Origin of the sequence: Gilliamella sp. Imp1-1, assembly GCF_001690415.1 — a bacterium.
Lineage (GTDB): Bacteria > Pseudomonadota > Gammaproteobacteria > Enterobacterales > Orbaceae > Gilliamella > Gilliamella bombi.
The window spans coordinates 1-57671 of record NZ_LZHK01000003.1 but is presented as its reverse complement, the minus strand read 5'-3'; the positions used below and the strand labels follow the sequence as shown (position 1 = coordinate 57671).

At 34.7% G+C, this 57671-nt stretch carries 58 protein-coding genes and 1 pseudogene (1 of these 59 running past the window's edge); 19 read left to right on the top strand and 40 right to left on the bottom strand.

Going from position 1 to position 57671, the window contains the following annotated elements:
- From A9G38_RS00445 to A9G38_RS00435, 4 genes are all read right to left on the bottom strand, one after another.
- Positions 1–470, bottom strand: partial view of a heavy metal translocating P-type ATPase gene (locus A9G38_RS00445; RefSeq protein WP_034909526.1) — the 5' end (the start) only. Its footprint begins 1720 nt before the window's first position; only the first 470 of its 2190 coding nucleotides appear in the window; the start codon lies at positions 468–470; the stop codon falls past the left edge of the window.
- A gap of 132 nt (positions 471–602) precedes the next feature.
- On the bottom strand, positions 603–1406 hold the full coding sequence (gene suhB / locus A9G38_RS00440; protein ID WP_034909524.1) for an inositol-1-monophosphatase: 804 nt from the start codon (positions 1404–1406) through the stop codon (positions 603–605).
- Between the two features lie 137 nt (positions 1407–1543).
- The gene (locus tag A9G38_RS12115; RefSeq protein WP_155266108.1) at positions 1544–1690 is read right to left on the bottom strand and encodes a hypothetical protein; all 147 of its coding nucleotides are present in this window, start codon (positions 1688–1690) and stop codon (positions 1544–1546) included.
- A 106-nt stretch (positions 1691–1796) separates the two neighbouring features.
- Positions 1797–2804 (bottom strand): hypothetical protein, encoded by a 1008-nt coding sequence (locus A9G38_RS00435; RefSeq protein ID WP_176713208.1) that lies wholly within the window; start codon positions 2802–2804, stop codon positions 1797–1799.
- A gap of 727 nt (positions 2805–3531) precedes the next feature.
- Here A9G38_RS00435 and A9G38_RS00430 point away from each other — a divergent pair.
- Positions 3532–3867 carry a zinc ribbon domain-containing protein YjdM gene (locus tag A9G38_RS00430; RefSeq protein WP_034909519.1) on the top strand — a complete coding sequence of 112 codons (336 nt, stop codon included), beginning with the start codon at positions 3532–3534 and terminating at the stop codon, positions 3865–3867.
- A gap of 237 nt (positions 3868–4104) precedes the next feature.
- Here the strand turns inward: A9G38_RS00430 and fliR are convergent, their stop codons facing one another.
- The 13 genes and pseudogenes from fliR to fliF all read right to left on the bottom strand — a co-directional run bounded on the left by fliR (position 4105) and on the right by fliF (position 14869).
- Positions 4105–4899 carry a flagellar biosynthetic protein FliR gene (fliR, locus tag A9G38_RS00425; protein ID WP_051634103.1) on the bottom strand — a complete coding sequence of 265 codons (795 nt, stop codon included), beginning with the start codon at positions 4897–4899 and terminating at the stop codon, positions 4105–4107.
- 5 nt (positions 4900–4904) lie between these two features.
- Positions 4905–5174: a flagellar biosynthesis protein FliQ gene (fliQ, locus tag A9G38_RS00420; protein ID WP_034909516.1), complete on the bottom strand. Its 270-nt coding sequence runs from the start codon at positions 5172–5174 to the stop codon at positions 4905–4907.
- A gap of 8 nt (positions 5175–5182) precedes the next feature.
- Entirely contained in the window at positions 5183–5920 is a 738-nt protein-coding gene (fliP, locus tag A9G38_RS00415) for a flagellar type III secretion system pore protein FliP (protein ID WP_034909513.1), read from the bottom strand.
- Positions 5921–5926: 6 nt separating this feature from the next.
- Positions 5927–6364, bottom strand: a complete 438-nt coding sequence (fliO, locus tag A9G38_RS00410) for a flagellar biosynthetic protein FliO (RefSeq protein ID WP_034909510.1) — start codon at positions 6362–6364, stop codon at positions 5927–5929.
- Positions 6364–6666: pseudogene (gene fliN / locus A9G38_RS00405) on the bottom strand (flagellar motor switch protein FliN); the annotation flags it as partial. The gene fliO and the pseudogene fliN, both read right to left, overlap by 1 nt.
- 70 nt (positions 6667–6736) lie before the next feature.
- On the bottom strand, positions 6737–7786 hold the full coding sequence (gene fliM, locus A9G38_RS00400; RefSeq protein WP_065561663.1) for a flagellar motor switch protein FliM: 1050 nt from the start codon (positions 7784–7786) through the stop codon (positions 6737–6739).
- A gap of 5 nt (positions 7787–7791) precedes the next feature.
- Positions 7792–8259, bottom strand: coding sequence for a flagellar basal body-associated FliL family protein (locus A9G38_RS00395; protein ID WP_034909500.1), 468 nt, complete (start codon positions 8257–8259; stop codon positions 7792–7794).
- Positions 8260–8438: 179 nt separating this feature from the next.
- Positions 8439–9545, bottom strand: a complete 1107-nt coding sequence (locus tag A9G38_RS00390; RefSeq protein WP_034909496.1) for a flagellar hook-length control protein FliK — start codon at positions 9543–9545, stop codon at positions 8439–8441.
- Positions 9535–9996 carry a flagellar export protein FliJ gene (gene fliJ, locus A9G38_RS00385; protein WP_051634102.1) on the bottom strand — a complete coding sequence of 154 codons (462 nt, stop codon included), beginning with the start codon at positions 9994–9996 and terminating at the stop codon, positions 9535–9537. Before fliJ ends, A9G38_RS00390 begins: the two co-directional genes overlap by 11 nt.
- A 12-nt stretch (positions 9997–10008) precedes the next feature.
- The gene (fliI, locus tag A9G38_RS00380; RefSeq protein WP_034909495.1) at positions 10009–11388 is read right to left on the bottom strand and encodes a flagellar protein export ATPase FliI; all 1380 of its coding nucleotides are present in this window, start codon (positions 11386–11388) and stop codon (positions 10009–10011) included.
- Positions 11384–12154 (bottom strand): flagellar assembly protein FliH, encoded by a 771-nt coding sequence (locus A9G38_RS00375; RefSeq protein ID WP_162162636.1) that lies wholly within the window; start codon positions 12152–12154, stop codon positions 11384–11386. Before A9G38_RS00375 ends, fliI begins: the two co-directional genes overlap by 5 nt.
- Complete coding sequence (fliG, locus tag A9G38_RS00370; protein WP_034909489.1) at positions 12147–13145, bottom strand: flagellar motor switch protein FliG; 999 nt, start codon at positions 13143–13145, stop codon at positions 12147–12149. The genes A9G38_RS00375 and fliG overlap by 8 nt, the downstream gene beginning before the upstream one ends.
- The gene (fliF, locus tag A9G38_RS00365; RefSeq protein ID WP_051634101.1) at positions 13142–14869 is read right to left on the bottom strand and encodes a flagellar basal-body MS-ring/collar protein FliF; all 1728 of its coding nucleotides are present in this window, start codon (positions 14867–14869) and stop codon (positions 13142–13144) included. The genes fliG and fliF overlap by 4 nt, the downstream gene beginning before the upstream one ends.
- A gap of 175 nt (positions 14870–15044) precedes the next feature.
- On the opposite strand from fliF, the gene fliE reads away from it, so the two are divergent.
- Positions 15045–15353, top strand: coding sequence for a flagellar hook-basal body complex protein FliE (gene fliE / locus A9G38_RS00360; protein ID WP_034909488.1), 309 nt, complete (start codon positions 15045–15047; stop codon positions 15351–15353).
- A 164-nt stretch (positions 15354–15517) separates the two neighbouring features.
- Here the strand turns inward: fliE and A9G38_RS00355 are convergent, their stop codons facing one another.
- The 3 genes from A9G38_RS00355 to fliD are packed head-to-tail and all read right to left on the bottom strand — an operon-like array spanning position 15518 to position 17701.
- A complete protein-coding gene (locus A9G38_RS00355) occupies positions 15518–15865 on the bottom strand; it encodes a hypothetical protein (protein WP_034909487.1) in 348 nt (115 codons plus the stop codon).
- 12 nt (positions 15866–15877) lie between these two features.
- Positions 15878–16258 (bottom strand): flagellar export chaperone FliS, encoded by a 381-nt coding sequence (fliS, locus tag A9G38_RS00350; RefSeq protein WP_034909484.1) that lies wholly within the window; start codon positions 16256–16258, stop codon positions 15878–15880.
- 9 nt (positions 16259–16267) lie between these two features.
- The gene (gene fliD, locus A9G38_RS00345) at positions 16268–17701 is read right to left on the bottom strand and encodes a flagellar filament capping protein FliD (protein ID WP_051634100.1); all 1434 of its coding nucleotides are present in this window, start codon (positions 17699–17701) and stop codon (positions 16268–16270) included.
- 331 nt (positions 17702–18032) lie between these two features.
- Between fliD and A9G38_RS00340 the strand changes: the two genes are divergently transcribed.
- The 8 genes from A9G38_RS00340 (at position 18033) to flgL (ending at position 25462) form a co-directional block, all read left to right on the top strand.
- The gene (locus tag A9G38_RS00340) at positions 18033–18845 is read left to right on the top strand and encodes a flagellin N-terminal helical domain-containing protein (protein ID WP_034909477.1); all 813 of its coding nucleotides are present in this window, start codon (positions 18033–18035) and stop codon (positions 18843–18845) included.
- A gap of 141 nt (positions 18846–18986) precedes the next feature.
- Positions 18987–19736: an RNA polymerase sigma factor FliA gene (locus tag A9G38_RS00335; protein ID WP_238552610.1), complete on the top strand. Its 750-nt coding sequence runs from the start codon at positions 18987–18989 to the stop codon at positions 19734–19736.
- A gap of 181 nt (positions 19737–19917) precedes the next feature.
- Entirely contained in the window at positions 19918–20247 is a 330-nt protein-coding gene (gene flhD / locus A9G38_RS00330; protein ID WP_034909475.1) for a flagellar transcriptional regulator FlhD, read from the top strand.
- A 13-nt stretch (positions 20248–20260) separates the two neighbouring features.
- Positions 20261–20869 carry a flagellar transcriptional regulator FlhC gene (flhC, locus tag A9G38_RS00325; protein WP_051634099.1) on the top strand — a complete coding sequence of 203 codons (609 nt, stop codon included), beginning with the start codon at positions 20261–20263 and terminating at the stop codon, positions 20867–20869.
- Positions 20870–20924: 55 nt separating this feature from the next.
- Positions 20925–21812 carry a flagellar motor stator protein MotA gene (gene motA / locus A9G38_RS00320; RefSeq protein WP_034909474.1) on the top strand — a complete coding sequence of 296 codons (888 nt, stop codon included), beginning with the start codon at positions 20925–20927 and terminating at the stop codon, positions 21810–21812.
- The gene (gene motB / locus A9G38_RS00315) at positions 21812–22705 is read left to right on the top strand and encodes a flagellar motor protein MotB (protein ID WP_051634098.1); all 894 of its coding nucleotides are present in this window, start codon (positions 21812–21814) and stop codon (positions 22703–22705) included. The genes motA and motB overlap by 1 nt, the downstream gene beginning before the upstream one ends.
- Positions 22706–22847: 142 nt before the next feature.
- On the top strand, positions 22848–24491 hold the full coding sequence (flgK, locus tag A9G38_RS00310) for a flagellar hook-associated protein FlgK (protein ID WP_034909473.1): 1644 nt from the start codon (positions 22848–22850) through the stop codon (positions 24489–24491).
- Between the two features lie 14 nt (positions 24492–24505).
- Positions 24506–25462, top strand: a complete 957-nt coding sequence (gene flgL, locus A9G38_RS00305) for a flagellar hook-associated protein FlgL (protein WP_034909471.1) — start codon at positions 24506–24508, stop codon at positions 25460–25462.
- A gap of 331 nt (positions 25463–25793) precedes the next feature.
- Here the strand turns inward: flgL and flgJ are convergent, their stop codons facing one another.
- From flgJ to flgB, 9 genes are read right to left on the bottom strand one after another with little or no spacing between them, the layout of a single operon-like run.
- Positions 25794–26822: a flagellar assembly peptidoglycan hydrolase FlgJ gene (gene flgJ, locus A9G38_RS00300; protein ID WP_051634096.1), complete on the bottom strand. Its 1029-nt coding sequence runs from the start codon at positions 26820–26822 to the stop codon at positions 25794–25796.
- Positions 26823–26833: 11 nt separating this feature from the next.
- Positions 26834–27904, bottom strand: a complete 1071-nt coding sequence (locus tag A9G38_RS00295) for a flagellar basal body P-ring protein FlgI (RefSeq protein ID WP_442902846.1) — start codon at positions 27902–27904, stop codon at positions 26834–26836.
- 50 nt (positions 27905–27954) lie between these two features.
- The gene (locus A9G38_RS00290) at positions 27955–28632 is read right to left on the bottom strand and encodes a flagellar basal body L-ring protein FlgH (protein WP_034909462.1); all 678 of its coding nucleotides are present in this window, start codon (positions 28630–28632) and stop codon (positions 27955–27957) included.
- Between the two features lie 22 nt (positions 28633–28654).
- Positions 28655–29437 (bottom strand): flagellar basal-body rod protein FlgG, encoded by a 783-nt coding sequence (gene flgG / locus A9G38_RS00285; protein WP_034909461.1) that lies wholly within the window; start codon positions 29435–29437, stop codon positions 28655–28657.
- Positions 29438–29466: 29 nt separating this feature from the next.
- Positions 29467–30222 carry a flagellar basal body rod protein FlgF gene (locus A9G38_RS00280; RefSeq protein ID WP_034909457.1) on the bottom strand — a complete coding sequence of 252 codons (756 nt, stop codon included), beginning with the start codon at positions 30220–30222 and terminating at the stop codon, positions 29467–29469.
- 14 nt (positions 30223–30236) lie between these two features.
- On the bottom strand, positions 30237–31448 hold the full coding sequence (gene flgE, locus A9G38_RS00275; protein WP_034909453.1) for a flagellar hook protein FlgE: 1212 nt from the start codon (positions 31446–31448) through the stop codon (positions 30237–30239).
- Positions 31449–31464: 16 nt separating this feature from the next.
- The gene (locus A9G38_RS00270) at positions 31465–32184 is read right to left on the bottom strand and encodes a flagellar hook assembly protein FlgD (protein WP_034909450.1); all 720 of its coding nucleotides are present in this window, start codon (positions 32182–32184) and stop codon (positions 31465–31467) included.
- A 13-nt stretch (positions 32185–32197) separates the two neighbouring features.
- Positions 32198–32605 (bottom strand): flagellar basal body rod protein FlgC, encoded by a 408-nt coding sequence (flgC, locus tag A9G38_RS00265; protein WP_034909448.1) that lies wholly within the window; start codon positions 32603–32605, stop codon positions 32198–32200.
- Between the two features lie 2 nt (positions 32606–32607).
- Entirely contained in the window at positions 32608–33018 is a 411-nt protein-coding gene (gene flgB, locus A9G38_RS00260; RefSeq protein WP_034909444.1) for a flagellar basal body rod protein FlgB, read from the bottom strand.
- Positions 33019–33170: 152 nt separating this feature from the next.
- Between flgB and flgA the strand changes: the two genes are divergently transcribed.
- The 5 genes from flgA (at position 33171) to flhA (ending at position 38042) form a co-directional block, all read left to right on the top strand.
- Positions 33171–33830 carry a flagellar basal body P-ring formation chaperone FlgA gene (flgA, locus tag A9G38_RS00255; RefSeq protein WP_034909440.1) on the top strand — a complete coding sequence of 220 codons (660 nt, stop codon included), beginning with the start codon at positions 33171–33173 and terminating at the stop codon, positions 33828–33830.
- Positions 33831–33908: 78 nt separating this feature from the next.
- On the top strand, positions 33909–34202 hold the full coding sequence (flgM, locus tag A9G38_RS00250; RefSeq protein ID WP_034909437.1) for a flagellar biosynthesis anti-sigma factor FlgM: 294 nt from the start codon (positions 33909–33911) through the stop codon (positions 34200–34202).
- Between the two features lie 28 nt (positions 34203–34230).
- The gene (locus A9G38_RS00245; RefSeq protein WP_034909433.1) at positions 34231–34665 is read left to right on the top strand and encodes a flagella synthesis protein FlgN; all 435 of its coding nucleotides are present in this window, start codon (positions 34231–34233) and stop codon (positions 34663–34665) included.
- A gap of 141 nt (positions 34666–34806) precedes the next feature.
- On the top strand, positions 34807–35937 hold the full coding sequence (gene flhB, locus A9G38_RS00240; RefSeq protein ID WP_034909430.1) for a flagellar biosynthesis protein FlhB: 1131 nt from the start codon (positions 34807–34809) through the stop codon (positions 35935–35937).
- 17 nt (positions 35938–35954) lie between these two features.
- Positions 35955–38042, top strand: coding sequence for a flagellar biosynthesis protein FlhA (gene flhA / locus A9G38_RS00235; RefSeq protein WP_051634094.1), 2088 nt, complete (start codon positions 35955–35957; stop codon positions 38040–38042).
- A 254-nt stretch (positions 38043–38296) separates the two neighbouring features.
- Here the strand turns inward: flhA and cas3f are convergent, their stop codons facing one another.
- The 4 genes from cas3f to carA all read right to left on the bottom strand — a co-directional run bounded on the left by cas3f (position 38297) and on the right by carA (position 47102).
- Positions 38297–41608: a type I-F CRISPR-associated helicase Cas3f gene (cas3f, locus tag A9G38_RS00230; protein ID WP_034909426.1), complete on the bottom strand. Its 3312-nt coding sequence runs from the start codon at positions 41606–41608 to the stop codon at positions 38297–38299.
- The gene (gene cas1f, locus A9G38_RS00225; RefSeq protein WP_034909422.1) at positions 41605–42558 is read right to left on the bottom strand and encodes a type I-F CRISPR-associated endonuclease Cas1f; all 954 of its coding nucleotides are present in this window, start codon (positions 42556–42558) and stop codon (positions 41605–41607) included. The genes cas3f and cas1f overlap by 4 nt, the downstream gene beginning before the upstream one ends.
- Positions 42559–42723: 165 nt before the next feature.
- A complete protein-coding gene (gene carB / locus A9G38_RS00220) occupies positions 42724–45939 on the bottom strand; it encodes a carbamoyl-phosphate synthase large subunit (protein WP_034909417.1) in 3216 nt (1071 codons plus the stop codon).
- 2 nt (positions 45940–45941) lie between these two features.
- Positions 45942–47102, bottom strand: a complete 1161-nt coding sequence (gene carA / locus A9G38_RS00215; protein ID WP_034909414.1) for a glutamine-hydrolyzing carbamoyl-phosphate synthase small subunit — start codon at positions 47100–47102, stop codon at positions 45942–45944.
- A 270-nt stretch (positions 47103–47372) separates the two neighbouring features.
- Here carA and argF point away from each other — a divergent pair, with 270 nt between their 5' ends.
- Positions 47373–48383, top strand: coding sequence for an ornithine carbamoyltransferase (argF, locus tag A9G38_RS00210; RefSeq protein ID WP_034909411.1), 1011 nt, complete (start codon positions 47373–47375; stop codon positions 48381–48383).
- Positions 48384–48482: 99 nt separating this feature from the next.
- Positions 48483–48980 (top strand): phosphatidylglycerophosphatase A family protein, encoded by a 498-nt coding sequence (locus tag A9G38_RS00205; RefSeq protein WP_034909408.1) that lies wholly within the window; start codon positions 48483–48485, stop codon positions 48978–48980.
- 55 nt (positions 48981–49035) lie between these two features.
- On the opposite strand, the gene nadK is transcribed toward A9G38_RS00205, so the two are convergent.
- Entirely contained in the window at positions 49036–49914 is an 879-nt protein-coding gene (nadK, locus tag A9G38_RS00200; RefSeq protein WP_034909405.1) for an NAD(+) kinase, read from the bottom strand.
- A 158-nt stretch (positions 49915–50072) separates the two neighbouring features.
- Here nadK and grpE point away from each other — a divergent pair, with 158 nt between their 5' ends.
- Positions 50073–50657: a nucleotide exchange factor GrpE gene (grpE, locus tag A9G38_RS00195; protein WP_034909401.1), complete on the top strand. Its 585-nt coding sequence runs from the start codon at positions 50073–50075 to the stop codon at positions 50655–50657.
- Positions 50658–50701: 44 nt separating this feature from the next.
- Here the strand turns inward: grpE and def are convergent, their stop codons facing one another.
- A complete protein-coding gene (gene def / locus A9G38_RS00190; protein ID WP_034909396.1) occupies positions 50702–51214 on the bottom strand; it encodes a peptide deformylase in 513 nt (170 codons plus the stop codon).
- A gap of 159 nt (positions 51215–51373) precedes the next feature.
- Here def and dprA point away from each other — a divergent pair, with 159 nt between their 5' ends.
- Positions 51374–52477, top strand: a complete 1104-nt coding sequence (dprA, locus tag A9G38_RS00185) for a DNA-processing protein DprA (protein WP_051634093.1) — start codon at positions 51374–51376, stop codon at positions 52475–52477.
- 89 nt (positions 52478–52566) lie between these two features.
- On the opposite strand, the gene rraA is transcribed toward dprA, so the two are convergent.
- The 5 genes from rraA to A9G38_RS00160 all read right to left on the bottom strand — a co-directional run bounded on the left by rraA (position 52567) and on the right by A9G38_RS00160 (position 57462).
- Positions 52567–53058: a ribonuclease E activity regulator RraA gene (gene rraA, locus A9G38_RS00180; protein WP_034909391.1), complete on the bottom strand. Its 492-nt coding sequence runs from the start codon at positions 53056–53058 to the stop codon at positions 52567–52569.
- Positions 53059–53147: 89 nt separating this feature from the next.
- Positions 53148–54050, bottom strand: coding sequence for a 1,4-dihydroxy-2-naphthoate polyprenyltransferase (locus A9G38_RS00175; RefSeq protein ID WP_034909388.1), 903 nt, complete (start codon positions 54048–54050; stop codon positions 53148–53150).
- A gap of 141 nt (positions 54051–54191) precedes the next feature.
- A complete protein-coding gene (locus A9G38_RS00170; RefSeq protein ID WP_034909608.1) occupies positions 54192–55352 on the bottom strand; it encodes an ABC transporter permease in 1161 nt (386 codons plus the stop codon).
- 17 nt (positions 55353–55369) lie between these two features.
- Complete coding sequence (locus A9G38_RS00165) at positions 55370–56491, bottom strand: ABC transporter permease (RefSeq protein ID WP_202961505.1); 1122 nt, start codon at positions 56489–56491, stop codon at positions 55370–55372.
- Positions 56491–57462, bottom strand: coding sequence for an HlyD family secretion protein (locus A9G38_RS00160; RefSeq protein WP_034909382.1), 972 nt, complete (start codon positions 57460–57462; stop codon positions 56491–56493). Before A9G38_RS00160 ends, A9G38_RS00165 begins: the two co-directional genes overlap by 1 nt.
- Positions 57463–57671: the final 209 nt, after the last annotated feature.

The window sequence follows — 57671 nt, the reverse complement described above, 5'->3', positions numbered from 1 at the left end:
CCAATGGCCACTAATAAATCCATATTACCCGACAACGCTTTAGCCGCATTAAAACCGCTTCGATAAAATTTAGCACCAAGTCCAAATTGCACAATAGATGCAATAACCAGTTGTAACCAAGCTGGCATCATCAAATGAAACCCAAAAGGTTCTAATAACATAGGTAACACAAAAGGAATGGCTAAAATAACAGAAATCACAATCGGCCAAATAGGTGCTTGTTTTTTAACTTTCTTTGTACCTGATTGTTGATCTGAAATTTTAATAGCACGATAGCCCGCTTTATCAACCGCAGACATTAATGCTTCAAGTTTAACATGAGTATCTGCATTAATAGTTGCTTTCTCAGTAGCCAGATTAACACTGACATCAGTCACACCATCAACTTTTTTAATTGCTTTTTCTACACGACTAACACAAGAGGCACAACTCATTCCTTCAATATTAAGATGATATTGTATTGTCTTCATAAAATGCAGCCTTAATTTTTATACGATTATTGATTAGTATATACTCAAAATTGATAACAATGCAGAAAAATACTAGACAGATCGCAAGAATTTAACTTGCGATCAAAATAAGAGGAAATAAAAAAGATAACGTTAGTTACGTAATTTTTCGGGCCACTCGTTTTGAGTAGAAACTAATAAATCCTTAACAATTCTAGGATTACCCGCAACAACATTGCCCGAAACCATATAATTATTGCCACCTGCAAAATCGGTAATAACACCACCTGCTTCACGCAAAATCAACTCACCGCCAGCAATATCCCATGGTTTTAAGCCAATTTCAAAAAAGCCATCTAAACGACCTGCAGCAACATAGGCAAGGTCTAAAGCGGCAGAACCAGTACGACGAAAATCGCCACATCTAACAAATAATTTTTGTAATACGCCAAAATAACTATCGCTATATTGTTTAGCTTTAAACGGAAAAGCCATTGCTAGCACGCTACCGTCTAAATCTTTCGCATTACTCACTCGAATACGATAACCATTAAGTTGGGCGCCTTTACCACGAGCAGCCGTAAACAGCTCATTACTCATTGGATTATAAACAACAGCAATTTCGGTTTTACCTTTAACACGAGCTGCAATAGACACTGCAAAATGAGGGATATTTTTAATAAAATTGGTCGTACCATCAATTGGGTCAATTATCCACTGAGTATCGGCATCATTACCTTTAGCTAAGCCGCTTTCTTCGGCAATGATAGTATGGTCAGGATAAGCTTTTTTGATTGTTTCAATAATCAAAGCTTCAGCCGCACGATCGGCATTAGTGGCAAAATCATTAGCGCCTTTGGTTTCGATTTCGATTGAACTAGGGTTTTCATAAGCCTTGATGGCTACATTACCTGCTTTACGAGCAGCACGAATAGCAATATTCAGCATCGGATGCATAAATTTATTCCAATTGATGATGTTAAAGAACGAATTATATTAGTATGCCATTTGTCATACTAAAAACTGCTATATAGTATAAAGGTTTTGTGGCTTTATTGCCAGTGTGTGTGGAGTGTTTTTCGGTAAAAAAACAGTTAAGAAAACTTTAATAAAATCATCATCTTTTCTGACTGATTTTTAGTGAAAAATAATTTCTTTTTGTTTTGGTGAATAAAATAGATTGGTGCGGTGGTTTCAGCGTCGGTGGCGGTAGGGGCGGCGTAGTTTTGTGGCTTTGCCACAACTGCGCAACCCTAAGGGGTTTGCCCCAAACTTATACTGGGGCTTTATTCTTTTTTATATTGTTCTTTCAGACACCATAACCACCTTCCGCGCCATAAGGATTAATTAACCACCACTTAAGCAAAGACCATAGTTACCGCCGAAGTTATCAATGCGCCCATAGACGTAGCCTTTGCTCGAGCTAACAGCGAGCATCATATTATCACCTGATCGGCTGCCACCTAACCAGTAGCTGTCGCCGATGAAACCCGCATCAGCGTAGCTGCTCATGCTGCCCCACTCCGTGAAAAATCCAGCGCCTATTTGACGTTGGTATTCCCCATGTCCTGACGATGGCTTGGCGCCATCGTTCATTATGATATAATCTCTACCCACTTTTATTTTTATACATGGGAAAAAATGATCTCCTCTTACACCACAATTCGTATTGGTTAAATCACTTACCCCCGGCATGCGATAACCCAAACCTCTACACCATGCGGACTGATCATTATAATATTTAGTTACAACCCGATTGACGAACCACTTCCTCAACACAAATCCATATTTTACTAACTCATAACCATCTTTATCTCTACCCACTAACTCAAACGTCTGCGGTAACCTTGGTACAGTAATTCGGCTAGGTTTAAACCTTTGATTTCTTGCCTCTGGACCTGTTAGCTTAACACGTACTACAACTTGTCCCCTATCTTCATAAGGAATCCAGTAATCATTGGGTACAACATTTATCACGCTTGCAGTAATTCCCTCATGACTGACAGGTGCCCATGTCAATTCTCTTACATCTATTCCTGTAATGAGTAAATCAAAATATAAATTATCCGCACCTGTAGTTGGAAAATTGAGGTTATATGATCCAGGATTGGTTGATTGAACTAAGAAGCCCTTCTTAGGATTCCATATGTTAGCAGGGCCTGCGTGTTTGCCGTCACCCATTTGTAGATTCGGTCTTGCATACTTGATAACTGGCATAACTGGCATAACTGGCTCCGCTGGTAATGGTTCGGATAGTAATATTATTGCATCACTACAATTACCCGCTCGATACTTTTTGCCATTCGCCTGTACATTCCATGACGATGACAATAATAACAGTGCTGATACTAGCAAAGCTGTTTTAGGTGATTTGAGCGATAATTTCGATAATTCGTTGAGAAATAATTTGGAAGATATAAACAAGTTTCGTGTAAAAACTCGTCGAATAAGATTATTTGATAAACTTAAGACATAGGTTTGCCAGTGCTTGTGCCTTGTGCCTTGTGCCTAAAATGATAATGCATTATGGTTCACCTGTCAAGTAATTATTTGTTTTATTTATATTTTTATAATTATTTGCTTATTTAATAAGCTTGTTTCCCTATAGCGTTGAAAGTATAACCATTAAAAAAATGGTTGGCTAGCTTTTTGTTAATTTATTGTAAATAATTGTTCGTGGTGAGGTAAAATAAGATTAGTTGGTCGGTTTTGACTGGTGAAATAAGCGCCTTTTGAAGGTATAAAATCGTTCAGGTAGAGTACTGATTTTATTTGATTTTTTATTAAAGAAGGATTTTTAGGAGATTCTGAAAAAAATCCCCCTAAATCGAGCTTGGTCACTGTCGATATTTTATTTCACCAAAAATATAAAATAACGAGTCTACTACTTAAAATGACATATTTGCTTATTAATATTAAAACTTAATCATTAACCTTTACAAAAACATAATTAATACTTTCTATATTTTTGTATATCACTATTTTAGATCCTAACAATAGCGAATAGACAACATCCATGACTTAATAGCATTTTTTTGCTATAGTAAACACCATTTTATTTAATCTATAAGAGTTATAAGCTATGGAATCTATACCTAATTGCCCTGTTTGCCAATCTGAACACACTTATCATGATGGCAGCTTTTGTGTTTGCCCTGAATGCGCCCACGAATGGGATCCAAACGAAGCTGTGTCTTCTGATGTTGGATTACAGGTAAAAGATAGCAATGGTAATTTACTTGCTGATGGCGACGATATTATTTTGATTAAGGATCTAAAATTGAAAGGATCTTCAACAGTGCTGAAAAAAGGTGCTAAAGCCAAAGGCATTCGTTTAGTCGAAGGTGATCACGAAATCGATTGTAAAATTGACGGTATGAAAATAATGCTTAAAGCCTGTTTTGTAAAAAAAGCTTAGTTAATTATTTTATTAATGCTGATTTTATCAGCATTAATCTGTTTAGTTTTAATTAATATAATCTATCATACAATAAAAATGCTTAGTTAGATCATTATTTTTATTTAAGCATTCATTATCTTTTTTATAGAAATCTATTTTAAATCAATATCATAGAATAGTAACCTCACTCAATATCTACAAAAAGCAAGTCAAGTTGAATAGGTAAATTAAATACGACTGTGTGATCAATTTATATCATTGAGTTAAATACCATAAGATACTAGAAATTCGCTCAAACATTTGTTCAAAAATAAATTCAGTAAATGCGGGTAGTGTTGTAATTAAATAAGTTAGCATGATTAACCCTAAGAATAGGGTCGCTGGATAACCAACCACAAATATAGATAGCTGTGGCGTCATTCTGTTAAGTAGTCCTAATGATATGTTGATGATTAATAGCAATGTCATTAAAGGAAGTGCTAACATGATTGCGTTGATAAATAATAGTTTGCTGACTTCAATTAATGCTAAGTATCCATTCGCTTGTAATGGCATTACTGCAATCGGAATAATATCAAAACTATTTGATATGCCGTATAACAACCATAAATGGCCATCAAGACTGAGAAATATTAATAAAGCAATGATGTTAATTAAGCGCGATAATACTGATGTTGATGGACCGCCAATAGGGTCAAAAAAGGTCGCCATTCCTAGCCCCATTTGCATCCCAATTAATTCTCCTGAAAATCGCACTGTCATAAATGCCAACTGCATGGTAAAACCAATAAGTATTCCAATCATTATTTGTTGTGCAATAATCCATATTCCTATAAATGAGTATATTTTTATATTGTCATCAATATGTGGATGTGGCAGTACAATCGTAGTGAGTAGCGCTAGGCCAATTTTAACTCGATTAGGCGTTTCCTTTTCGCCAAAAATGGGCGCTACCATGATCAACGCTAAGATACGAACAAAAGGGAAAAAATAGTCCCTAATCCAAGAAAAGAAATCGATATTAAATAAATTGTTGATATCAAATTCCATTACATTTAACGGGTTAAGTTAGGAATATCTGTAATAACGGTTTGGATATAGTCGATCATGGTTGATAGCATTGATGGACCCAATATTATTAAAACCACAATGACCACTATGATCTTGGGAATAAATGATAATGTCATTTCGTTAATTTGCGTCGCAGCTTGTAATAAGCTAATGATTAACCCTGTTACTAATGCGGCTAATAATAACGGTCCAGCTAATGATGCCGCAACTTTTATCGCTTGTATGGCTAACGTGCTGATATATTCAGATGACATAGTGCGACTCAACTAAAAAAGCTTTGTGCTAATGATCCAAGTAATAAATGCCAACCATCAGCCAAGACAAATAACATTAATTTGAATGGTAATGATACTGTCGCTGGTGGCACCATCATCATTCCTAATGCCATAAGCGTGCTTGCTACCACTAGATCAATTACTAAGAATGGAATAAAAATTGTAAAACCAATTTGAAACGCTGTTTTTAATTCACTCACCACAAAAGCAGGAACTAATACTTTTAGGGGAACGTCTTCACGTGTTTGAATGTCGTTTTGATGAGACATGTTAACAAATAACGCTAGGTCATTTTCTCGCGTGTGGGTAAGCATAAATTCTTGTAATGGTTTAGTTGCTTTTGTTAATCCTTCTTGCATGGTGATTTGATTTTGTGAATATGGCACATACGCTTCTTGATAAATTTTATCAATGACTGGCGACATAATAAAAAATGTCATAAAAAGCGAAATTCCCAAAATAACTTGATTCGGCGGTGCTGATTGCGTACCTAGGGCATTACGTAACAGACCTAACACAATGATAATTCTTGTAAAACTGGTCATCAATAATAATATTGCTGGTATAAAAGTGAGCAATGTTAAAAAGACTAATGTTTCAACTGGTAACGACCAATTTTGCCCACCTGTTAGGGACTGATTTATGTTAGTTAAAGCTGAAGTTTCAGCATGGCTAGATAAGCTAAATAGCAATAAACTTAGCAAAATAGTTAAATTTAATCGCACTTGTTGTTACTCCTTTTTCACTTTTAAAGCGGATTGTAATATCTGTTGAAATGAGTTAATTTTCGTAAGATTTTTATCTGCTCCATTTTGCGAAAGTAACACTTTGGTTCTTTCTTCATTGATGGTATGTAACAATGTCATTTGTTGAGGAGTAACACCTACCACTAATAATTGGTTATCAACGTGAATAACCATAATACGTTCTTTAGGATTAATGTTATATGTGGCTTTGACGGCAATCCATTGTTCGGTCGTTTTTTTCCAACCCATTCGTTTTGCGAGCCATCCTAGCAATAAAATAAAACCGATGATCACAATAAGCGTTAATCCCATTGACGATCCAATTTCGGTATAAATATTTAAATCAGAAGACGATGGCGATAAGGTATTAGTATTGGTTGCACCAACCGTAGGTTGAATCAAATTAGGTTGCTTTATTGTCATTAACGGCTTAATCTTCTTACACGCTCTGATGGAGTAATAATATCGGTGATACGTACACCATAGTTATCGCCAACTACCACAATTTCGCCTTGAGCTATTAAATAACCGTTAATTAATATATCTAATGGTTCTCCTGCAAGCCCATCCAATGCAATTACCGAACCTTGGGTTAGATTTAATAGATCTTTAATAGCTATTTTTGTTCGACCAAGTTCAACGCTTAAATAAACAGGTATATCTAATATAAGATTAATATCTTGCTTTTTATCTTCTGTTTGTTGCGGAGATAATGTTTCAAAAATAGCCTCTTTAGTGATAAGTTCATCATTCATTACTTTTTCTTCTTGGTCTTCGTCGTTATTTGGTATAATGTCAGTCATTGAACACTCCCTCATTCAGTTGTTCTATCACAGGATTAATGACCTGTTCTACTTGAATTGCATACTGTTTATTTACTTTACCGTAATGGCCTTTTAATACTGGTACACCGCCAACTGTTACATCTATATTTGTTGGTTTTTCAATTGTTAAAATATCATCAACTTTTAACGCCAACAGTTTTTCAACAGTTGTATGAATATGGGTAAAATTGGCAACTAATTCGACAGATGATTGTTTAATTCCAGTGGTTAATGAACTCATCCAGATATTATCATCTTGATAAGTCTGTTCTTCGATAGGCGGCTTTATTAGCAACTCTTTGATTGGTTCAACCATAGAATAAGGGATACAAATGCAAAATGTTGCTTTGCTATGACCCACTTCGACTTTGAAGTTTGTTGTTAGCACGACATCATCAGGTGAACTGGTAATGTTGGTAAATTTGCTTTGCATTTCAGAGCGAATATATTCGGTTTCAATTGGGTATACATCAGCCCATGCATTTTGATAAATAACTAATGCTAATTCTAATACTCGTTTTATGATTTGCTGTTCGGTGTGGGTAAATTCTCGTCCTTGTGTTTTTATTTTAGTTGTATGCCCGTCTCCTCCAAATAATGAATCAACGATAATAAAGACTAATTCAGGTGAAAATGAAAATAAGCTTGAACCTCTTAATGGGTTAAGATGAACTAAATTTAAATGGTTTTCCAATGAAATATCAGAAAATTCCTCAAATGTTTGTGGTTCAATAGGCGATGCAACTACATCAGCATTGCGACGCAATCTATTAAATAGCCCAATTCTAAACTGACGAGCAAAACGTTCATTAATGATTTCTAATGCGGTTAATCGTTCAGGAATAAAGCGATGTTTTACCGATAAATCATAAGGTTTAACATTAACCTTTTTACCAGAAGGTAACGAAAAAGAAGAAGCATCAATACTGCTATCGTCAACATCGTTAACAAAACTATCAGATAGTTGTACAGCATCACTATTTTCATTTAAATCCGTTATGGGCTCTATCTTATTGGGCATAGCAATCACCGTATAATAAAATCAGTAAATAGAACTTCATCAACTTTTACCCAATGTTTTGCATCATATTGTCTTGATAAGGTATTTTTTATCTGTTCTTGTAAATCAACTTTTCCCGATTCTTGCTTTAGTTTGTTGACATACTGTTTTGAAGTTAAAAGTAGCACGTCACTTCTTACTTCTGGTAAATAATCTAATAACACCGTTCTTTGATCTTCATCAGCGATACGCAAAACTATTCCAATATAAATGATTTTATTAATTTCAATATTATCTTCTGAGACAGGTAATGAAATAGTAAACGGTTTTAATGTTAAAAATACCGGTGACGTAACTTCGGGGTCTTCTTGTGCTTTAGTTGTACTTTGTGAGTGATTTTGAAACCACAAATAGGCCGCAACACTTATCGCTAACAACGTAATAAGAATAAGAATCAGATTTAAAACACTTACTTTTTTTTTCGTGGTAGGCATATTTATTCTTGTCTCTATAAATTTAAAAAGATTTATAACCCATTAATTAGGTATAGTTACAAGAATAATAAATCATATTTTTTAAATTGATTTGAAGAATAGGCAACAAAACATTACCTATTTAAACGTTTCAATTGATTTAAAACATAAAATTGCTCAAAAAATAATAATCTTATTAGTTAAGCAAATATACTAAGTCTAGATTTAATTGATCGACTTTCAACTAGAGATTGCTCAATACTATCGTCTATTACATCAAGTGATACGACTTTCTGGGTTTGATTGCTTTTTGTTTGTTGCGGTGTATCAGATTGTTTTGAATCATTCATCATTGAAAAATCACCGATATTTGTTTGCTCTAGTGTAATACCTTGATCTTCTAATGATGTTCTTAAAAAAGGTAAAGCCGATTCTAACATACCTTTAACAGCACTATGTGCAGCCATCATATGAAGATTCATTTTATCATCATTCATTGCAAGCTTAATGTACATTGAGCCTAACTCTTGTGGATGTAATTTTATTTCGGCAGTTTGAATACCTTGACGATTAAGCATAATAATTTGTTCAGTTAATGAAGTTTGCCACTGCATAATATTTTGTGTAGGTAAATTTATTGTCGCTGATCTTGCGCTAATACTAGTTTGTGATAATAGCTGGTTTTGTCCATTGGTATTGGCTAACAAAAATGGCTCTTGATTAGTAGCCATTTGTCCTTCATCATCGTAATTATTTATTAATTGGACTTGATTTATCACTACTTTCTGCATAAATTCACTAGCTTTATGCGATTCATTTTTTGAGTTAGCAAAATTATTAATATTATCTTTAATATTTGTCGTTCCTTTATCCACAGGTTTAGTTTTTATTTCTGTTTGTGATGTTACTTTATTAATTAAATCTTCACTGTCATAAATAGAAGTAAGTAAATGCGTTGCTTGCTCATCGATTACCACTTCTGATGATGATCCATCGAATAAATTAACATTTAATGTTTCAGTATTTTGATCTATTTTTATATCACTATCTTGTGCTATTGGTGTTTGTATATTAAAGGGATAAATTTCCGTAATTAATATTTCAACATTATGATCATTATCTTCTTGCGCATCATCGATACCTTTTAATTTGGCATTAACTGTTTTTTTATTATGTTCGGTTTGATTTTCACTTTGTTGTAATAATTGTTGAAAGCAATCATTACCATTATTCGTTAAATTGGTTTCAACAAGATCTGATTGATGAGAAACAGTAGGGTTCAATCCATTGATAAGATTAACATTCATTTAATACTCTCCTTGCTAATTGTAACTGCGCAAATTCATCTGTCAGTTTTTGCTGTAACCGATTTTGTCGTTGCAAATATTGGTTATACTGCTTATTTAATAGTGTGGTATATGTGTTTAAGCTTTTTTGTGATTGATTAAGCTGATTTGTAATTTGCTTTTGTTTAATATCTAACGATAACAATAGTTTTTTTTGTTGCTCAATACCTTGTTCAATTGAAGCAATAAACGATTTAAAATTGTTTAACTCGCTACCTTTAATACCTTCAAATAAGGCATTATTTAATTTTTGTTGATATTCAACATAATAATTATTTAAAACATTTAGCTGTGATTGTGCATTTTGATGATTTTCATTTGCTTTTTTTAGTTTTATCAAGTTATCGTCTACCGACTTTTGCGCCAATTTTTTTAATGTTGAAAATGCAAGTTGCGAAGGATTTTTATTCATTATGATATTTCCCTAACGAGCTAATTGTGGCTCAACAATGGCCGCTAATTGTTGATAAGCGTCTTGATAACAGCAATGTTCATTAATACCTTGTTGTAAAAATTTTTGCATAGCAGGATATAGCGTTATTGCTCTGTCTAATAATGGATCTGTGCCAGATACATAAGCACCAACATTAATCAAATCACGGTTTCGTTGAAAACTTGAAAATAATTGTTTAAATAATCTAGATTTTTTTTCATCTTCAGGAGCAGTAAGATCTGTCATTACGCGACTGATTGAAGCCTCAATATCAATAGCTGGATAATGTCCTGATTCAGCAAGAGATCGAGATAAAACAATGTGTCCATCTAAAATTGCTCGAGCCGAATCTGCAATCGGATCTTGTTGATCATCACCTTCGGTTAATACCGTATAAAATGCAGTAATTGAGCCTTTCCCTTCTTCATCATTGCCAGCTCTTTCAACTAATGCGGGTAACTTTGCAAAGACTGATGGAGGATAACCTTTAGTTGCTGGGGGTTCACCAATTGCTAAAGCAATTTCTCGTTGTGCCATAGCATAACGAGTTAAAGAGTCCATAATCAATAAAACGTTAAAGCCTTTATCACGAAAGTTTTCAGCAATTTTTGTTGCATATGCCGCTCCTTGTAAGCGTAATAATGGCGAAACATCCGCTGGTGCTGCTATAACAACCGCTCGAGCCAATCCTTCTTCGCCTAAAATATTTTCGATAAAGTCTTTAACTTCTCGACCTCGTTCACCAATCAAACCGACAACAATAATATCCGCTTGCGTATAACGAGCCATCATGCCTAGTAAGACACTTTTACCAACCCCTGATCCAGCAAATAAGCCCATTCGTTGCCCTTTGCCAACGGTTAGCAAGGCATTTATAGCTCTGACACCAACATCAAGAACCTGATGAACAGGAGTCCGTTGTAGTGGATTAAGGGATTTATTGGCTAATCCAGCATACTCAATATGCTCAGGTAATGGTTTGTCATCTAAGGGGTTTCCCATAGCATCAACCACTCGACCTAATAATCCCATTCCCATAGGTAATACTTTATGGTTAAAATGTGTTAGATCATATTGCTTAGTATAGACTCGAGCCCCTAATAAAATACCGTCAGTTGATTCAAATGGCATTAAATAAAGTGTTTTATCACTAAATCCAACTACCTCACACTCAACAGGCTCAATTCGACCGTCGGTTTGTCGTTCAACCAAGCAGTTAGACCCCAAAGGTAACTTTAGTCCAATAGCTTCTAGCACAAGTCCCGATGCTTTAATCAATCTTCCATATTGGCGGATTAGTGATAGTGATTCAAGTTGTTGTGTAGCTTGGTCAATTTTATTTAGCCATTGTGCAGAATATCTCACGTTAATGATTGTCCTCTTTTAAGCTATCAGACATTATTTGCCAGTGTTGATCGATATTTGCATCAATTTCATTAGTTTCGGTAAATATCTTGCATCCACCCTGTTCTACGTTAGAATCGGCAATAAGTTGCCAATGATGTTGACTGATTTCATCATTCAGCATGGGTTCTAACCACAGTAAATCAGCTGGATTAAGATGCAATGCAATAGGTTCAGACAAGACTGAACACTGTTCAACTAATGTTTTTATGGTATATATAAGCTGTTTTTGCTTAGCTTTTGGTATCGTGCCTACTGTTTTTTGCGCAGCAATCAATGCTAAATCAAGCAGTTTAGGAACAATTAATTCATCGATCTCGTTAATCGAATTTTGAAAATTAGCTATTAAATTAGCTATAGCTTGAACGGCATTTAATTTTTCTTCATTAAGTTGTTGTTCAATGAACTGGCGCCCTTCTTGCTCGCCAATTTGATATCCTTCATCATAACCAGTTTGCTTACCTGCATTGAAACCTTCTTGTTGACCTAAATTAAAACCGTCCTGATAAGCCTGTTTTTTTACCTCTTCTTTTAATTGCTCTAACTGTTGTGCCTGATTTAACTCTGGTTCAATTACAACATTATCTATCTCGGTAGCAGTTAGTTCTGTTTCAGGATCATCAGTTCCAACGTTTATAGCAACTTCATTTTTACTTAATTTCGGTAATTCGGGTAAAGAGAAATCTTGAAAACTTAATGGTTCCCAATTTAATCTATCTGGCCGATTACACATATTCATCATCACCGCTACTTAGGATCACTTCACCACTTTCTGCTAATCGACGAGCAATAGCCAGTATTTTTTTCTGTTCAGTTTCAACTTGAGATAAACGTACAGGAGGTCTATTTTCTAAATCTTCACGTAAGATAGATGCCGCTCGCTGTGACATGTTACTCAATAGTTTTTCTCGTAATTCAACCGATGCACCTTTCAATGCAATTATTAATATTTCATTATCGACTTCTTTAAGTAAGCGTTGAATACTTCTATCATCCACTTCAACAAGATTTTCAAATAAGAACATTTCATCAATAATTTTTTGGGTTAACTCGCCATCATAATCACGCAATGCATTAATAACTTGCTCTTCTTGCTGCGTTTTCATTAAGTTAATAATTTCTGCCGCAGTACGTATACCACCAAGATTATTAAGTTTGATATTTTGACCATGTAGTAAAGTCGATAATGAAGTTGAGAGTAATTGAAGTGCAGAAGGCTCTACTCCTCCAAAAGTTGCAATACGTAACATGACATCGTTTCGTAATTCATCATCAAATAGATTTAGAATTTCTGCCGCTAAATCACGATTTAGATGAACTAAAATAGTTGCAATAATTTGTGGATGTTCTTTTTTGACCAAATCAACTGCTCTTGTAGCATCGACATAGTTAAGCATTTCAAGACCATCGGTTGCTTCTTCTTTTCCTGTATCTAATAATTCATCCAGTAAACGTTCGGCTTTTTCACTACCAAGAGATCGACCCAATATTGTACGTAAGTAACCATCTGGATCGGTATTTAAAACAGCGCATTCTTCAAGAGCAACTTGGCACTCGTTAAGTATACCTTTCAACTGTTCTTGAGAAAATTGAGGTAATGACATCATCGCACTACTAATTTGTTGCACTTCTTTATGGTTAAGATGTTGCATAACTTGTGCCGCTAACCCTTCACCTAACACCATTAAAATCACAGCTACTTTTTGAGATTCACTTAATATCATTGCTCAGTGTCCTCCTTATTTATCCAATTACGAATAATTAGTGCCATTACACGCGGTTCTTTTTCAACAATTTTCCGTATATGCTGTTGTTGTTGCGTATTATCTTCAAATATTTTTTGCTGTTGTTTACTGTGAGCTTTATAATCTAATGTATCGTCTACGGTAGATTGAGAAACTAATGATTCTCCATTATCAATAAGGAATTTACGTTGTAATTTTATCCATACCGAACGTAAAACCTTACGCCACGCAAACCATAAAATAATAATATAAATTAGATATTTAATTACTGTTTTAGCAGAATCATAAAATTCAGAAGTTTTCCAAAATGCCATATTATCGTTGTCATCAAGTGTTTGATCGGTAAATTTCAAATTTGCAACAGTCAAGCTATCACCACGTAAATCAGAAAAACCCATTGCCTGACGGGCTAATGCTTCAATATTTTTCAGTTCATCACTATCTAGCTTTACCCATTGCTCAGTTATGGAAGATGACTTGTTTTTGTCATTGTCATTATCACTGTCAACATCCTCAGATTTAACATTATCTGGCTCGGTTGTAACAAATTTATAATTCACCAAAACAGCAACCGATAAACGTTTAATACGACCTTCAGGTATTTGACTGTGTATAACCTTTCTATTTACTTCAAAATTAACGGTATTATTTGATTGCAAGCTGTAATTTCCTTGCTTATCGTGTTTTTCAGTCGATTCTTGTTCATCGATTGGCGCGCTAGATGCAGGTACAGGTTGATTAGACAAAGCTCCTGGCACACCACCTACACCATAGCCTTTAGCTGATTGACGATTTTCTACTTGTTGCTTACTGCGAATAGTTTGATTAGCAATATCACTATTAGGATCATAAGTTTCTGATGTTGATTCTTGTCGACTGAAATCAATATCAGCATTCACTTGTACCTTGACATTATTTTTACCCAAAATTGGCGTGATAATTTTTTCTACTCGTTCACGAATATTATTTTCAATTCGCTCACCAAATTCGAGTTGAGCAACATTTGTGTTTCTATCACGATAACCTTCACCAGTTAACAGGTGACCATGCTGATCGATAATGGTCACTTTATCTGCTTGTAATTCTGGCACACTACTGGAAATTAAATGGATAATGGCATCGATTTGACCTTGTGATAACGATCGCCCAGGAAATAACGTTAACGCCACCGATGCAGAAGGAGATTTCCTTTCCCTGACAAATAAAGAAGGTTTAGGCATCGCTAAATGCACTCTAGCATCATCAATACTACTGATGATGGATATTGTTCGGGATAATTCGCCTTCTAAAGCTCGTTGATAATTTATTTGTTCATTGAATTGGCTCATACCAAAACTTTCTTTGTCGAGCAATTCAAAACCTACCGCCCCACCTTTTGGTAAACCCTGCTGAGCAATACGTAATCGGGTATCGTAAACTTTATCTTGTGGAATTAAGATTGTGGAACCAGAAGACGAAAATTGATAAGGAATATTCATCTTATCAAGTTGGCTAATAATTTCACCACCATCTTTATCATTTAAATTACTGAATAAAACTGCATAAGACTCATCTTTAGCCCATAAATAAATAAAACTAATAATGGCTATTATAATTACAGCTGCAATTAACAATGCCATTTTGGTGTTTTGTTTTAGTTGATTTATAAAAGGCAACTTATTTAATATTGATTCACCTTTATTATTGACTGTTTGACTAGCCATTGGCACCCTGACTCTAAACTATTTAGATTAACTCTGTTCGTTATTATCCATGTATTTAAAAAATTCAATGGCAAGAAAAGCGTGCACTTTTTCCCTTACTTAGACCCTTTGTTTTTTAGTTTTTATGATAAATTTAGCGACACATTAACAAAAAACAGAAAAATAAACACAATAAATGAATACAATCAACATATTAGATTCATTTAAACTTGATGATTTAAATGAATCAACGTCAATTTCCTCAAAAACGAATTTTGCAGATAAAAACTTTGTTTCAGAATTAAAAACCGCTTTAGATAACATCAGTCAACTACAAATACAAACAAATAATGAAGCTAAAGCTTTTGAAATGGGAGATGCAAATATTTCATTGAATGAGGTCATGGTTAATATGCAAAAATCATCGGTTTCATTGCAGTTTGGTATTCAAGTACGCAATAAACTGGTTGCTGCTTATCAAGAAATTATGAATATGAATGTTTAATTCATAGCCTCTATTAGATAATAAATAAAAAGAGATATTTTTTGTGCGGTTGTTTTATGTATGATTATTTATTCTGGCATAAAATAATATATTTAATCAACACAGTAACAGATTTTCATGGCCTTATTATGAAAAATAAGGCCCGAACCAAACGCTTCTAAAATTTATACTAAACTCGCAATTTTTTGGTAGTTTCCTACTTTGTTATGATAATCAACATGTTTACCTATTAAACCTCTAAGCTGAGAATGACGAGTAATCATTAATTGGGTTAACTGCTGTTGATAGCTAAGTATATTTTTGATATACATTAGAATCATGTCTTGATGTTGCAATGGCATGTTTTCAATTTTCGAAAAATCATCAACCAACATAATACCTTTCGATAATTGAAGGTATTTCGCCTGCCAACTCAACAATAAATCCCAGTTTTCATTCTGTGCATTAATTAACATTTGTTCAACAACATAGTTGAATTGTTCGTATTGTTCTAATAAATTATTTCCTTGCATAATCATCCTTTTTTACTTAGCAATCTCACGCCACGACTCAGCAATATTGTTAAGTAAATCGAAACAAGTCTGTAATTTTTCTTGATCATTATGCAAATTAGCCAATAACAATTGTTGGCTAATATAGTGATATAAACGATCTAAATTTTCAGCAATTTCACCGCCTTTTTCTAAATCTAGACAGCTTTTAAGACCATTATCAACAATATTAATCGCTTTAGAAATTGCGTTACCTTTACCAACAATATTACCTTTTTGAATATATAAGCTAGCCAATTTAATTGCATTAAGTGCTCCATCAAATAATAAAACAATCAATTGATGGGGGGATGCTTGGCTAATACGCGTTTCTAAATTCACTTGCTCGTAAGCATGAGAGCCCATTTTATACATTACTATTCTCTATTTTTTTAAATTTGCCATCATATCAAATTGAGTTGTTAAATAATTACTCATGCTATCTAACTCGTTAATTAAAATATCTAATTTGGTAAATTGCACCCGATAACGCTCAATAGTTTGTTCAATAGAATTGCTCACTTGTTCATGGCGTTTATCTAATGACTTTAATGTTGCATTCAAACCATTAGTTGCTGAATCAATCATACCATCACTATCAATAAACCCACTGACTTTAGCAAAAACTTCATTTGCAATTCCTGTGTTTTTACCGTCACCAGTAAACAGTGTTGCGACTGCATCACTGTTTTCACTTAATGCTTTTTTTAAAGCATTTTCATTAATAGTTAACGTACCATTCTTGTCCATATTAATACCTATTTGGGCTAATACCGAAAACTCGCCGGATTGTCCTTTAGAAAATATCGAACGAATGCTTTGATCTATATTACGCAATGTTGCATCCCCAACAAGCGGACCATTACTGCTATTTAATTCCTTGGAATTTTTTTCTTCAGTGGTGAACTGGGTTAATGTTGATATTGTGGATTGTAACTGATTAAATGCCTCTACCCATTCTTTAATTGCTTCTTCGGCTTTTTCATCATCTGCGGTTATTACCAAATTTTGACTTGTTGTTGTAGTTGCTTTTAATGTAATATCAACACCGGCAACGACCTCTTTGACAGTATTAGAACTACTTGTTATGGCAATACCATTAAACGAAAATTTAGCATCTTGCGCTTTTGAAACTTCAGTCATATGGCTATTGTTTGGTTGATTAATATCAAACCCAATAATATCGTTTAACTTCTCATCATCAGATGAGATAGAAGTAATGCTTTGTTGCTCACCTGTTTCTTTCGATGTGATAACTAATTGATAACCATCTGATCCAGAACGAATAATGGCAGCATTTATTGTTGAAGAGCTGGTTGTTCCATCTTCATTAGTAACTTTGGCATTATTAATGGCATTTGCTATTGATTCTAAAGATACCTCATCCTGAGATAAGGTTATATCAAGTTTTTGACCATTCGTTTGTTCAATAATAATAGTTCGCGTTTGGTTATCATTACCTAACTTAGCATTTTTATCATTGATCGTCGATGTAGCAATACCATGAGATGTCGCTAATTGATCAACTGTAACTGTATAATTACCTAATGCTGCTTTACTATTTGCTTTTACCGAAAAATAATTGTCATTTCCTGTTGCTATTCGGCTTTGAAAAAGCTCTTTTTTTTGAAGTTTTTCCGTTGCAGTATTAAATGTTGTTAATGCACTTTTTAATTTACCAAAACCACTAATTTTCGCATTAATTGCTTTTTGTTGAGTTGTAATTGGGGTTAAACGTGTTTTTTCGGCCACTTCTAGTTGATCTAAAATACCATTAAGATCGATTCCAGAACCAATACCTAGTGCGCTCATTGCCATGATTTAATCTACCTATAACAATTATTCAATATTGTTTATATCGGCTGACAATCAAAAAAATTTAGTCTTCCTTTAAATATTTATCTAATAAATTGATGGCAATCTATTTTTTGAATAAAAAATCATCGGGAAATTATTTCCAAATAAATAATACTATGATTTATTTAATAATATCAGTTTTAATTTGCAACCAAACTGCTACCATAAAAAAATAATCATCAAAAATATTAAAGTTCCCTATTTTGTTACCGATAAGTTATTTGTCAACAAGAATATTGAATTAAATTTAAACATCTTGTTGATTTTAATATTTATATTATTGGAGATAAAAATGGCACAAGTAATTAATACAAATACAATGTCTTTAATGGCAAAAAATAACCTTAACAATTCTCAAAGCGTTCTTAGTACTTCTATTGAGCGCCTTTCATCAGGTATGCGTATTAATAGCGCAAAAGATGATGCAGCAGGTCAAGCAATTGCTAACCGTTTTTCATCAAACATCAAAGGATTAACACAAGCTGCTCGTAATGCAAATGATGGTATTTCACTTGCACAAACTACTGAAGGTGCATTAAACGAAATCAACAACAACGTACAACGTATTCGTGAATTAACTGTTCAAGCAGCAAATGGTACCAACTCTGAAAGTGATTTAGTATCAATTCAAAATGAAATTGATCAACGTCTAGATGAGATTGATCGTGTTTCTAACCAAACTGATTTCAATGGTTCTAAAGTATTATCTGAAGATAAAACACTTAAAATTCAGGTTGGTGCAAATGATGGCGAAACTATTGAAATCAATTTGAAAAAAATTGATAGCACTGAACTTGGTTTAAATGGATTTAACGTATCTGATTCACCAACAGAAGATCCATTAAAAACAATTGATTCTGCATTATCAAAAATTGATGCATTAAGAGGGCAACTAGGTGCGGTACAAAACCGTTTCGAATCAACTGTAACTAATATCAATAATACTGTCAATAATTTAAGTTCTGCACGTAGCCGTATTGAAGATGCTGATTATGCAACAGAAGTATCAAACATGACTCGAGGTCAAATTTTACAACAAGCAGGTACTTCAGTATTAGCACAAGCTAACCAAGTACCTCAATCTGTACTTTCTTTATTGCAATAATTCTGTTTCTCATTTTAGTTATTATAACCCTGTCATATAACCATAACGGCATTTTATAATGCTGTTATGGCTAATAATGATAATTAGCTATTTTTTAGCCCTTTATTCAACCCATTAAATTTGCTAACCATCGTCATAATAATGTTAGACATTTTTTTTAACATTGGTTCAAAAATGGATGATAGCTTATATAACTCACGCGGTGTAATACACCAAATCGATTGGCAGCAATATATTCATTTAGTGCGTAATGAAGCTTTAAAATTAGCAGTTCGTTTACCTGCAACAGTCGAGCTTGATGATTTATTACAAGTTGGCTATATCGGTTTATTAGATACTATAAAACGTTATGACTCATCTCAAGGTAATACTTTTGCTACATTTGCCATACCAAGAATTAAAGGAGCAATGCTTGATGAACTACGTAGTCGTGATTGGTTGCCAAGACAAACCCGTAAGAAAATTAGAGATGTTACAACAGCAATTAATGAATTAGAACAGAAGTTAGGTACACCTCCTAGTGATTATCAGATTGCTAAATACTTAGAACTACCTATAAGCGAATACCGAAAAATTTTATTAGATTCAAATAATAGCCAAATATGTTCGTATGATGAAATTCATAAAAAATTGGGTGATAACATTGATAGCATTATTAAATGTGATGAAGATAATAATCCTTTTTCAGCACTAATAGATGAGGAAATTCGTAATACAATTATTCAACAAATTGAAAAACTACCAGAAAAAGAAAAACTTGTTTTATCACTTTATTACCAAGAGGATCTCAATTTAAAAGAGATTGGTAAAGTAATGGATATTAGTGAGTCAAGAGTGAGCCAATTACATAGCCAAGCTATCAAAAGAATACAAAGTAAAATTAATTTTTAGAAAAAATAAAAAAACAATCAAAATAAAGTGTAATTAAAATAAAAAATAATTGAAATTATTTTTTTATTGACCTTTTGCGTTTAAAAATGTAATTTTAAGCATAAAAAAACGAAATTAGTTTAATTTCACTAATTTTTCGTTTTTTTATGCGAAAAATTACAAATATAGATTGGTGACTAAATTGGGAAATTTATTAGATGACGATATTCTAAAATGTATACATCATTTGAATCTATCAACACTACTATTAAGCCAGAAAATGATTGAGAAAGACAAAGTCATGGCAATGTATCGATTAGGTATTGATGAAGAAACGGCAGATATACTTAGCCGTTTAAACACCTCTCAAATGTTGATTCTATCAGAAACAAATCAATTAACTTTTCAGTTACGATTTGAAAATGCTGAAATGATGAAAAAACTTACTGAAGAATCTCGCATTGGTGATATTAAACAGATGCATACAGGAATTCTTTTATCAAGTTTGCTATTAGATTCAATCAATAAGTAGCTAAGGAACTAAGATGACAAGTACAAGTATTATCCAAAAATATGAGGAAACTCAACTCGCTATCAAATTGATTTCCCTAGGTGGAAGAATCCAAATGCTGGAAAGTGAAACCAACTTAAGTCGAAATAAACTTATAAAGCTTTATAAAGAGATTCAAGGATGTCCTCCACCTAAAGGTTTATTACCGTTTTCAACCTCGTGGTTTATGACATGGGAACCTAATATCCATGCGAGTATTTTTTATAACGCATACTCTTATTTAGTTAAAAATGGTCTAAAATCAGGCATTCAAACTATCTTAAAAGCCTATCAACTTTATTTAGAGCAATGCCAATTTTTATCACATAAGGATAAACCTGTTTTAGGATTAACCAGAGCGTGGATATTAGTCAAATTTGTCGAAAGGAAAATAATGCAACAATCATGTTGTAACGCATGTCGTGGACGTTTTATTACACACGCTTATCATCCACAAAATACTTTTACTTGCAGTTTATGTCAGCCTCCGTCAAGGGCGGATAAAAATAATAAGACACAAAAAGAAAATGACGAAAAATGCATGAAAGTGTTATCGAAACCAAGTTATTTAAATTCATCAGTTGCCAAACAGATCACTGCTTAAATAAATATTAAAGCAATTCAGCCGTTCGTTATTTTATGGAGAAAGAAGAAAGTCAATGCTAATAATTATAGGATATATTGTAGTGATCGCTTCGGCGCTACTTGGTTATGTACTCAGTGGTGGTTATTTAGCTGTACTATTTCAGCCACTCGAATTACTGATTATTGGTGGTGCTGCAATAGGCGCTTTTATTGTTAGTAATGAACAAAAAACAATAAAAGCCACACTTAAGTCTTTAGGTCAATTGTTTAAAACATCCAAATATAATAAGAATCTATATTTAACACTCATTAATTTTATGTATACCATTTTGACGAAGATTCGCCAAAGTGGAGGGCTATCCATTGAATCAGATATTGATAATCCGCATGAAAGTGAATTATTTAAACAATATCCACTTATTTTAGCTAATCCAAGAATTTGTGATTTTATCACTGATTACTTACGTCTTATGATTAGTGGCAATATGGATGTATTTGAAATAGAAACACTGATGAGTGAAGAAATTGAAACATTTGTCCACGAACTTGAAAAACCTGTAGATGCCATTTCAGGGATTGGTGATGGTCTACCAGCATTTGGGATCGTCGCTGCTGTAATGGGCGTAATTAATACACTTGCTCAAGCTGATAGACCAGCAAGTGAACTCGGTGAGCTTATCGCTCATGCTATGGTAGGAACTTTTTTAGGAATTTTGCTTGCTTATGGTTTTGTTTCGCCATTAGCTGCTTTATTAAAACAAAGAAACGCCGATACAGTGAAAGTTCTAGAATGTACTAAAGTAATACTTATTGCCAGCATGCATGATTATGCGCCACAAATTTGTATTGAATTTGGGCGAAAAACATTATTTTCTCATGAAAGGCCATCATTCTTTGAATTAGAAAAATACATACAAGAAGTTAAAGACAAAAAATCTAATCCAAATGAAAATAAAGAATAATGAAAGATAAATCTGTAAGAATAATTATAAAGAAAAAATCAGGGCATGGTGGTGGACATCATGGCGGTTCGTGGAAAATCGCCTATGCCGACTTTATGACCGCAATGATGGCACTATTTTTAGTCATGTGGTTAATTTCTACATCTACCCCTCAAGAACTGAAAGGTATTGCTGAATACTTTAGAACCCCTTTAATTCTTGGCTACAATGGCGGTAAAAATATTAGCGATAGTGAAAGTCCGATTCCTGGTGGCGGGGATGATGTTAGTAAACAACTTGGTGAAGAAAAAAGCTATCATTTTACCCAATCACAGAATGAAGTTGAGAAACAGCAACTTGAAAAAATACAGATGATTGAAGCGGCACGTAAAATTTATGATATTTTTGAAATTGATGAACGCCTAAAGAAATTAGCACCTAATCTTATTATTGAATTAACTGAAATGGGGTTACGGATTCAAATTTTAGCTTCAGATGATAAACCCATGTTTGATATTGGTAGTACAACCATTGATCCTAATATGCAAGAAATTCTGCATGCATTAGCGCCGATTATCAATTCCTTACCAAATAAAATCACCTTGTCAGGCCATACTGATGAACGCCAATATACAACAGGTGATAGAGGATATAGCAATTGGGAACTATCTGCAGATAGAGCTAATTCATCAAGAAGAGAGCTTATAGCTGGTGGATTAGACTCAAATAAAATTATTCGAATTATTGCACTTGCCGATACAGTGAATTTAAACAATCCTAATTACAGTAAAGATGCTAATCGCCGTATCAGTATCTTAATTTTGAATAAAATAGCACAACAGTATATTGAAGAAGAAAATAACATGACCGGAACCGATTTTTTAAGACAATCACAACAGACCAAATCAGAATAAATTCATTTTTGAAAAAATGAATTTATTTGAAAACTTTTTTAAAACACGCACAACAATTATTAAAGTTTTGTGAATTTAACCCGATATAAAAAAGACTTATTTTAATTGATATTATGAACTCAAACTATATTGAGAGGATTTTATGGCGAATTCATTAATGAATACTGGTATTAGTGGGTTAAATGCAGCACAAAATATGCTGAATGTAATAAGCAATAATATTAGTAATGCTCATACAACTGGTTACAATCGTCAACAACAAATTTTACGCCAAGCAAATGGAACTCAGCATAGTTTTGGGTTTGTCGGTAACGGTGTTTGTGTATCATCTGTTAATCGCGCTTTTAATAATTTTGTTGTAGGACAACTACGGCAATCACAATCACAAAATGGTTCTATCAAAGCTTATTATAATGAATTATCTAAAGTAGATAATCTGTTAGCAGAGAATGACAATAGTATTTCATCTCAAATTAATAATCTTTTTGCCAGTTTAAATAAACTTGCATCCAATGCTAGTGATGCATCGACAAAACAAACTGTTATTAGTGATCTGACATCTTTAACTAGCCAATTTAATAAAACAGAAACAAATTTAAAGAACCAAATTGCCAACGTTAATACTGAATTAAATAGTAATGTTGATAAAGTTAATACCTATACTCAACAAATTGCCGAACTTAATCAAAAAATATCACAACTACAGTCGGTAGGCGGTGGAAACGAACCTAATGCATTACTTGACCAACGCGATCAGTTAGTCAATGAATTAAGCGAAATCATTGGCATTACCGTTACTGAACAAAATGGACAATATAATCTTTCGCTTGCTAATGGTTTAAATTTAGTTCAAGGCTCTTCTATTAACTTATTATCGGTACAACCTTCAACAGATGATCCTTCGTTAAATACTATTATTTATACTCATCCTTCAGGTGCAACACAAGAATTGACAAGCCAAAACATTACATCAGGTACGTTACACGGCTTATTAACCTTTCGTGATGGACCATTAACCGAAGCCCGCAATCAACTAGGCTTAATTGCATTAAATTTAGCAGAACGTTTTAATGAAGTGCATATGTCGGGTATTGATATTAATGGTAATCAAGGTGAAAAGTTGTTTGATTACAATCATCCTAGTTGTGTCACAAATACTAAAAACCAAGGTAATGCTTCAGCCAAAATTGAGTTTAATGCTTTGAGTGAAGTAAAAGCTTCTGATTATAAAATAGAATTTGATGGTAATAATTGGATTGTCACAAGATTATCTGATCATCAGCTAATTACTCCTGAAATCAAAGATGGTAAATTGTTTTTTGATGGACTGACCATTGAGATAAGTGGTAATGCGGTTATTGGAGATTCGTTTATCATAAAACCAGTTGCCGATATTGCTTCGTCATTACAACTGCTAGTGAAAGATGTAAATAAACTAGCAACAGGTATTAACGATGAAGAAAATGGCGCTGGTGATAATCGTAATGTAACCAAATTATTAGAAATCCAACATGAAAAACTTGTTAATGGTACAACAACATTAAAAAGTGCTTATACCCGCTTAACTAACTACATTGGTAGTGAAACTCAAACAGCAAAAATTTCTGCTCAATCAAGCAAAAATATAACTCAACAAATTTATGAGCAAAATCAATCGATTTCAGGGGTTAATATTGAAGAAGAGTATATCTCTATGCAGGTTTATATGCAGTATTACCAAGCAAATGCCAAAGTGATTGATGCGGCCACAACACTATTTGATACCATTTTAGGTTTAACTAAATGATTAAAGGATAAAAAATGCGCCTTAGCACAAACTCAATTTATCAAAAAAACTTAAACAGTATTTTAAACACCAACAGCAAATGGCAAAAATCGGGGTTGCATTTGGCAACAGGTAAAAAGATTTTAACTCCTTCTGATGATCCAATGGGAGCATCACAATCATTAATAATAAAGCAAGCGCAAGCACAAAATGAACAGTTCCAAGCAACACGCGAAAATGCCGATAAATCACTTAGTCGCCAAGATACGATCTTATCGGAAGCCAATACTGTTATCCAAGCAATTCAGGAAACATTGGTCTATGCATCAAATGAAACCTTAAATGAAGAAAATAGACTCGATCTTGCTAATAAATTACAAAGTTTAAAAGATCAACTTTTATCATTAGCTAATGCAAAAGACACTAATGGTAACTACCTTTTTGCTGGTAAGAAAAACGATACACCTCCTTTTGTAATGAATGAATCAGGTGAAGTGAGTTACGTAGGCGGTACAACTTCTATCAATGTATTAATCGATGACTCGCGAGAAGTATCGCTAAGTTTTACAGGTATTCAAGTATTTATGACTGGCTCAAATGTTAAAGAATCTGATGGTTCACCAGCAGAAAGTAACATATTTGCAAGTATTGATTATGCAATTGAGGCATTAAAAATAGATCTAGATTATGATAATGATGATACCGTTGAACAATTTAGATCTGGGTTATCAAAAGCACGTCATGGAGTAGACAATTCTTTTAATAATATTTCGACACTTAGAGCAGAAGGTGGCTCGGTATTATCCGAAATTGACAGATTAACCACATTGGGGAAAACATTAGATATTGAATTTCAAACTCAAATCAGCCAACTTGAAGACGTCGATTGGTACGAAGCCATTTCAGAATATGTAATGCTACAAGCTAATTTACAAGCTGCACAATATACCTTTATGACTATGCAAAGTATGTCACTGTTTCAAATGAAATAAAGTTTTGTAACCTAATTTTATTTAAGCAATGTTTTTTACCCTAAGTTGTGAATCGACTCAAACTATTCATCCCACTCAAAGGAGGTTTACCACCTCCTTTTTTATTTTAACTAAAAAGTTTCAAAAACAATGTCATTATGTAATATAAACCATCAGTTTAAGCGAGTGACGCTTAATTATAAAAAATTAATAAAATCAATACTCTACCTGAACGTTTTTTTTATTGATTGATTTCTTATTTAATTCATAATTATTTGTTTTTAAAATTAATTTTATAATATTTTTACTAGCAAAGTATTGAGCATTGTATTCAAACCGAGTAATTCTATTATTAATTAAATGCAATTTTCCTAAATCCTGATACAGTTGTTAACTGATTATTTTTTGCAATTTTTTCAATACGACCAATGATTTGAATAAGCTTATCACTATAATTTGGATCAGTTGCGTAATGTGCAGCTTGTAATTCTTTAGCAGCTGTTCTGGCATCAGGAGCTTTAATAACTGCATGATAACGGGGACTTTTAGTTAGTAAATTGAGGTAGTCGGTTAATGCATGATGTTTACTATTATAGACTCTAAAATTATCTTCAATTTTCATCATTTTATTATTAACAAATTCATGTGTGGTTAAACGAGTTGAATTGCCATTCCATGACGATGTTGCTTTGACACCAAAGTAATTGTGGCTTGATTGATTATTAGCGGTTTTAATTTGCTTTTGCCCCCACCCAGTCTCTAGTGCTGCTTGCGCAATAATAACCTCATACGGAATACCAGATTTTTTAGCAGCTTGCCTAGCTGGCTCTAGCCATTCCATAACAAATTTTGTGACATAATCTTCGTTTACATTATCTAGTTGTGTTTTTAATATTGCTTCGTTATGTTTAATTTCAGCTGCTTTGTTAGCATTATGGTTACGATATAGTATTTGCCCTAGTGCTTCAGGCGATAAATTAGGCGATGCATTACTAAATAAGGATTGAGCTAATTGGAGATTTTGCTGAGTATTATTGTTTGTATTAGATTGTAGGTTAACATTAATTGATGGTGAAACTTTATTAGTTAACTGTTTAATAAGCATATCTGCTAATCCAAACCCTTTACCCGCTGCTTGCTGTGTAATTTGTTGGTCAAACATTGAAGTAAATAGTTGTGTAGCAGACTGACTAAATAAACCACTTTCAGGTACAGCCTTTCGCATACTTTGCATCATCATATTAATAAATAATGACTCAAACTGCTGAGCAACTTGCTTAATACCTTCAGCAGAGCCATTAACTACATTTCGCTTTAATTGATTAATATCCGAAAAATCATAAGCGAAGCGATTCAAAGATTGTCCAATTTTATTATTCATAAAGTCTTTTTTTAGATAGTTTCTAAGGAAGCATGTAAACAACCAGCTGTTTTTAGCGCTTCAAGTATTGACATTAATTCTGTAGGATTAGCACCTAATACATTTAGCGAATTAATAACATGATTTAAATCAGCACTAGAGGATATATTGTGTAAAGCCCCTCCTTCTTGCGCAACGCTAACTTGATTATCTGGTGTAACGGTTGTTGTGCCGCCTGCTAATGGGGTATTTGGTTGACTTACCTTTAATTTGTTATTTACCACAACAGATAAATTACCATGTGCAACCGCACAATTATCTAATTTAACCTTTTGATTCATAACTACAACACCGGTTCTAGTATTTATAACAACTTTTGCTGAAACTGGCGTAGCGCTAATTTCAAGATTTTGTATTCGTGAAAGTAGTTGTACTCGTGCACTACTTTCTTTTGGCATATGTAATGCAATCGTTGTACCATCTAACGCTACTGCAGTATTTTTTTGTAACCTATTAATTGCATCAGATATTTTTAAGGCTCGAGTAAAATCAAATTGATTAAGATGTAAATGGATAACATTTTGTTCATCTAAACGGGTTGCAAGCTCTCGTTCTATGGTTGCACCATTAGGTATAGTTGCCCCTGCAGTTTGGTTCACACTTACACTGCTACCTTTACTACTTGCACCCATTCCACCTACAAAAAGGTTACCTTGCGCAATAGCATATACTTGATTATCGACACCTTTTAGTGGTGTCATAATCAAGGTACCTCCACGCAAGCTTTTTGCATTACCGAGCGAGGATACCACCACATCAATTTGTTGTCCTACTCGAGAATAAGAAGGTAATTTAGCCGTAACCATAACAGCTGCAACATTTTTTAATTGCATATTGCTCCCAGACGGTACGGTAATACCTAATTGAGATAACATATTAGTAATACTTTGAATGGTAAAAGGTGTTTGTGATGTTTGATCGCCTGTACCATCAAGACCAACAACAATACCATATCCAACTAAGGCATTTTCTCTTACACCTTGAATGGTGACTAAATCGCGGATACGTTCAGCATGGCCCGCTGGTATCACTAATACCATCATAACGACAAAATAAACAAAAATACGCAATTTTTTTAACATAATGATACTCGTTAAAAAGGGGAAAGATTTAAAAATAGGCGCTGTAACCAACCCATCGTTTGGGCTTCATCAATGTATCCATTACCAACATACTCAATTCGAGCGTCAGCAACTTGCGTTGAGATAACAGTGTTATTTCCACTAATTGTTCTTGGATTAACTACCCCAAAAAAACGGATAAACTCGGTACCTTGATTAATCGCAATCTGTTTTTCACCAATCACTTTTAGATTACCATTGATCATGACATCTTGAACCGTGACGGTGATTGTGCCACTAAAGGTATTTTTAGCGTTAGCCCCGCCTGATCCCTTAAAATCATTATTTCCAGACATTTCAGTACTAGCTTTACCTCGACCCACTAACCCATCAAGAAATTTAGGTATCGTTTTTACCCCTAGATCCACCGAACCATTTCGTCCTGCATTAATCGATGAACTTTTACTAGCACTCACATTTTCTTGTAAAACAATGGTTAATACATCGCCAACATTACGTGGGCGACGATCTTCAAACATTGGTTGGTAACCATAGCTACTAGGCTGAGCAGCTTGATAAATTGAACCTGTCGTATTTACATTGTCTGGCAATTTTGGGACAACACTTGTTTCACCTTCAACTAAAGGCTTTTTAGGCAATTGTGCACAGCCACTGATAAAAAATGCTATTAAAATATAAAAATATCTCATTACCTTTAGCATATTGTTAACTTTACAGTTGATTTAAACGTTGTAGCATTTGATCAGAGGTTGATATCGCTTTGCTATTAATTTCGTAAGCACGTTGAACTTGAATCATATTCACTAGTTCTTCAGCAACATTAACATTAGACGTTTCGGTATAGCCTTGATATAAAAGCCCTGCGCCGTTTAATCCTGGCGTATTTTCCGTTGGCGCACCTGAACTTTCGGTTTCTAAGTAAAGATTTTCCCCCATACTTTCAAGTCCAGCATCATTAATGAAAGTATGTAAAGTTAGTTGCCCAACTTGGACCTGTGTTGATTGATTAGCTAATGTCACATTTACTACACCATCGCGCGCTACCGTCATTTTGATTGCATTGGATGGAATACTAATTGTTGGTTGAATTTCGTATCCTGCTGCAGTCACCAATTGACCATTTTGATTGACTTGAAAAGCACCGCTACGAGTATAAGCTTGTGTACCATCGGGTAATAAAACTTGGAAAAAACCTTGCCCATTAATAGCAATATCACTGCTGTTATCGGTTGCCTCTAAATTACCTTGGCTATGAATTCGTTCTGTCGCAACAGGACGAACTCCTGTGCCAATCTGTAGCCCAGAAGGTAATGTTGTTTGCTCAGATGATTGTGCTCCTGGTTGGCGAACAGTTTGGTATAATAAGTCTTCAAACACCGCTCTTTGTCTTTTAAAACCATTGGTACTAACATTGGCTAAATTATTGGAAATAATATCCATATTCATTTGTTGTGCCGTTAAGCCTGTTTTGGCAATCCATAATGATTTAATCATTGTTATTCCTATCTAATGTATTAATAAATTTATGTTAGAGATAAAATTTGGTTTGCTTTTTGTGCATTTTCATCAGCAGTAATAATTTCTTTCATCTGCATTTCAAACTGGCGTGCATGACTAATTAAATCAACCATAGCCGTAACAGGGTTCACATTACTTCCTTCTAATACACCTGACATAAGCTTAGCTTTTGGATTGTCTGGCATATTCTCACCACGTTCATTACGTGTTTCTTCCGCTAGTCGAAAAAAGCCATCATCACCACGTATAATTTCATTATGCTCAAGATGGACTTTCTTTATTTTACCTACTTGAGCAATGGTCGTGGGTTTATCACCTGCACCCAATGCGGAAAGTGTTCCATCACTACTAATACTGATTTGAGATCGTTGAGGCACAGTCAAAACACCGTTATCACCAATTAATGGATTACCTTGTATGTTAAGCGTACCATTTTCGTCAATTTGAATTGCACCATTTCGCGTATAAGCTTCGCTACCATCGACTAATTGTACTGCTAACCAGTGATCCTCAGTTAAAGCAACATCCAAGTTTCGACCTGTGTAATTAAATGCCCCCATCGTTGAATCAAAAGTGGGAGTTGTTGCTGTTACCATGGTTCGTGTAGGTGTATCATTCCCCACAACAGGAACTGCTTTCATCGTCGTTAACTGTGCACGAAACCCCACTGTGGATACATTAGCTAAGTTATTAGTAGTAATTGATTGCCGATTTAATGTCTGGCTAGCTGCTGACATTGCTGTATAAATAACACGATCCATAAATAACCTTTAAATTAACGCAAATTGACTAATGTATTTAGAATTTGATCCTGCGTTTTAATTGTTTGTGAATTAGACTGGTAATTGCGCTGAGCAACAATCATATTCACTAATTCCTGACTCATATCAACATTTGACGACTCTAATGCACCGCTGGCTAACGAACCAAATGTACCAGAATTTGCTCTGCCCAATACCTCGCCTCCAGAATTAATGGTTGATCGCCAATTATTGTTTCCAGCAGGCTCTAGCCCATTAACATTGGCAAAATCAGCCATTGCTATCTGACCTAATAACATTGTTTGTTGGTTAGAATAGACACCATAAATAGAACCATCATCATTAATGCTATACCCGACCAAATCTCCTGGAGCATATCCATTTACAACAGGGTTTTTAATACTACCCAATTCTTTACCCATATTTTGTTGAGAACTTTTGGCTAATGATAAAGTAAAGCTATTATCAGCAGCTCCATTTATCCCATTAATATCGATGGTCATTTCGGGATCACTAATCAATTTACCAGACGAATCAAATTCCATTTCTCCCGCTTTTTGCAAACTTCCATTAGGATCACTGCTATCAAGATAATGAACATCCCATTGGTTATCAGCGGTTTTAACATAAAAGAGCTGAATATTGCGTTGATTACCAAGCGAGTCATAAGTAGTAATGGTTGTAGAATAATTAAATGTATCAGCATCAAGCGCATTGACTGGTTGTTTTGCAGGAACTTTACTATTAGAATTTAAGTTTGTTTGCAAAGAAGCCTTGGTTGTCGCTGATGCATTTAGCATTTCTTGCGAAATTTTTAATGTATCTGGAGCTGCACCTTGCTGCACTTGAGGTGGTGTTCCAGTTGCAAGATAGCCAGTCAAATAAAGACCATCAGCAGAAATAATATTTCGTTCGGCATCTAATTGAAACTGCCCATTGCGGGTGTAATAGGCTTGCCCATTACTATCCACTAAACGAAAAAATCCATTGCCAGAAATAGCCACATCTAAACTATTGTTGGTTGTTGTAGCTATTCCATCATTAAAGTTTTGCATAATCGCAGCCACTTTAACCCCCATACCAACTTTTGAGCCAGCATAGATATCAGCAAATGAAATACTAGCACTCTTAAATCCTACTGTTGCTGAATTAGCAATATTATTCCCAATAACATCTAATTGCTTTGATGCAGCATTCATACCACTCACTGCTTGAGAAAATCCCATCTGAACTTTATCTCCTTTAAAGAATTTGACGTACTTCGTCAATACTGATTGAACCAAGTATTCCTAAATCAAGTAATACTTTATTATTAACTTTACTATTGATAACACCATATACTACTGAATAAGATAATGATGTTGATGATACTTTTTTCCCATCATAACTTGCATTAACTGAAAAAGTATAACTACCATCTAGTGCATTCGTCCCATCATTTAGCACACCATCCCAAGTGAAAGAACTAACGCCTGCTGGAATTGCGCCTAAATCAACTTCACGAACTACATTGCCATTTTCATCTTGAATAGTAATAATTACTGAGTCAGCTTCATGTACCAGCTCAAAACCAAATGGTGTGGTAACGGTTTCTTCTTTTGAGTCTGAACTTTCAGATTCTGAGGTTGCAACTAAAATTTTATTGCCAGGAACCATCACTCCCTTGCCAATCATATTACTGGCATTGACTGATAAACTATCATCAATCTGACCAGAAACCATTCCTAACGTTGTATTAAGACGTTCTATACCTGCTAAAGTATTGATTTGAGCCAGCTGTGATGTTAGCTGACTATTATCCATTGGATTAGTTGGATCTTGGTTCTTCATTTGTGCAATTAATAACGTTAAGAAATTATCTTGTAATTCTTTACTTGAGTTACCATCAGATGCCGTTTTTTGTGTCGTTTGAGGTTTTGTTATCCCCGATGATTCTGAAACAAGAACATTAGCTATACCCATCAACCACTCCTTTTTATTGCCCTAATGCCAGTGTTTTTAACATTAAATTTTTGGCGGTATTAATTACTTCTATATTTGCTTGATAACTTCGTGATGCTGAAATGGTATTAACCATTTCGGCAACTACATCAACATTAGGTTTTTGAATATATCCTTTAGCATCGGCCAATGGATGATTAGGTTCATAAACCAAATTCATCGGTGAAGGATCTTCAATAACTTGCGACACTTTAACCCCAGCAATTGGGTTAAGTTCACCATTATCATCCACTTGAAAAATAACCTGCTTAGCTCGATAAGCTTTGCCTGAAGTACTGGTAATACTGTCTGCGTTAGCTAAATTACTAGCACTTACATTCATTCGTTGTGTTTGTGCCAATAATGCCGAGCCTGAAATTGCAAAAATAGAAAAACTCATCATAATTATCCTTGCTGTAATACCGCCATAATATTTTTAAATTTTTCACCTAAAAACGTTAAATTACTTTGGTAGTGAATACTATTATCAATAAAAGCTGTACGTTCTTGATCCATCTCGACCGTATTACCATCTGCCGCAGCCTGATAAGGTATACGATAAAGTACATCATGATTTGTCATGATTGGTGCTTTTATCTGAATATGATGATTTGAAGTGATATTAAGTCCAACGTTATTAATCTTATTCTGATTGTTAAGTGCTTTGCTTAGCTCAGCATTAAAATCAATATCTCGAGCCTGATAGTTAGGCGTATCGCTATTTGCAATATTTGCAGCTAATATATTTTGTCGTATTTCACGTATATTTAATGCTTGCTGATGAAAATTAACCCATGTATCTAATTTATCAAACATAAAATCATCTCATTTTTTTTGATAATTAGAATTTTAAGCGAATAAAAAAAAAGTTATTGCGCAAATAACGATAAAAATTGCCCTTATTTCAAGATTCATTTCTTGCAATCATAAAGTAAAATCAGCTTATGAATAATTTAGAATAAATAAGCATGATTAAAATCGCAAAATTGATACTCGCTATTTTTATACTATTTAGTTGGAATAATGTTTTAGCAAATTCGCTTGATAAACAGATTAACAATTTAATATCACAGCAATTTGGTCATAAAGCGGACGACATTTTAATTACTTATCTTACTGCTAAACCGCAATTAAATTGTAAGACTCCAACACTCTCTTTATTAAATAAAAAAAAACAGTGGGGCAACATGACTATCAGTGCCCAATGCAATAATAAAAAAAAATTTATCCAGATTAATGTTGCTGTCAAAGGGAACTATATTGTAGCTAAACAAGCAATAAGTGCAGGGACGCTAATCAACGAAGATTATATACAGATACAATCAGGTTGGTTGGATAAACTACCTTCGACTGTTATTTTGGATGGAGTTGACGCAATTAATCATATAGCTTTACGAAATATTAATTTGGGTGAACCAATAAAAACAACAATGCTTCAAAAAAATTGGCAGGTGAAAGCAGGACAAATAATTAAAGTAATAATAAATGGAGAAGGTTATGAAATAACAACTAATGGTAAAACACTTAACAATGCTATATTAAACGATAAAATAAAAGTTAAACTAAATTCTGATAAAATTGTTGAAGGCACGTTAACTCACCAAGGTGTAATAATTTCCAATAAATAATATTAATGATTTTTTTATTATTGCCGATAATAGAATTATACAAATCACTTAAATCTTAAATTTGATTAAAGGTATTTTATGACTATAGATGCGACTAAATCCGTTACAGCCATAACAGGGCTAGTAAGCCGCGATGTAATTAACGAACAACAAAATACTCACAATGCATCTGTACAAACTAAAAACAGTACTAATGTAAGTACTAACGTGAGTATAAATCAAAATTCAATACACCTTTTACATTCAACCAACAAAGATATCGACGTAGAAAAAATTGAAAAAATAAAACAGTCCATATCCAACGGAACATTGGTTATTGATACACATAAAATTGCAGATAAATTAATTAAACAATTACTAGAAGATTTTTAAAAATAAGACAGAATTATAAGGATAAAAAATGTTAGCACTTAATGACATCCTAAATAAAATAGCAGAGATGTTACAAACAATTTCAGAAATTCTACAATCAGAGCAAAAAATATTAATTGAAAATAGTTCAACAAACCAGTTAAGTGAAACTATTAACAAAAAAAGCCAATTACTAATTCAACTAAAGCTACTGGATGAAGAACGCATAAAACTAAGTGAACAATTTAATATTCAACCGCCCTATAAAGAAAATCCTACAATCGAAGCTCTTTGGCTATCAATTACTGATACAACAAAATTATTAGCAGATATAAATCGTGATAATGGGCTAATCATTCAAAACCGCATGAATCTAACCCAGCAATCAATCAACTATCTTAAAAGTATTAAAAGTCCTGCTGTTTATACTAATAGTGGCTATCAACAAACTGAAATTATTTCGTCAAAACGAGCCAAAGTTTAAAAAATTAATATTTATTGACGGTAAACGCCATAAATACCCCCTAAAATACCCTCTTATTAAGCCAACAACCCAGTAGCAATTAGTTCATACTGTTAGTATTGTAAATCTTTATTAAACTATAGCGTTTTATTTAACTTCATCATGGCTGACGATAGTGATCTAGATAAAAGCGAACACCCCACCGATAGCAAAATAAAAAAAGCTAGAGAAAAAGGGCAGATCCCTCGTTCTCGTGAATTAACTTCGTTATTAATTTTGTTAATAGGTATTATTTTATTTGGATTAATGGGATCACACTTAGTTAACCAGTTAACTACGATCATTAAAACAGCAATGAAGTTTTCGTATAAAATAGAGGATGATAAGTTAATCGTCTTCAATTTAGTTAACTTATTAACCGATGGTTTTTGGGCAATTGTACCCATTTTTTTTGGTCTAGTTATCGTTGCTATATTTGCACCACTTTGTGTCGGCGGTTTACTATTTAGCCTGCAATCAATTAAGCCTAATTTTCAAAAACTAAATCCGATATCTGGATTTGGTAGAATATTTAGTATTAGAGTTTTTTCTGAATTACTAAAAAGCATACTTAAAGTTATTTTTATTTCTATAGCTTCAACATTGTTTGTAATGCACCATTTCCCTTACATGCTTTCGTTACCCAATATGCATTTAAATAGCGCATTAACTAAAGCAATACAGCTAGTGATTCTTTGTGGAATTTTTAGTGTTATATCTTTAATACCCATGGTTGGTTTTGATATTTTCTATCAAATATGGAGTAATTTAAAGAAACTGAAAATGTCAAAACAAGAAATTAAAGATGAATTTAAAGAACAAGAGGGAAACCCACAAATCAAAGGGCGTATTCGTCAAATGCAACAGACTATTGCTAGACGCCGTATGATGAAAGATGTACCTAAAGCCAATGTGATTATTACTAACCCAACGCATTATGCCGTCGCTCTGCAATATGATGAAAAAACAATGATTGCTCCAAAATTATTAGCGAAAGGAACAAATAAAATTGCGTTACGCATCAAAGAAATTGCTAATGAACATAATATCCCCCAGTTAGAAGCTCCACCGCTTGCCCGTGCTTTATACCGTCATGGTGAAATAGGCGAAACAATACCAACCGAATTATATACCGCGGTTGCCCAAATTCTAGCGTGGGTTTATCAATTGAAACATTGGTATAAATATGGTGGCGATAAACCAATAGCGCCAAATAATTTACCCATACCTGAGTCATTATCCATAAATAAATAAAGGTAATAACTAGTCTTATGATTAAATCTAAACTACTTAATTTATTATCAACCAATACATTAAAAAATGGGCATTATCAAGTCTTAGCTGGACCATTGCTAATTTTATTGATTCTTTCGATGATGGTATTACCACTACCTGCATTTATTTTGGATCTGTTTTTTACTTTTAATATTACATTATCAATTATCATCTTGATAGTAGCATTGTTTACTAAAAGAGTGCTTGATTTTGCAGCATTCCCGACCGTTTTATTATTTGCAACTTTATTAAGATTATCGTTAAACGTTGCTTCTACGCGGGTCGTTTTATTAAAAGGTCACACCGGTAGTGCTGCTGCTGGGCGGGTTATTGAGGCTTTTGGACACTTTTTGGTTGGTGGTAATTTTGCTATTGGTATTGTGGTATTTATTATTTTAGTCATTATCAACTTTATGGTCATCACCAAAGGAGCAGGTAGAATAGCTGAAGTGGGTGCACGCTTTGCGTTAGATGGTATGCCTGGAAAACAAATGGCTATTGATGCCGATCTGAATGCGGGTTTAATTGGTGAAGATGAAGCTAAAGCCCGTCGAGCCGAAGTTTCTCAAGAAGCCGATTTTTATGGGTCAATGGATGGTGCCAGTAAATTTGTACGCGGTGATGCGATTGCGGGATTATTAATAATGGGCATAACCATTATTGGGGGGTTATTAGTTGGAGTTGTTCAACACGGTATGGCTTTTTCTGATGCTAGCGAAACCTATGTTTTACTAACTATTGGCGATGGTTTGGTAGCACAAATACCATCACTTATTATTTCAACCGCAGCAGGCGTTATTGTTACTCGAGTCACATCACAAGATAACATCAGTGATCAAATGATTACACAGCTTTTTAATAATCCACAAGTATTGATTTTAACAGCTGTCGTCATTGGTTTACTTGGACTAATTCCGGGTATGCCAAATTTAGTTTTTCTACTCTTTACTGTTATTTTATTAATCATATCTTGGTGGCTAACTAAACAGAAAAAGACTGAACAAAAAGTAGCACCCAAACAAGCTAATGTACAAGCAACCACGCCAGCTAATATAGAAGCAACATGGTCAGATGTTAATATTGAAGATATATTGGCAATGGAAGTTGGTTATGGATTAATTCCCATGGTAGATCAAACTCAAAATGGTGAGTTGTTAGGGCGAATTCGTAGTTTACGCAAAAAATTTGCTCAAACACTGGGTTTTTTACCACCTCAAGTTCATATAAGAGACAATCTTTCATTAGCACCTTATCAATATAAGATATTTATAAAAGGTGGTGAAATTGGCAAAGGTGAAATTGTTAATAATAAATGGTTAGCGATCAATCCTGGTAATGTAACTGAAACCATTGAAGGCATTCCAACAACCGAACCTGCCTTTGGATTACCAGCGATATGGATAGATGAAAGTAATAAAGAAAATGCACAAATATTGGGGTATACCGTTGTTGATACAAGCACCATGATTGCTACTCATTTTAATCATTTATTACAGCAATTTGCTAGCGACTTATTAGGACGTTTAGAAACTCAAGAACTACTCGACAGAATAAAACAAGATATGCCGAAATTAGTGGAGGACTTTATTCCTGGTGTTGTTACACTAACCACATTTCATAAAATATTGCAAAACTTGATCGCTGAAAAAGTGTCAATCCGTGATATGCGTACCATTATTGAAACCATCTGTGAGTACGCACCAACCCAAAATGATGCTTATCAGCTACTAAGTATGGTAAGAATTGCTTTAGGAAGAGTCATCACACAACAATGGTTTCCTGGATCTGAGCCAATCAATGTAATAGGATTAAATATCAATTTAGAACGTTTGTTATTACAAGCACTCCAAAATACCAGCAATGTTGAACCAGGGCTAGCCGAACACATTGTCGAGCAAATTAAACAAGCCATTCATCAACAAGAAGCTATCGGTGCACCACCAGTGTTATTAGTGAACCATGCATTAAGACCTATGCTTTCACAATTTCTAAGGCCTAACTTTCCTCAATTAGTGGTATTGTCAAATTTAGAAATCACCGATAATCGAGAGATAAAAATGAGCACGCAAATTGGCGCAGAATAGTTACTTTATAATACTAATAATGAAGTGTTTCAGTTAATAAAAACTAGAAACACTCTTTTCTAAACTGCCTATACGGCATTGAAGTCACTTTTGAACCGTTATTAACAGCCAATTTTTTTCTAAACTGCTTACACAGCAGTGTCATCAAGTATAAAAGAATTAAATCTTTTTTACTAGCAACCATTATTCACCTGACGATATTTTGTCAAAAAGTTTCAGGTAACTATGTGTTTCAGTATAAAAACAATATTCTTTTATCCTTTCTTTTCATAAAATCCTAAATAAGGATGAAAATACCAACTGCTATTACGATATAAGCTTACGCTACAAAATTTATTCGCTAATCGATATGGCGTTTTATTTGGGAAATATTCGGTTATTTTTGCTATGGCTTGCTCGACACTATTAACCAACCAAGGTTGAATGTTAGGATTAGCAAATGACCATTTTTTATATTCAATTATACTATTTTGTGTATCTTCGCAGCGCTCATCTGGTGTTTGCCATGCGATATCTGCATAGCAGAATTGATAATCGCCATCGTCGTCGAGTTGGCAAATATATTCATCTTGTGTCTTATCATTTCCTCTAAATGGCGAAATCGCCTGTAAATGCACACAATGGTGATGAGCTAAGCCTTGTTGCCAATAGCTGGTCACATAATTACTTTTACGGGCATTAATTGCAAAAAGATCTGCCATGACCTTATGTTCTAATTCAGCTAGCGTTAGCCCATCTTCAGGGCAGGACTTAATACGTGGAACCGCATCAATATTTACTAACTGATGAGCTGGAATTAGTTCATTGGTTTTATGGGTTTTCAGCAAAAATAATGGTTTTTCTTCAAACCCCGGTTTAGTAAAACAGGCTTTATCCGTACAATACTTAGATTCAATTGCTTTTAAATTCGAGCCTAATATGGCCACATTGGCCTTTTGTGCCATTTTTTGTGGTCGATGTCGCCAGACTCGCCCCACCAACTGGATAATTGACCGCATGGATGATGGTTCGACAACCGCCCAATCATAATCGTGATCACGCCCGACTTCGGTGACTGGTGTGCCAATCACAATAAAGATATGATTTTCTTTCTTGCTACCTTTTATAGATTGGAGAATTTCGGGTTGGCTAAATAGAGCCTGTTCATCACTGCGATTTAAAATTCTATCAAGTTTTTCTTCTAACTGGCTACGCAATAATAGCAGTTGTCGAGCATGATAAACCACGATATGAAAAGCAGTATCACTAGGTAACTTCTTTTGTTCGTAAATTTGTTCGGTAAGTGAAATAACATCTTCTGTATGGGCAAAACGCATTAAACCGATACTTACCTTTTTTTGTGATGTTTTATCAATTTGATGATGATCTTGGTGAAATTGATAAGCTTGATCCAATAATTGTTTAGCTAGCACACCATAATTGATTTTTTGGTTTTCTGTTTTATTTTCTTGGTAATTTAGTAGATCTAAAATATGCCCTTGACGGCGGATTGCGCTTTGTGCTAATTGATGAATGCGCATTGCTACAAATTGTTGATGGTGATCTCGAAACGTTTTAGTATCAGCAATTTGTGATATCGACTGTTCATATTCATCAAACCAACCACATACAATGGTATTATCGGCATATTGGTTATTTTGATTCCAAATTTTTCGTCCTGCTTGGTAAGCATCAAATAATCCGGCAATTAAATCTGGCGTTAAGGTCGCCGATGACAGCAGTACTTTGCTCCCAAACAATCCAGCTAAATGCACTAAACGCGCTAGCGCTGGCAAGTCGTGTTGATCAAAATCATCCGGCTCATCTAAAATCAGATCTGAGGTTAACAATCTTAACGTGGGTGCAATATATTTACCGCCTCGGGTACATTCGCTAGCTTGAATAATATGGTCAATAGTGCATGTCACAATGGGCGCATAAAGTAATTGCCGTGCTTTACTGTCTTCGATAATTGTCCCTAATTCACAATCCGCAATACCACTTTCTGCTACATCAAGATATTCATCAAGTAACGATTCGATAGATTCACTACCTTGGTTTTCTGAATCGTTTTGTTCAATGTTTTCATTACTCAGTTCAAACAAGGTTTTTGTGGCTCGCCCACCCACTAAAATCGCCAGATGTTCATCACTTAAGTGTAATCTTTCTCTTAATGCTTTACCTGTTTGCAACGTTAAAACACGTAATCCCAATGCAATGGTAAAACGCACGCCCCGTTTTGGATTTGAAAGCGCATACATAATCCGCCCATTGGCTAAGGTTTTACCACAGCCAGTCGATGCCATGTTAACACCAAAAAAGCCACATTCATCGGAGAAATTTTGATAACTTTTTGCTAAATCAAAAGCATGATTTTGCCATTGAAATCGTTTTATAGTTGTTCGTTTGGTAAAAGGTTTATGTTGATTGATTGCAGGTAATTCCGTGGTTATTTTAGGTAATAAACGAGCAAAACGGGCTGAAAAATTAGCAACACCGACCAAATGATCATCCAAACACTGTTTGGCTTCTTTTTGGTAATTTGTGTTGGCAATCAGTATTGCCCTATTTTTTTTTGCCTCGTCATTTGATAAAGATAAACTTGAGTAGTTATGATCAGCCACCATTAAGCTTAAACGTGAAATATGCAATAAAAACGCGTCAATATTAGACAATTGCATTAAGGGAACATGATTTAGGGCTTTGGTTGCATAACGGCTTAGTTTTTTCAGCCAAAGCTGGCTTAAGGTAATATCGCTCTTAAGCTGCCAAAAATCATCGGGTGAAGTATGTTGACTATGACTATTTTTAACCCATTTATCAATTGCCTTAAATGTTTTATAAAAACTTCGGATAGTTAAACCAGATATATCAAAATCTATTTTCTGTAAATTTTTAATATCACCCGTTAATGAATCCGGTAAAAACGGCATTCGATGATGCGACACAATGAGCCACGCAATCCATTGTGCCAATAAAGGTAGTTGAGTAAGATCATTTTTTTCGACTTGGGTGAGCTGTTTGTACCAATTAGGATTCTGTTGTCGATATTCAGTAAAATTCGCTAATCGATCAAATAAGGCTTCGTTCGTGGTGCAGTCTTGAATCATTAATAAAAATAATTGTAACGAAATCCATTCATGTCGGTAAGGATCAGCCGCCACAGCCGTTTCTGCTCGTAATTTAGATTGAAAACCAATCGTTGCTTTACCTAAATCATGAAGTAGTGCCGCTATGGTTGTAATTAATTGAATGGTGGTTGCATATTGCCAACAATTTTCGCTGTCACTGCGTAAAATATTACGTTTAGTACGATTAGTTGGGACTCGTCCCTCTTGATTAAACTGACTGCGATCGCCCACAATCCACAAAAGATCAGTTAAATTTTTACCATGTGTCCAATAACATGCAACAGCAGTATTTTTTCGTGCAGTTTTGCGTAATAATTTATAGAGCGTTTGTAACCCTGCTTCGGTCATTGGGCTTTGCCATGTTCGTTCACCGCAGCGCTCAGCGAACTGATCGATAATCCGCCTTGTTTCGGTTAAGGCATTTTTTTTGCATTGACTAACAAGTAAAATATTCATATTTGATCTGCTATCTGTTTTAAAGTATCAATAATCCTATCAAGTGCACCTGATTGAGCAAATTGCGCAATACATGCCATACGAAATTCTTTTTCACTATCGCCTTGTTTGGCTGATAAAAAGGCCTGAGGTAATACAATGCCATCTTTAATAATATCTGCCGCATCAAAAACTAATCCACCCCGGCGAGTTTTTCCGTGTAAAATAGCAAGTCCATGAGGGAGACCTAACACCCAACAAGCCGTTGCGCCAAGTCCATAGGCTAAATAGTTACCATGATCTAAAAATTGATTAGCGGGATCATGACTCTTACCTCGTGTGCCTTGTTCCCGTTTAAATTTGTCATCTTGTAAGGTTAATTGATTTGCCATGCTATAAAGACGTTTGCTAATTCGCCCTTCTGCGGCTAAAAGTGCTTGGCTATTATCAACATCGGTAAATTGTTCTGTTGCATCAGTAAGAATATGCGCCAACTGCGTTTTATCAATATCCCAATCAAATTGCGGCCAACACTCACTAATAATATTAAGCCGTGTTTGTTGCAATAATTTAGCTGCTTGTAATCGACGTTCATCATCAAACCAAAATTGACACCAGCTTTGTAGGTATTCCGTCGGGCGATATTCACTTTGTGGCGAAAAAAATTGACAAGCGAATTCAGATTCGGTTGATGAAAATAGAGGCGTTCCGCCTCCACCACAAAAGCCAATCATGACACCTGCCCGTGAAAGCTCTCGCACTGCCGCTTGCGTTAATGATGTTCCCGTGCCTAATAAAATACAGGTAGTATTAGCTATTGGGATATTCCAATATAACGATTGTTGACCTTGCTCAGTGACATATTCGACTCGCCCGCCATTAACAAAAACACGACAATGCTCTAAATAATAAATATTGGCACGCTTGGAATGCATGATCGTTTTTAGATCAGAAGAATGAATCATATCCATGATAATAACTAATTAAATTGATTGAAATATAGCAAATAAATTAACATTATTCTGTATCAAAAACGAGCATTTTATTGTTTATTAAGAACAATTGCATGATTTCTAAGTTATTATATTGTGGATGGAATTTTTAAAGACGAGTGATACTCGTCTTTATCTTTGTGATTAGCAATAAAGTTGCTGTAATGGCGTTACAGTTTTTGCCGGATCGTAATCTAGCGTTGCAGTTGTAGCATAAGCAGCATTCATCGTGGTATCGTAATGTACCTTATATTGAATGGCACTTCGACGTAATACTTTTGAGGCTTCAATAGCTGCTCGTCCAGAAGTGGTATTAAGAATATAGCTATATTCGCCATTTTTTATATGGTCATGGATATTTGGTCGCCCTTCGTTTTCTTTTTTTACGACTTGGCATGGTATATTTGCTTGTTGTAATACCTTTGCCGTGCCAATAGTTGCATCAATACTAAACCCATGAGTAATTAACCGTTTAGCTACCTCTAACAGCCTTGTTTTATCCTGATCGCGAACCGATAATAATGCTTTCCCTGATTTTTTCATATTAGATAAACTACCTAGCTGGGCTTTAGCAAAGGCTTCAGCAAAGGTTTTACCAATTCCCATTACTTCACCAGTTGAGCGCATTTCAGGACCTAATATTGGGTCGACACCACTGAATTTATTAAACGGTAATACCACTTCTTTTACCGAATAATAAGGAGGAATCACCTCTTTAGTCACATTTTGCTTGGCAAGTGATTGCCCCGTCATCACGCGAGCCGCTATTTTCGCCAGTGGTAAACCCGTTGCTTTTGAGACAAAAGGTACTGTACGAGCTGCACGAGGATTGATTTCGATCAAATAAATTTGATTATCTTTCACCGCAAATTGCCCATTCATTAAACCTTTTACATTGAGTTCAAGTGCTAATTGTTTGGCTTGTTGTCGTAGTTTGTCTAAAATATCTGCAGTTAATGTGTGTGTTGGTAGTGAGCAAGCGGAATCACCAGAGTGAATGCCTGCTTGTTCAATATGTTCCATAATGCCACCAATCAGGATTTGCTCACCATCAGCAATTACATCAATATCAACTTCAATTGCATCATCTAAAAAGTGATCAAGTAAGACTGGTGCATTATTTGATTCGCTTACCGCTGTTTTAAAATAACGCCTTAAATCTTGTTCATTATAGACAATTTCCATTGCTCGACCTCCTAATACATAAGAAGGTCTAACCACTAATGGATAACCTATTTTTTCTGCTTCAATGACAGCCTCGTTAATATCGGTCACTGTGGCGTTGACAGGTTGTTTTAATTTCAGTTTATCGACGACTTCTTGAAAGCGTTTACGATCTTCGGCTTTATCTATAGCATCAGGTGAGGTACCAATAATTGGTAGCCCTGCTGCTTCAAGCGCACGAGCAAGTTTTAACGGTGTTTGCCCACCGTATTGCACAATAACACCATCTGGTTTTTCAACATGTGCAATTTCAAGCACATCTTCAAGCGTAACTGGCTCAAAATAGAGGCGGTCAGAAGTATCGTAATCGGTTGAAACCGTTTCGGGATTACAGTTAACCATAATGGTCTCATAACCATCCTCATGCAGTGCCAATGCCGCATGTACACAGCAATAATCAAACTCAATACCTTGTCCAATCCGATTAGGACCACCACCAAGGATCATAATTTTTTTACGGCTAAATTGAGGATTAGCTTCACACTCTTGCTCATAGGTTGAATAAAGATAAGCGGTATCTGTTGCAAATTCAGCCGCACAGGTATCAACACGTTTATAAACAGGGTGAATTTGATATTGATGGCGTAAATCGCGAACAGCTTGTTCTGTGGTATTAAGCAGTTTGGCGATGCGTAAATCTGAAAAACCTTTACGTTTTAATTGCCATAATGTTTCTTGATCAAGTTGCGCAAGTAATTGTTCCTTTAGCTTGTTTTCAAGGTTAACCAACTCTTCAATTTGTACTAAAAACCAACGATCAATATTGGTAAGTAAAAAGATATCTTCTAAGCTCAATCCTGCCCTAAAAGCATCAGCAATATACCAAATCCGATCAGCGCCCGCTTCTTGGAGCTCATAACGAATTTTGGTGATATTTTTTTCATCAGTATAATTATCAATTTTAGGATCAAATCCTGAAGCGCCAACTTCAAGCCCTCGCAACGCTTTTTGTATTGATTCTTGGAAGGTACGCCCAATGGCCATCACTTCACCAACTGATTTCATTTGTGTGGTTAATCGATCGTTACAACCAGCAAATTTTTCAAAATTAAAGCGTGGAATTTTGGTAACAACATAATCAATTGACGGTTCAAATGAAGCGGGGGTTTTTCCGCCTGTTATATCATTAGATAATTCATCAAGCGTATAACCGACAGCCAGTTTGGCGGCGATTTTCGCGATAGGAAAGCCCGTTGCTTTCGAAGCTAAGGCAGATGATCGTGACACCCGTGGATTCATCTCAATAACAATTAATCGCCCTGTCTTTGGATCAACCGAAAATTGTACATTGGAGCCACCAGTTTCAACACCAATTTCACGCAGTACCGCGATCGAAGCGTTACGCATGATTTGGTATTCTTTATCCGTCAAAGTTTGTGCCGGAGCCACCGTAATTGAATCACCTGTATGAATACCCATTGGGTCGAAGTTTTCAATTGAACAAACAATAATGCAGTTATCATTTTTGTCTCGAACTACTTCCATTTCATATTCTTTCCAACCTATTAATGATTCATCAATAAGTAGTTCATTGGTTGGCGAAAGATCAAGTCCTCGAGTACAAATTTCGTCAAACTCTTCGGTATTATAAGCAATGCCGCCACCGGTGCCCCCCATGGTAAATGATGGACGAATAATGCAAGGAAAACCAACTTGATCAAGAACGACGTAAGCTTCTTTAAGTGAATGAGCAATTCCTGAGCGAGCGGTATCAAGACCAATTTTTTTCATCGCCTCATCAAAGCGTTTCCGATCTTCGGCTTTATCGATAGCATCTGCTGTTGCACCTATCATTTCAACATTAAATTCTTTCAATACACCTTGTTTTTCAAGCTCTAATGCACAGTTTAACGCTGTTTGACCGCCCATGGTTGGTAAAATGGCGTCTGGCCTTTCTTGTTCAATAATCTTACGAACGCTTGTCCAATGAATGGGTTCAATATAAGTGGCATCGGCCATTTCAGGATCTGTCATGATAGTGGCTGGATTAGAGTTAACTAAAATAACACGATAACCTTCTTCACGCAGCGCTTTACAGGCTTGAGCACCAGAATAATCAAATTCACATGCTTGACCAATAACAATTGGGCCAGCACCAATAATTAGTATACTTTTTATATCTGTTCGCTTAGCCATGATTATTGCTCCTGCTTATAAATTTTAATTAACTCAATAAAGTGGTCAAAAAGCGATGCTGCATCATGAGGCCCAGGACTGGCTTCGGGATGACCTTGAAAACTAAAAGCCGGTTTTTGATTGTGATGAATGCCTTGTAATGAACCATCGAACAGTGATTTATGCGTCGCTCGTAAATGAGCTGGTAAGCTTGCTTCATCTACAGCGAAGCCGTGATTTTGTGCAGTGATCATTACCTTATTATTTTCTAGATCTTTAACAGGATGATTACCACCATGATGACCAAACTTCATTTTGATAGTTCTAGCACCACAAGCAAGCGCAAGAAGTTGATGGCCTAAACAAATGCCAAAAATAGGAATATCTGTGTTTAAAAACTGCTTAATGGCATCAATCGCATAACTGCAAGGTGCAGGATCTCCTGGGCCATTAGATAAAAAGATCCCATCGGGCTTTAAAGCAAGGACTTGTTTTGCTGTCGTTTTTGCTGGTACAACGGTTAATTTACAACCACGCTCAACTAACATTCGCAAAATATTACGTTTTACACCAAAGTCGTAAGCAACAACATGATATGGTAATTGGCTTTCTGGTTTTGGAGCAGGCTGTTGCTGTTGCCTTGTCCACATGCCCTGTGACCAAATATAACTTGTCAAACAAGTCACTTCTTTAGCTAAATCAAGCCCACTTAATCCTTTAAAATCGATTGCCTGCTGTTTAGCTATTTCGGCTTTTTCAAGTAAGGTCGTTTTGTCCGTTGCTGTTATGATGACGCCATGCTGTGCACCTTTTTCACGCAAAATACGGGTTAAGCGCCGCGTATCAATATCCGAAATGGCAATAACATTATGTTTTTTTAAATAGCTAGAAAGACAGAGTTCACTTCGATAGTTGCTAGCTAATAATGGCAAATCACGAATAATCAAACCTTTTGCATAAACTTGGTTCGATTCGGCATCGGTATCATTCGTTCCTACATTACCAATGTGCGGGTAGGTTAATGTAACCAATTGCTCACAGTAAGACGGATCGGTAAGAATTTCTTGGTAACCTGTCATTGAGGTGTTAAATACCACTTCCCCAACTGTTTGACCATCAGCACCAATTGATTTCCCAATAAATTGCGAACCATCTTGTAACATAAGGAGGGCATAAGTTTGCATGACTAAAAGATCCTTTGAATGAATTATCATGAATTTTGAATAAAAATTCAATTTTACCTAGCTACAAAGATACAATATTTGGTCATTTTATTACACTTTTTTGTACAAAAAAAGCAATATCATAAAAATTATTTTAATAATTAAGTCTAATTTTTGAGACTTATCTCAACATAAAGGTAAAATGTTAGGGTTATTATGATGTTTAACTTGAATTTGCATAATTATTCAAATAGAATCATTTACATCATTACGGTTATTAGGAGCTATATCATGCACGGTTTTTATCAGCGTCATTTTTTACGATTACTTGATTTTACCCCTACCGAAATCAATCAATTAATTAATCTTGCTATCGAATTAAAACAAGCCAAACAACAAGGGCAAGAACAACAACATTTGATTGGTAAAAATATTGCATTAATTTTTGAGAAAGACTCCACCCGTACACGTTGTGCTTTTGAGGTTGGTGCATTTGATCAAGGTGCAAATGTCACTTATTTAGGACCAAGTGGTAGTCAAATCGGTCATAAAGAATCAATTGCGGATACCGCACGCGTGCTGGGTCGAATGTATGACGGTATTGAGTATCGTGGTTATGGCCAAGAGATCGTTGAAACATTAGCCCAATATACTGGTGTACCAGTATGGAATGGCCTAACGACCGAAGCACATCCAACCCAAATTTTAGCCGATTTTATGACAATGAAAGAGCATATAGGCAATCGCCCATTAAGTAGCATTAAATTTGCCTATTTAGGCGATGCCCGTAATAACATGGGAAATTCGTTAATGGAAGGTGCGGCTTTAATGGGAATGGAAATTCGTTTAGTTGCACCAAAGGCCTGTCATCCCGAAGCCGAACTCGTACAAAAGTGCCAAGATATAGCAAAAAATACGGGGGCAAAAATTATCTTAACCGAAGATGTTGCCAAAGGAGTTAAAGACGTCGACTTTTTATATACTGATGTATGGGTATCAATGGGTGAGCCTAAGGAAGTTTGGGATGAGCGTGTTAAATTATTAACACCTTATCAAGTGAATAAAAATGTTATTAAACTTACCAATAATCCAAATGTCAAATTCATGCACTGTTTACCCGCTTTTCATGATATGAACACTACCGTCGGTAAACAGATGGCAGCTCAATATGGTTTAACCAATGGACTTGAAGTGACTAATGATGTGTTTGAATCTGAACATAGTATTGTTTTTGATGAAGCCGAAAACAGGCTACATACCATTAAAGCGGTAATGGTTGCAACATTAGCCAAAGATGAATAATATTGCCATAATCGATACTTAAATGCTTAGCTAAAAAATTAGGCACTTTCTTTTTGCCGGCTTAATGTCGGCAAATTTTATTTAAAAGAATATTAGATTATGACAAAACAAGAACGAAATAAAGATTTTAAAAAATTCATCAAGTTAACCAATCCCATTCATTTTTTAGCTGTAGGACTAGGTAGTGGTTTATCTCCAATTATGCCCGGAACAATGGGATCGTTAATGGCGATTCCACTTTGGCTATTATTTTATGGTTTACAACCAGCTTTATACTGGGTATTTATTTTAGTGACTTTTATTTTTGGTTGTTTTATTTGTCAAAAAACATCGGATGATACCCATACGCACGATTCAGGGCATATAGTATGGGATGAATTTGTTGGCATGTGGATCACCCTATTTTTTATTCCACAACTTTCTGTTATGTGGATTGCGATAGCCTTTGTAGCATTTAGGATTTTTGACATGGCAAAACCGTGGCCAATTCGTTGGTTTGATAAACGTATACCTGGCGGTTTTGGTATTATGGTGGATGATGTGATTGCAGCTATCTTTTCATCATTCACCGTTTATATCATGACATTGGTTATTTAAGATGTAATCTTATACTAAAATACATACTTTCCTGAAAGTTTTTTACAAAAATAGATTAAAACATCTTTTGCGACCATCCTAACTTAGTCGAAAGATTATTAAAATAATCATAACCTTTGGTATGAATTAAATTAAATTCATATAAAGATCGGCGAATAATCACATCTTGCGTTGGTTTGACTGGTAAAATAATTTGGCTATCACAGGCAATATTTAAATCAAGCGCAGTAGTTGGAAATTTAAGATGAATTGGATTATTGCCTTTGATAACCAAAGGTCTAACTGCTAACGAATGCGGAAACATTGGCGTAATAATTAATGCATCTAAATGAGGCGCTAAAATAGGGCCTCCAGCCGATAACGAGTAAGCGGTAGAGCCTGTTGGCGTTGCAATAATTAACCCATCAGCTCGCTGTGAAAACGCATTACGTTCATTAATGTAAACATCATAGTCAATCATATGCGCTACAGTGTTAGGAGTGACGACAATTTCGTTTACGGCGAAACTCGAATTAATCAAATTACCATTATCATAAATGGAAACTTCTAATAAAAAACGAGGATCATCCTCATATTCACCGGCAATAACAGGACTTAATTGTTCAATTACTTGTTCATGCGAGATATCCGTTAAGAAACCGAGATTACCTCGATTAACACCAATCACTTTGATTTTATAGTGTGACAAGTACCTAGCCGAACGTAGCATATTTCCATCACCCCCCACAACAATGGCTAGGTCAGCTTGTTCACCAATTGCTTCTAACGAAGCGTAATGGCTAACTGGAAATTGAATATGATCCGCTAAGCGATCTTCAACTAGCACATGAATACCAAGACTAACAAGCCAATCATAAAGCACTTGATGAGTTTCGATTGCCTCTAATTTACGAGGAAGCCCAATGAGACCAATGCATTTAAAAGGTGTATTCATAAAATATCCTTGTTATTCTTTTATATAAACAATATGTATTTTTTCGTCACAGGTCAAAAAATTACATATCAATTTACTGATAAGCTTGTAATCATAAAAATTGTCCCCATAATAACCGTAATTCACTAAGTTTTCGACTACATTATTTGGAGTACCTTATGACAGAGCAAGATAAAAATATGTCAGAAAATGAAACTAACATTGACACACCAGCTGAAGAAACAACAGAGCAAGAAGCTCCAGCGCAACCAAGTCTAGAAGAGCAATTAAACGCAAAAGATGCACGTATTGCAGAGCTAGAACAAGCATTACAGTTGGCTAAAAAAAATGAAAGCGAAGCCATGATTCGTGCGCGAGCTGAAATTGATAATGTTCGTAAACGTGTTGAACAAGATGTTGATAAAGCTCGTAAATTTGCACTAGAAAAATTCTCTAATGAATTATTACCCGTTATTGATAATTTAGAACGAGCTTTAGAATCTACAGATAAAACCAACCCTGAGCATAAAGCTACTGTTGAAGGGTTAGAGCTGACATTAAAATCATTCCTAGATACTGTCAAAAAATTTGGTATTGAAGTGATTAATACTGAAGATTCACAACTAAATCCTGATGTGCACCAAGCAATTAGTATGGTTGAATCACCAGAACATCAATCAGGTCAAATAGTAAATACCATCCAAAAAGGCTATACCTTAAATGGCCGGTTAATTCGTCCTGCGATGGTAATTGTTGCTAAATAGTTATCTTTAGATAGGTTAACCGCCAATCACTGTGGCGGTTAATTTTATTGATTCCGTTGCTCCTCACGAGCAAGTTTCTTCATTTTTTGTTCAATTCGTTGACGTTTTAATGGTGAAAGGTAATCAACAAAGAGTTTACCTTTTAAATGATCCATTTCGTGTTGGATACAAATAGCAAGTAACTCATCGGCATCAATTTCGTAAGGATTGCCATGGCGATCTAGTGCTTTAATTTTGATTTTTTCTGCTCTTGGCACAAATCCACGACAATCAGGAACCGATAAGCACCCTTCCTCAATACCCGTTTCACCTTCTTGGCTTATCACTTCAGGATTGATGATCACATAAACTTGGCTTTTATCTTCTGATACATCAATAACAATAATTTGTTTATGTACATCAACTTGGGTTGCTGCAAGCCCAATACCGTTTTCGTCGTACATGGTTTCGATCATGTTATCAATGATCGTTTGTAGCTCAGGGGTGAACTTGGTAACAGGCTTAGCAACTTTGCGAAGTCGCTCATCAGGAAAACGTAATACCGGTAAAATAGCCATAAATTCTTCGATCTACTCCTCAAATTTCGGGTTTATTCAAACTATTGCTCATTGTAAACATTTATCATACTGATGAATAGCCCTTGTTGGCTATTGGTAGTATTTATCTTATCAATTCAAGATATCTAAATCATTTAAAACGAGTGCGGAAAGATTATGATGAGTAAATATGAATTCTTATTAAGAATTTCAATGGTTGGATATGGAAAACAAAATATTTTTGAAAAAATTGGACAGTTTTTTGCTAACGGTTTACCAAGTAGCATACAAAATGTGCCTTGTTTGTTAAATAAACTAGGATTGTCGGATGTTCAAATAGTGCGTTTTTATGAAACATCATATCTTCATTTAGAGCCAATACTTCAATGGTTAGAATCACCCCACCCACAAAAACACCTTATTGCTTATTGTGATAACGATTATCCTTTATTACTTAAACAAATTTGTTCTCCGCCTTTATTGTTGTTTGTTTTAGGTAATCGACAGTTATTACATTCACCTCAATTAGCTATGGTTGGAAGTCGTGAATTTAGTGAATATGGAGCACAGTGGGGACGATATTTTGCTAGTGAATTAGCTATTAATGGTTTAACAATTACCAGCGGTTTAGCGCTTGGATTAGATGCTATTTGCCATCGTGGCGCACTTGAAGTATCGGGTCATACCATCGCAGTGTTAGGTAGCGGTTTAGCAAAAATTGCACCAAGATCAAATTTAAACTTAGCCAATGATATTTTGGAGCAAGGTGGGACTATTGTGTCCGAATTTTTTCCATTTGAAAAAGCCAGATCCGTCTATTTTCCTCGTCGGAACCGAATTATTAGCGGGTTAAGTTTAGGAACTTTCGTGGTTGAAGCTTCAGAAAAAAGCGGCTCGTTAATTACTGCGCGCTATGCACTTGAACAAAATCGAGATGTATTTGCCTTACCAGGTGATATTAACAATGAAAACTGTAGTGGAACTCACTATTTAATTAAACAAGGCGCTTATTTAGTTTCTAAACCAGTTGATATTTTAGAGCATTATTATAGTTATTTATCAGCAGTAAATAGCTCGTGTAATCAGTTTAAAGAAGAACAAAATAATTCTATTTTGTATCCTGAAATTTTTGCTGTGATTCATCATCAACCTATCCCTGTTGATATTATTGCTCAACAAGTAAATATGTCGATTTCAGAAGTGAGCGTCAAATTATTAGATATGGAACTAGAAGGTTTAATAAAGACGGTAACAGGCGGTTATATTCGTAATCGAGTGATTTAAAATTCAAGATTTTTTTGTTAAAAAGTTTCAGGTAAGTATACGTTTAAGTATAAAAACCACCGATAGGTACCGGTGGTTCACACTATTTTTTATTTATCTTCAATTTCAAGAGCAATTTCAGATAGGATGATACCTGTGTTATCAGCATAGACAAAATCACCTGAGAAGAAAGTCACTCCACCAAAATTAACACGAATATCAATTTCACCAATGCCTTGATCTTCAGCACCAACAGGAATAGCTGCTAGAGCTTGAATGCCAATATCGGCTTCAGCTAGATAATCAACTTGGCGAACAGCACCATAAACAATTATTCCTTCCCATTGATTTTGAACAGCAATATCTACTAGCTCTGCATCAATTAGCGCTCGACGAACAGAACCACCCCCATCAATAACAAGGATTTTTCCTGAGCCGTCTGATTGCAAAATTTCGTATAGTAAGCCGTTATCTTCAAAACATTTAACTGTTACAGCTTGACCTGAAAACGATGCTACACCACCAAAATTACTAAATATTGGTTCAACTACGTTAACATCTTCTGGGTAATAATCGCAAAGAATTGAAGTATCAAACTCCATTATCAAGTCTCCTTTTGCTGTGATATATAAGTTTATTTAGTATAACGCTAATACCAAGTAAAATGATATTAAAATTAAATAAACGTGAACTAACTCAAAATAATCCCCAAACAATAAAGTAAATTAGTCAATAAAGCAAGTTTGACCATCTGTAATAATAAAGGTACCCCTTCTTTGTGCGTATTAAATTGAAAAACCATATAAATATGTTTAATAAATAACGGTAATGTTAATATAAACAAACCGCTCCAGATTGTTTGTAATTTATTGTATGCAAATAAACTTAGCGAACAAAATGCTATGAGTAATAGTAATAAATGATAATATCGCCCCATACATTTACCAATCATTACCACTAAAGTACGCTTATTACTTTTTCGATCTAGTTCTATATCACGAAGGTTATTGATATTAAGCACAGCAACGGATAACAAACCACAGCCTAAAGAAGGTAAAATAATGGATAAAGAGAATACCTTAGTTTGCAAGTAGAAACTACCCATGACGCCAATCAAACCAAAAAAAGTAAGTACTGATAGATCGCCAAATCCAATATAGCCGTAAGGTTTTTTACCCATGGTATAAGTTATTGCGGCAACAATAGATAATAATCCTAATAATATAAAAATAAATAATTCATAAATATTATTACAAGCAAATATAAGCAAAATCAGCCCAAATAAAATACATAAAAAAATATTAATCCATAGCGCTATTTTTAGCTGCTTAAGTGTAATTAAGCCTAATTGTATACCTCGATTATGGGCAGTAAGATTGTTTTGATCGCTACCTTTAATTTCATCTCCGTAATCATTGGCTAGATTAGAAAGAATTTGTAACAATGATGCTGTAATTAATGAAAACAGTAGTATCCAAAAACTAAATTGATGTTGCCAATAAGCTAGTGCATTACCTACTAATATCGCAGAAAGAGAAAGAGGTATGGTTTTTAACCGTAAACTAATAATCCATGGGTAAAATTTATTGTACATTCAATAACGGTATTATTTTTAGTGAAAACTATAAATCATAATAACAGGAATACTGAATCAATTCACTGTGTTAGTAATAAAAAGCTCCTTCAGTAAAACTCAGATTATTTTCCGTATATGCACTTTACCCATATTTATCATTTAGCTACGCATTTTTAAATATCGAAACGTTTTCATTTTTCTAAATATACTTCTAACTTTTCCTTCTCGTAAGGCTGATATAAAAATACCTAACGAGCTATATATTACTCCTAGTAAAAGTATCATAAATATATTTAGCCAGTTATCTGATAAGCTTAACCCCATTTGATTCACTCCTGCAATCATATTGGTTGCCCAAGTTGAAGGTAGAGAATAAGAAACACATTGTACCCATAATGGCATTGCATCAATAGGCCAAATGGTTCCTGAAAGATAGAAAACAGGAGTGGTTAAAAATGCTAATGTAAGATATATCATCTCAGTACGGCGTAAACATTCTGTTAGTAATTTGCTCAAACCTAGCGCCCCAAGTAATAGTGGAAATGTCATGATTAATATTTCGGGAATGCTAGCCAATTGCCGATAACCAAGTATCCAAGGCCATAAACCAAATAATACAATAGATAAAAATAACCAGATAGGTAATAACCCACATAAACTGCCAAAGACAACAATTTTAGGCGGTTTGCCTTGGGGTAGCGAATTTAGGGTGATATTAGTACGAGTTGAAGCAATTAAAAAAGAGTGTTGTAACAACATGACTAACAAACCTGGAAAGGTAATGGCGGCAAAACTGATGCCTGCATTATAAAGTGGTTCAGTTTGGCCTTTTATAGGTGATAAAATAATATTGATCTGTTTATCTGAAAATCCGTTATTACGCATTATTTTAGTATTATATTCAGTCAATATCTGCTGATATATCCCTTTTATATCAACTTGAATTAAACCATTAGCTAAACGACTTGAAGCATCACCATATGCAGGTATTGTAACTTCTTCACCATTTATTAGGCGCTTTTCAAAATCTCTTGGAATTGTGATCACAGCAAAAAGTTTACGATTATTGATATCATCATAAGCCTGAAGAGAGCTTTCATAAATAATTGTATCAATTTTAGAACTTGTTTCTAATGAGCGAATTAAACCACGGCTTGTTGGAGTATGATCTTGATCAACAATTGCTATCGGTAAATTAGTGATAGTTCCATTAATATAAACAAGGCTCATTAATGATACTGACAATAGTAGCAATAACCACATTGGTCGTCCTAACAGATAAAAGAATATTCTTATAAATGAATACCAAAATATTTTAATCATCTAAATTTATCCTCTTACTGTGAATGTAAACGCCTTACTAGACGCTTTCTAACTAACACGGTAATAATAATTGGATAGATCATTAAAATTCCGCATGTTTTTAACACCGACAAATAACTAGAATGACGCAAAAACAGATCGAACAGTTTATTTAGTGCATAAGTTAATGGTTCAAGCGAAGAGATAAATCTAGCAATCCATGGCATGGATAGTTCAGGTACAACAACACCAGAATAAGTTAATGCAAGTCCAACTAAAATACCTATATAAGTATAGGCATCAATAGGAGTTTTAGTAAAAGTGTATAGCAAAATACCAATGCTTTGTGCAGCAATAACATAGAAAAATACCACTATCATCATGGCAAAAGGAGAACCTGATACACGCGCATTAGAAAACAAAACGAGCATAGCAATTTCAAAAATAAGCAGCATAGTAAACCAAATTGTATAAGGTGCTAATTTTCCTAAAACAAAAGGGTAGCTAGGACGAGTTCGCTTTGGCAACTGTGCTAAAATGTGAATTGTTGTGGTTACAACAAATAGCTGCAATAAATGCACTACTGCGGAAAATTGTTGGAAGTACATTGAGTTACCACTAGCATTAAATAAACCATCATAATTAAAGTTAACTTTTGCCAATGAGGGAACTGGCATGCCAATGCTAGTAGCCATGGTGGTTCGATATTGGGTATTGATTGTTGCTATCAACCCAGAATAATCCATGATCGAATATAATCCAGCACTATAATATAACGCATTATAGTAAAGCATTGGTGTAGGTTGGCGACCTGATAATACATCCGCTTCAAAATTAGGTGGAATATAAAGTAGCGCATAAATTTTTGCTTTTTGCAGATCACGCTCAGCATCAAAAAGTTGGCTATCATAATTGATAAGATCTGCATGTGCAGCAGCATTAAGATTACGCACAAGTTCGCGTGATAAGATACTCTTATCTTGATCAATATATCCTACTGGTAAATCATATAATACACCTCGATAAAAAATACTACTAATTAACACAAAAATAATTAGTGGCATAATCCACATTAACCAGTGAAAGGTAAACCGCCTAAAAATTTGTGGTATTTCGGCGTTAAACGCCTCTTTAAAACGATGCCAGAAATCTAACATTATTTGTCTAGCTTCCATAATGTGCTCATACCTGCACGTAAACCTTCAACTGGTACAATAGGATAGAGTCTGACTTCAAAGGTTTTCAAATCAAAATCTCCTGTTGCTCTTGTTGCTCGCTTAGTTGCATAATCGCCCATTGGTGCTATATAACGAATTTCAGCTTCAATCTCTTTGTGATTGAGTGCAGGTACTTCAAGTATAATATGATCGCCTTTGCGAATATTAGACATGATATCTTCACGCAAGTTAAATACAAAATAAGCTTGAGGTAGTTGAATCACTGTTAACAATGGGCTGTTAGCATTAAACAATTCGCCGACTTCAGCAGGAATAGAACCTATTTCGCCCGTTACTTGCGCTTTAACTTGTAAATCATCATATTGTATTTGTAACTGTTTAAGTTGCTCTTCGGCTTCTTCCAATTTAGCTACATAAATTTCACGTTGTTCAATGCGATCTCCATTTTTAGCCTGATCTAAATTAGCTTGTGCTGATTGAACTTGTTGAAAAGCTGAGTCACGTGTTTTTAAAGCATTATCTAAGATAGATTGAGAAACATAGCCTTTAGCCGAAATCGCTTTGTTACGCTCATATTCTTTGGAAGCATTATCATATGCTACTTTTGCTTGCTTAAGAATTGCTTCATAATAACGAATGCTTTCTTCACGAGTTCCATGCTCCGAAAGTGCTAATTGAGCTTTTGCTTGGTCTCGTGCAGCTTCAGCAGCTTTAACTTGAGCTAAAAGTTCAGGGCTATCGAGAGTAATAAGAATATCATTAGGTTTAACATCATCACCTCGATGAAAATGAATAAATTTCACTCTACCTTTGGCTTTAGACGAAACGTTAACATTCGGTGCATCAACTTCACCTTGTAGGATAAACTGACTATTGTGTGAGCGAATTAAAATCGTCATTGATATTAAAATAACGATTAACGCAATAATAGTAAAAACTTTTTTGTTCATAAAATTCTGTATAGAGTGGTATTAAAAAGAGATAAGAAATAGAGAATTAAAATTATTATATGCTTTGTAAAATAAAACATATGTAAAATTTACTCTCGCCCATTATACGAAAATTGCTTTATTTACACAAAATTTATAAATTTAATTTAAAAATGAATTAATATCAATACTAAGTTAGTATAGTGGTAACTGATTTTTTATATCTACTT

Excerpts from the sequence above, each read along its gene's own strand:
- suhB (WP_034909524.1), bottom strand. The coding sequence starts at position 1,406 with ATGCATCCGATGCTGAATATTGCTATTCGTGCTGCTCGTAAAGCAGGT.
- A9G38_RS00430 (WP_034909519.1), top strand. The coding sequence starts at position 3,532 with ATGGAATCTATACCTAATTGCCCTGTTTGCCAATCTGAACACACTTAT.
- fliR (WP_051634103.1), bottom strand. The coding sequence starts at position 4,899 with ATGGAATTTGATATCAACAATTTATTTAATATCGATTTCTTTTCTTGG.
- fliQ (WP_034909516.1), bottom strand. The coding sequence starts at position 5,174 with ATGTCATCTGAATATATCAGCACGTTAGCCATACAAGCGATAAAAGTT.
- fliO (WP_034909510.1), bottom strand. The coding sequence starts at position 6,364 with ATGACAATAAAGCAACCTAATTTGATTCAACCTACGGTTGGTGCAACC.
- fliM (WP_065561663.1), bottom strand. The coding sequence starts at position 7,786 with ATGCCCAATAAGATAGAGCCCATAACGGATTTAAATGAAAATAGTGAT.
- A9G38_RS00395 (WP_034909500.1), bottom strand. The coding sequence starts at position 8,259 with ATGCCTACCACGAAAAAAAAAGTAAGTGTTTTAAATCTGATTCTTATT.
- A9G38_RS00390 (WP_034909496.1), bottom strand. The coding sequence starts at position 9,545 with ATGAATGTTAATCTTATCAATGGATTGAACCCTACTGTTTCTCATCAA.
- fliJ (WP_051634102.1), bottom strand. The coding sequence starts at position 9,996 with ATGAATAAAAATCCTTCGCAACTTGCATTTTCAACATTAAAAAAATTG.
- A9G38_RS00375 (WP_162162636.1), bottom strand. The coding sequence starts at position 12,154 with ATGTGTAATCGGCCAGATAGATTAAATTGGGAACCATTAAGTTTTCAA.
- fliG (WP_034909489.1), bottom strand. The coding sequence starts at position 13,145 with ATGATATTAAGTGAATCTCAAAAAGTAGCTGTGATTTTAATGGTGTTA.
- fliF (WP_051634101.1), bottom strand. The coding sequence starts at position 14,869 with ATGGCTAGTCAAACAGTCAATAATAAAGGTGAATCAATATTAAATAAG.
- fliE (WP_034909488.1), top strand. The coding sequence starts at position 15,045 with ATGAATACAATCAACATATTAGATTCATTTAAACTTGATGATTTAAAT.
- A9G38_RS00355 (WP_034909487.1), bottom strand. The coding sequence starts at position 15,865 with ATGCAAGGAAATAATTTATTAGAACAATACGAACAATTCAACTATGTT.
- fliS (WP_034909484.1), bottom strand. The coding sequence starts at position 16,258 with ATGTATAAAATGGGCTCTCATGCTTACGAGCAAGTGAATTTAGAAACG.
- fliD (WP_051634100.1), bottom strand. The coding sequence starts at position 17,701 with ATGGCAATGAGCGCACTAGGTATTGGTTCTGGAATCGATCTTAATGGT.
- A9G38_RS00340 (WP_034909477.1), top strand. The coding sequence starts at position 18,033 with ATGGCACAAGTAATTAATACAAATACAATGTCTTTAATGGCAAAAAAT.
- A9G38_RS00335 (WP_238552610.1), top strand. The coding sequence starts at position 18,987 with ATGTTAGACATTTTTTTTAACATTGGTTCAAAAATGGATGATAGCTTA.
- flhC (WP_051634099.1), top strand. The coding sequence starts at position 20,261 with ATGACAAGTACAAGTATTATCCAAAAATATGAGGAAACTCAACTCGCT.
- motA (WP_034909474.1), top strand. The coding sequence starts at position 20,925 with ATGCTAATAATTATAGGATATATTGTAGTGATCGCTTCGGCGCTACTT.
- motB (WP_051634098.1), top strand. The coding sequence starts at position 21,812 with ATGAAAGATAAATCTGTAAGAATAATTATAAAGAAAAAATCAGGGCAT.
- flgK (WP_034909473.1), top strand. The coding sequence starts at position 22,848 with ATGGCGAATTCATTAATGAATACTGGTATTAGTGGGTTAAATGCAGCA.
- flgL (WP_034909471.1), top strand. The coding sequence starts at position 24,506 with ATGCGCCTTAGCACAAACTCAATTTATCAAAAAAACTTAAACAGTATT.
- flgJ (WP_051634096.1), bottom strand. The coding sequence starts at position 26,822 with ATGAATAATAAAATTGGACAATCTTTGAATCGCTTCGCTTATGATTTT.
- A9G38_RS00295 (WP_442902846.1), bottom strand. The coding sequence starts at position 27,904 with ATGATGGTATTAGTGATACCAGCGGGCCATGCTGAACGTATCCGCGAT.
- A9G38_RS00290 (WP_034909462.1), bottom strand. The coding sequence starts at position 28,632 with ATGAGATATTTTTATATTTTAATAGCATTTTTTATCAGTGGCTGTGCA.
- flgG (WP_034909461.1), bottom strand. The coding sequence starts at position 29,437 with ATGATTAAATCATTATGGATTGCCAAAACAGGCTTAACGGCACAACAA.
- A9G38_RS00280 (WP_034909457.1), bottom strand. The coding sequence starts at position 30,222 with ATGGATCGTGTTATTTATACAGCAATGTCAGCAGCTAGCCAGACATTA.
- flgE (WP_034909453.1), bottom strand. The coding sequence starts at position 31,448 with ATGGGATTTTCTCAAGCAGTGAGTGGTATGAATGCTGCATCAAAGCAA.
- A9G38_RS00270 (WP_034909450.1), bottom strand. The coding sequence starts at position 32,184 with ATGGGTATAGCTAATGTTCTTGTTTCAGAATCATCGGGGATAACAAAA.
- flgC (WP_034909448.1), bottom strand. The coding sequence starts at position 32,605 with ATGATGAGTTTTTCTATTTTTGCAATTTCAGGCTCGGCATTATTGGCA.
- flgB (WP_034909444.1), bottom strand. The coding sequence starts at position 33,018 with ATGTTTGATAAATTAGATACATGGGTTAATTTTCATCAGCAAGCATTA.
- flgA (WP_034909440.1), top strand. The coding sequence starts at position 33,171 with ATGATTAAAATCGCAAAATTGATACTCGCTATTTTTATACTATTTAGT.
- flgM (WP_034909437.1), top strand. The coding sequence starts at position 33,909 with ATGACTATAGATGCGACTAAATCCGTTACAGCCATAACAGGGCTAGTA.
- A9G38_RS00245 (WP_034909433.1), top strand. The coding sequence starts at position 34,231 with ATGTTAGCACTTAATGACATCCTAAATAAAATAGCAGAGATGTTACAA.
- flhB (WP_034909430.1), top strand. The coding sequence starts at position 34,807 with ATGGCTGACGATAGTGATCTAGATAAAAGCGAACACCCCACCGATAGC.
- flhA (WP_051634094.1), top strand. The coding sequence starts at position 35,955 with ATGATTAAATCTAAACTACTTAATTTATTATCAACCAATACATTAAAA.
- cas3f (WP_034909426.1), bottom strand. The coding sequence starts at position 41,608 with ATGAATATTTTACTTGTTAGTCAATGCAAAAAAAATGCCTTAACCGAA.
- cas1f (WP_034909422.1), bottom strand. The coding sequence starts at position 42,558 with ATGGATATGATTCATTCTTCTGATCTAAAAACGATCATGCATTCCAAG.
- carB (WP_034909417.1), bottom strand. The coding sequence starts at position 45,939 with ATGGCTAAGCGAACAGATATAAAAAGTATACTAATTATTGGTGCTGGC.
- carA (WP_034909414.1), bottom strand. The coding sequence starts at position 47,102 with ATGCAAACTTATGCCCTCCTTATGTTACAAGATGGTTCGCAATTTATT.
- argF (WP_034909411.1), top strand. The coding sequence starts at position 47,373 with ATGCACGGTTTTTATCAGCGTCATTTTTTACGATTACTTGATTTTACC.
- A9G38_RS00205 (WP_034909408.1), top strand. The coding sequence starts at position 48,483 with ATGACAAAACAAGAACGAAATAAAGATTTTAAAAAATTCATCAAGTTA.
- nadK (WP_034909405.1), bottom strand. The coding sequence starts at position 49,914 with ATGAATACACCTTTTAAATGCATTGGTCTCATTGGGCTTCCTCGTAAA.
- grpE (WP_034909401.1), top strand. The coding sequence starts at position 50,073 with ATGACAGAGCAAGATAAAAATATGTCAGAAAATGAAACTAACATTGAC.
- def (WP_034909396.1), bottom strand. The coding sequence starts at position 51,214 with ATGGCTATTTTACCGGTATTACGTTTTCCTGATGAGCGACTTCGCAAA.
- dprA (WP_051634093.1), top strand. The coding sequence starts at position 51,374 with ATGAGTAAATATGAATTCTTATTAAGAATTTCAATGGTTGGATATGGA.
- rraA (WP_034909391.1), bottom strand. The coding sequence starts at position 53,058 with ATGGAGTTTGATACTTCAATTCTTTGCGATTATTACCCAGAAGATGTT.
- A9G38_RS00175 (WP_034909388.1), bottom strand. The coding sequence starts at position 54,050 with ATGTACAATAAATTTTACCCATGGATTATTAGTTTACGGTTAAAAACC.
- A9G38_RS00165 (WP_202961505.1), bottom strand. The coding sequence starts at position 56,491 with ATGTTAGATTTCTGGCATCGTTTTAAAGAGGCGTTTAACGCCGAAATA.
- A9G38_RS00160 (WP_034909382.1), bottom strand. The coding sequence starts at position 57,462 with ATGAACAAAAAAGTTTTTACTATTATTGCGTTAATCGTTATTTTAATA.